The 40,659-nt window shown below is 61.1% G+C and carries 25 protein-coding genes; 6 read left to right on the top strand and 19 right to left on the bottom strand.

Annotated elements, in window-relative coordinates; translation table 11 throughout:
- From PA598K_RS17340 to PA598K_RS17290, 11 genes are all read right to left on the bottom strand, one after another.
- A partial coding sequence (locus PA598K_RS17340) for a glutathionylspermidine synthase family protein (protein ID WP_260405463.1) occupies window positions 1-937 on the bottom strand: 937 nt, incomplete at its 3' end.
- A gap of 122 nt (window positions 938-1,059) precedes the next feature.
- Complete coding sequence (locus tag PA598K_RS17335; RefSeq protein ID WP_128658180.1) at window positions 1,060-1,902, bottom strand: DUF350 domain-containing protein; 843 nt, start codon at window positions 1,900-1,902, stop codon at window positions 1,060-1,062.
- Window positions 1,903-2,104: 202 nt separating this feature from the next.
- Entirely contained in the window at window positions 2,105-2,848 is a 744-nt protein-coding gene (locus PA598K_RS17330; protein ID WP_185602049.1) for a dienelactone hydrolase family protein, read from the bottom strand.
- 31 nt (window positions 2,849-2,879) lie between these two features.
- Entirely contained in the window at window positions 2,880-9,227 is a 6,348-nt protein-coding gene (locus PA598K_RS17325) for an S-layer homology domain-containing protein (RefSeq protein ID WP_128658178.1), read from the bottom strand.
- A gap of 68 nt (window positions 9,228-9,295) precedes the next feature.
- Window positions 9,296-12,037 (bottom strand): glycoside hydrolase family 38 N-terminal domain-containing protein, encoded by a 2,742-nt coding sequence (locus PA598K_RS17320; RefSeq protein ID WP_128658177.1) that lies wholly within the window; start codon window positions 12,035-12,037, stop codon window positions 9,296-9,298.
- Between the two features lie 25 nt (window positions 12,038-12,062).
- Complete coding sequence (locus tag PA598K_RS17315) at window positions 12,063-12,887, bottom strand: carbohydrate ABC transporter permease (RefSeq protein WP_128658176.1); 825 nt, start codon at window positions 12,885-12,887, stop codon at window positions 12,063-12,065.
- Window positions 12,888-12,896: 9 nt separating this feature from the next.
- The gene (locus tag PA598K_RS17310) at window positions 12,897-13,778 is read right to left on the bottom strand and encodes a carbohydrate ABC transporter permease (protein ID WP_128658175.1); all 882 of its coding nucleotides are present in this window, start codon (window positions 13,776-13,778) and stop codon (window positions 12,897-12,899) included.
- A gap of 31 nt (window positions 13,779-13,809) precedes the next feature.
- On the bottom strand, window positions 13,810-15,270 hold the full coding sequence (locus PA598K_RS17305; RefSeq protein WP_128658174.1) for an ABC transporter substrate-binding protein: 1,461 nt from the start codon (window positions 15,268-15,270) through the stop codon (window positions 13,810-13,812).
- Complete coding sequence (locus PA598K_RS17300; RefSeq protein WP_185602048.1) at window positions 15,267-16,331, bottom strand: LacI family DNA-binding transcriptional regulator; 1,065 nt, start codon at window positions 16,329-16,331, stop codon at window positions 15,267-15,269. Before PA598K_RS17300 ends, PA598K_RS17305 begins: the two co-directional genes overlap by 4 nt.
- A gap of 282 nt (window positions 16,332-16,613) precedes the next feature.
- On the bottom strand, window positions 16,614-17,630 hold the full coding sequence (locus PA598K_RS17295; RefSeq protein WP_128658172.1) for a LacI family DNA-binding transcriptional regulator: 1,017 nt from the start codon (window positions 17,628-17,630) through the stop codon (window positions 16,614-16,616).
- 89 nt (window positions 17,631-17,719) lie between these two features.
- Window positions 17,720-18,610 (bottom strand): AraC family transcriptional regulator, encoded by an 891-nt coding sequence (locus tag PA598K_RS17290; RefSeq protein ID WP_128658171.1) that lies wholly within the window; start codon window positions 18,608-18,610, stop codon window positions 17,720-17,722.
- 221 nt (window positions 18,611-18,831) lie between these two features.
- Here PA598K_RS17290 and PA598K_RS17285 point away from each other — a divergent pair, with 221 nt between their 5' ends.
- From PA598K_RS17285 to PA598K_RS17270, 4 genes are all read left to right on the top strand, one after another.
- Window positions 18,832-19,740, top strand: coding sequence for a phytanoyl-CoA dioxygenase family protein (locus PA598K_RS17285; protein WP_128658170.1), 909 nt, complete (start codon window positions 18,832-18,834; stop codon window positions 19,738-19,740).
- Between the two features lie 258 nt (window positions 19,741-19,998).
- Window positions 19,999-20,988 carry an alcohol dehydrogenase catalytic domain-containing protein gene (locus PA598K_RS17280; RefSeq protein ID WP_128658169.1) on the top strand — a complete coding sequence of 330 codons (990 nt, stop codon included), beginning with the start codon at window positions 19,999-20,001 and terminating at the stop codon, window positions 20,986-20,988.
- A gap of 22 nt (window positions 20,989-21,010) precedes the next feature.
- Window positions 21,011-22,009 (top strand): zinc-dependent alcohol dehydrogenase, encoded by a 999-nt coding sequence (locus PA598K_RS17275; protein ID WP_128658168.1) that lies wholly within the window; start codon window positions 21,011-21,013, stop codon window positions 22,007-22,009.
- A 121-nt stretch (window positions 22,010-22,130) separates the two neighbouring features.
- A complete protein-coding gene (locus PA598K_RS17270; RefSeq protein ID WP_128658167.1) occupies window positions 22,131-22,841 on the top strand; it encodes an SGNH/GDSL hydrolase family protein in 711 nt (236 codons plus the stop codon).
- 157 nt (window positions 22,842-22,998) lie between these two features.
- Here the strand turns inward: PA598K_RS17270 and PA598K_RS17265 are convergent, their stop codons facing one another.
- Window positions 22,999-25,662, bottom strand: a complete 2,664-nt coding sequence (locus PA598K_RS17265; RefSeq protein WP_128658166.1) for a glycoside hydrolase family 2 protein — start codon at window positions 25,660-25,662, stop codon at window positions 22,999-23,001.
- A gap of 22 nt (window positions 25,663-25,684) precedes the next feature.
- A complete protein-coding gene (locus PA598K_RS17260) occupies window positions 25,685-27,358 on the bottom strand; it encodes a hypothetical protein (protein ID WP_128658165.1) in 1,674 nt (557 codons plus the stop codon).
- A 219-nt stretch (window positions 27,359-27,577) separates the two neighbouring features.
- On the opposite strand from PA598K_RS17260, the gene PA598K_RS17255 reads away from it, so the two are divergent.
- Together PA598K_RS17255 and PA598K_RS17250 are read left to right on the top strand one after the other, a co-directional pair.
- The gene (locus tag PA598K_RS17255) at window positions 27,578-28,324 is read left to right on the top strand and encodes a phytanoyl-CoA dioxygenase family protein (RefSeq protein WP_128658164.1); all 747 of its coding nucleotides are present in this window, start codon (window positions 27,578-27,580) and stop codon (window positions 28,322-28,324) included.
- A gap of 33 nt (window positions 28,325-28,357) precedes the next feature.
- Entirely contained in the window at window positions 28,358-29,203 is an 846-nt protein-coding gene (locus tag PA598K_RS17250) for an AraC family transcriptional regulator (RefSeq protein WP_128658163.1), read from the top strand.
- Window positions 29,204-29,448: 245 nt separating this feature from the next.
- On the opposite strand, the gene PA598K_RS38015 is transcribed toward PA598K_RS17250, so the two are convergent.
- From PA598K_RS38015 to PA598K_RS17220, 6 genes are all read right to left on the bottom strand, one after another.
- Window positions 29,449-33,534 carry an S-layer homology domain-containing protein gene (locus PA598K_RS38015; RefSeq protein ID WP_260405462.1) on the bottom strand — a complete coding sequence of 1,362 codons (4,086 nt, stop codon included), beginning with the start codon at window positions 33,532-33,534 and terminating at the stop codon, window positions 29,449-29,451.
- Between the two features lie 74 nt (window positions 33,535-33,608).
- Window positions 33,609-34,490 (bottom strand): carbohydrate ABC transporter permease, encoded by an 882-nt coding sequence (locus PA598K_RS17240; protein WP_128658162.1) that lies wholly within the window; start codon window positions 34,488-34,490, stop codon window positions 33,609-33,611.
- Window positions 34,491-34,515: 25 nt separating this feature from the next.
- The gene (locus PA598K_RS17235; RefSeq protein ID WP_128658161.1) at window positions 34,516-35,415 is read right to left on the bottom strand and encodes an ABC transporter permease; all 900 of its coding nucleotides are present in this window, start codon (window positions 35,413-35,415) and stop codon (window positions 34,516-34,518) included.
- Window positions 35,416-37,107: an extracellular solute-binding protein gene (locus tag PA598K_RS17230; RefSeq protein WP_128658160.1), complete on the bottom strand. Its 1,692-nt coding sequence runs from the start codon at window positions 37,105-37,107 to the stop codon at window positions 35,416-35,418.
- A gap of 134 nt (window positions 37,108-37,241) precedes the next feature.
- Window positions 37,242-38,558 carry a helix-turn-helix domain-containing protein gene (locus tag PA598K_RS17225; RefSeq protein ID WP_128658159.1) on the bottom strand — a complete coding sequence of 439 codons (1,317 nt, stop codon included), beginning with the start codon at window positions 38,556-38,558 and terminating at the stop codon, window positions 37,242-37,244.
- A 32-nt stretch (window positions 38,559-38,590) separates the two neighbouring features.
- Window positions 38,591-40,378: a sensor histidine kinase gene (locus tag PA598K_RS17220; RefSeq protein WP_128658158.1), complete on the bottom strand. Its 1,788-nt coding sequence runs from the start codon at window positions 40,376-40,378 to the stop codon at window positions 38,591-38,593.
- Between the last annotated feature and the right edge of the window lie 281 nt (window positions 40,379-40,659).

Here is a 40,659-nt window from a genome sequence, read left to right as displayed (position 1 = left end):
TGAGCACCCAGTCCGCATCCGAACGCTGGACCTGCCTCGGGTCCCGAGTGTCGGGCAACGTTTGTTTCCAAGCGTCGAGCGATACCCCGAGCCTATCCCAGATTAGCGGCAGCCGTTTGGACTGAGTCAGCATCGCGATCGGATGGTTGCAGGCGAGCGTCTCGCCATCGTAGAAGCCCTGCCAGCCCGAGCTGCGGGGCAGGGTAGCGAGCCACTCCAGCGGGAAGAATCGCAGCAAACCGTCAAGCGGTCCCTCCTGGCCTTCGACAATGCTATGCGCCCGCCGACCATGCCATCGGATATGATCTGGCGCAGCCATCAACGGCGTATAGCCGTGCGAAGCGAAGTGATCGCCGAGGAACTCCATCACTTGTCGATCATCGGAGTAGGAGGTCGCATGGACGAACGCCAGCCGACCCTGACCGCCGATACGGCTCCTGACGCCCTCTAGCAGACGATCCGCCAGATGGTGGCGCGGTTCATAGCCCGGGAAATATCGCACCGCCAATCCGGGCAGCACCGACGCCTCAGCCAGTCCTCCGGGTACATCGCTATTCACTTCGGAGATTCGCCAGCCGTCCGATGTCGGGTGAAAATCAAAGCGCATCAGTCGCACATGGCGAGACGCATCGTAGCCTCGCAGCCGCTCCAGCGTCGACAAGATGCGCCGAGGCAGCCCGAGCTGCCGGGCAAGAGGCAAGCGCTCCAGCAGCGCGCCCTCCATCTGTACCGTCTCCAGCGCCAGCTGCTCCGCCAGTCGCTCCAGCTCCCTGGCCGTCGATGGGGACAGCAGCAGCGCATGGCGCGCGACCGTATTATGATCCTCGACCTTGGGATCCCACTTATACCCCTCGAAGATGACCTCATAACGATAATCCGCATAATGCTCAGCAGGAATCGCTGCCAGCCGCATTCCGCCTGGTATCTTGGTCCCCACACTCACAGGCTCCCCTTGCGCCTCATGCGCCGGCTCACTTGTCATAGCAGCAGATTTCCAGCGCTCCGTCGCCTCGGCTGGCGCAGCGACCCTGGCCCTCCCCGGTATAGACCCTCTTGTCGTCACGGCCTTGCCCCCCAGCCGGGGATCGGGCTGCCAGGAATGTCAGGCAGCAGCATGACGCTGACGATCGCAAATGCGATATACAGCACCGCCCAGATGAGCGCTGTAGGCAGCGTCTGGTCATGACGGCTGCCGCGGTCATGAGAGCGACTCGCGTCCGCCCGCTCCACCTGCAGCGCCCAAAGCGTCAGCAGCAGTACCGGCCAGCCGGCCAGGAACTCGACGATGGTCATCCACCAGGAGGTCCAATCGCCGGAGGATGCACGACCGAGTAGGATGCCGCTCGCGAGCAGATAAGCTCCGAAGCGGATACCCGTGCTTATGTTTCTCTCCACGGTGATACGCTCCGAGACGTAAGCGTACTTGTTGAACAATCCGGCCAGCGCCAGCCATGCCGCGAAGCCCAGGCCGCCTGCGAACACGACGCTCCACCAGCCCGGGCCATCGCCGATGTTGGCGCCCAGATAGATCATCGTCATACCCATGAATGCGCAGGCATATGCCGCAAGCGCCGCCCGATTGCCAAGTCGGAGCGCATCATCCTCCCACGACAGATCAAGTCTCATCCGCGTCATCATGCTGCCGAAAGCGAGGCACAGAAAGCCAAGCAACAAATAAAACACGATAAATAAAGCATTATCCACGACATCGTAAGAGGCCAACGACTGCAAGGTGCGAAGCAAGAGAATAAAGGACAGTATCGGCAAAGCCCCGAGCACCAGTCTACCCGTCACGTTGTGCGACCGCGGCCATAGACGCAATATTTTGTAGTACCACATTATGACAAATCCTATCGTCACGCTTCCCGACACCATCAGGACAAATACTTCCCAACCACTCATGAGTCAAGCCTCCCGGCCGTTGATGATATAGATCGTTATGTAAAGTGTGAGCGAGGTAAACGCCAGCATCGCCAGCTGCCCCACCTCTCTATTAACCCGCCACAGTCCCGTTGACGCACAATGTACAGTCGGTCGCCCTGACCTGGGCCGCAAAAAAGAGACATCCCGCAATCTCACGGAATGTCTCACATATCTCTCAGGGCTAGATCTGGCGAGCGAACCATTGCAGGCTATGCTGCCACATCGATTCGATGTACTGATGATCTAAGTCAGGCGTCTCGTAGATCGTCAGCCTGTCCGCTGCCCCGCCATACATCGGGCGAAGCTCGTCGAGGAAAGCCCTCGCTGCATGCGACGGCACGAACGGGTCGCAGGCGGCATTCTCGAAATGAATCGTCACCTGGCGCGACGCATAAGCCTCTGGATGAGAGGCCGGGTTGAGCCGTTCATACAGCTGAGCCGTCCAGGTATCCGGCTCCCCCTGCTCCTCGGCGGCCCCGGTGCGCAGCCACTCCGGCGTCGCGATGACGCTGCAGACGCCCGATATGCGCGGGTCGATCCCCGCCGCTGTCAGCGCGATATCGCCGCCCATGGAGACGCCGCCGACGACGACCGTGCCATTGATCTCGAACTTCTCGACCGCCCAGTCGATGACCCGCAGCATGTCCTCTGCCGTCCGACCGAGGATTTCCCAGAAATATTTGCGGCGATTGCTCCCCACACGAGCAATCATCGCCTCCTGCGGCTCCACCCGCCGCTCGCCATGCTGATACAGATCGTAGGCTACCGCTGCATAACCGAGCTCTGCCAGCTGGTCCAGATACTTCGCCAGATGCTCCTTCTCTCCCGAGAAGCCCGGCAGCCAGATCGCTAGATGCCGCAGCTCTGTATGCGCTGCCGGCTCCCGCCAGATGACCGGGATGCCGTCTATCCATTCGTGTCCCATATCCTCTTCTCCCATCTGCGATCAAATCCCCTTATGATGCCGTGTGTGTCTCCTGCACCAGCAGCCCGGTGATGCTCGCCCAGGTGTCATACCCGGAGTTGAACTCCAGGATGAGCTGGGCCTGAGAAGCGCCGAGCGCCGCATCGGTCAAGTCAATGTGAAGCGGGCGGTCCAAAAATGCGCCGCTGCTCTCGTCCACCATCGCGACCAGCACGGAAGGCTCCCCGTCGACAGCCACAGCGATACGGATCGTGCTGCCCATAATCGCCCGTCCCGTCATCGCCAGGCGGAGCTGGCGAAAGCCATCGGGGTCGAGACTGTCCAGCGTGTAGACGAGCCGACCGCTCCCGTTAGTCGGAGCAAGCGACGGCTCCGGGCGGGCCTGGGCGTCCACCGGACGAACGCTCAAACCCTCATAGGATGCGGTGGCATCCATCCAGTCGTCGCCTGACGCGAAGTTCTCCGCCAGCAAGGTCGAAGTCGCCAGCGACTCGGTAGAAGTCGTGTACTCGGTCAGGCGGAGGCGATCCAGGAACGCCCACGTATAGCGGTCGGGCTGGATCTCGATCTTCACATAGATCGTAGACAAGCCCTGCGCAACCGCGCTCAGATCAAGCGTCCGCAGCTTGGTCACGTCGCCCGCATCGTCGCCGCCCAACTCGCCGACAAAGGAGAGCTGGTCCGGCGCTGCGCCGGCGTAGAAGCGCAATGCGCCTTGCCAGTCTCCGACTCCAACCGTACGGCCGCTGTACGCCAGCGACAGACGGCGGAACCCTGCCGGATCGCTGCTATCCGCCCGATAGATGACGTAGCCGTCATGCTTGCCTTGCCAGCCTGCATCCTGTCCGTCGAACAGGCCGCTTAGTCCCAGCTGCGGGAATGTCGGCTCGTCCATCGGCTCCACCTGCAGACGATACACCTCGTAGGCGCCCAGCTCTGTAAAGTCGATCTGCCCTGCCCCATAGCTCTCAAACGATTCGTCGAGCAGCATCTGCCGGCGCGCTACGGTCAACTGCGCCGTCTGCTGCAGAAGCTGATCGCCGAGCGCCACCTGGACGCCGATGACCGCCTGGCCCGGAGCGTGGCCGGTGACGACGCCGGCTGTCGAGACGGACGCCGTCTGCTCGTCCGAGCTGGTGTAGCGGATCTCGAATAGCCCCGGGTCCAGCTCCACCTGCGCGTCATTGTAGACCCGGACGCTCGCTTGCGTCATCTCGCCGTCGCTGCCGAGGATATCCTCTCGCAGGCTTAGGACGACAGAGGCAGGCGTGATCCCGATGACCTCGACCTCCAGCGGAGCCGTAGCGACGATGCGGCCATCGACGCGGACATAAGCGACGATCGTCGCCGTTCCCGGCCGAGCGGCCCGGATCCCCTCGGCCGTCCACTCCAGTACGCCGTCAATGCCCACAGTATACGCGATCTCGGCATGTTCGGCTAGCGCGACCGGCTCGTTATTGTCATAGCTCGCGTGTATCCGGAGCGGCAGCAGCTGTCCCTGCAGTACTGTCGGTTCATCCAGCTCCAGCGTGGCAGTGGCGAGCGACCGCTGCGGCGCCCGACGCTTGATGACTACGTCGTTGAGCGAAGCCCAGGTATCAGCTACCGTCGTGCGCAGCTCGCTCTTGATATAGACGACACTCCAGCCTGCTGTCTGTTCGGTCACGTCGATCGTCCGGCTCAACGTAAAGTTGCCCTCGTTGGCTCCTGGCTCGATCTGTCCCACCTCGGTCCATGTCGCCTGATCGCCGCTCACATACCAGGCGACTCGCTGCTGGGCAGGATTGCCCATAATCGCGCGACCGCTGTACTCGACGATCAGCTGCTCCGACGGCGAGTCGCGCTCGATGCGCCAGACGATCTCTCCGGGCGCAGCGCTCTGCTCGGGACGCAGCACCTTGTCCCTGTAGTTGCCGTCGAGCGACACTGCGCTCAGGTTGGTCACGCTGTGCGCCCGCGCTCGCCAGCTCTCGTCCGCATCCTCGAAGGTCTCCTCGACGAGCGCATCATACGTCTCGTACAAGGACAACGCTCGCGGCGCTCTTCCCGGGAACGTATAAGGGCTATAGTGCACGCTCAGTCGGTCGCCGACCTCGATCCCCAGATCCTCGACATCCGCCGTGTAGATCGACATCCCTGTTGCGCTCGCCACAGCCAGCTTCGTCTCCGCCCCCAGCTCGAACCGATGGCTGGCCCCGCCATCGTCCTGGAGCTCGACGAATGCATTGCTCAGTTGACCGCGAATCGAGATCGGCTCGACAGCCGTCACCGTTCCCGTAATCCGGCCATAGCAGGCTTCGATCGATACGATCTCATCCTGTGCATTGAGCTCCAGCCTCACCAGATCGCCATGCTCCAGCAGCGAGAGCGGCACCTTGAGCATCTCCCCGGACGGGGCTCCCGCCGGTCCGCGCCGCACTGTCAGTGTCTCCGCCAGCTTGAGCTGGATCGAATTGACGTATTCGCCGATCGCCGGATCATGGGACTGGATACGGATGTAGCCTTCCTGCTCGCCGCTGCCCTTCTTGTACAATCTCGCTTCCAGTATATCGGGATAGTTCTTGGCATAGGCCGCGACGGCTGTTAATGTGAAGCTCACGCGGCCGTCGATGACCGGCATCGCCCCAGACTCCCCAGCCTGCGCAGGCGAGATCTCATAGATCGAACCGCCCGGCTCGACCGCTCGCGCCTTATAATGCGAAGCGACAGGCTGGAGCACGCTCAGCTCTACCTCCATATCCGTCTCGGATTGCAGCGAGAGACGGTACGTGCCGCTTGCCTGCAAGAGCGTAGCCTGCACCGTGACTCCGGGATCGCCGCTATCCAGCTGCAGCGGGTAGTCGCCCAGCGTCCCGGCGCCCCGTACCACGAACTTGGCAGGGAGCAGCTCCGACATCGCCGCAGTCAAGGCTTCATAAGCGCTCTTGTAACGTCCCTGCTCGTACAACTTCTTCATCTCCGTATACTTCGTCATCTGCGTCGGCTCACTCGCCTGCTGCTGGAATCGGGTGAGCATACGCTCGATGTCGGCTCGACGCGTAATCCACAGGTAGCGCTCCCGCATCTCATCATAGCTGTACTCGCGTCCGTCCGCCGCCCCCGGACGCATCGACCAGGGCTCATAGATCTGTACGGCATCGATCGCCGACCAATCCAGCAGCTCGTCCGGCAGCGAGACGGCGTACAGGCGGACCCGGATATAGGCGACGTCGCTGCTGCGATCGATCGCCTCGCCCAGATCGATCGTCTCCGCATGGAAGTCTCGCAGCGTCTGCACCAGCTCCAACTCATCGAGGGCGGAGCCTGCCCACACCTCGATGCGGCTGCCGCTGTTCAGATGGGTTAGACTGCGACCGGACAGCTGCAGCGTCAAGCCGTGGGAGAGCGGTGCGCCTCCGCGGTCGACACGGAAGGTTACATAACCTCCGGCCGCGCTGCCGTTATCCGGACTGAGGACCTGATGCTCATTGAGCGGGCCGCGTCTTACCCCCACCGCCTCGACCAGCAGCCCTCCCGGCGTCAGGGAGGACGCGTCGTCGAAGGTATAGCTGTGCAAGAGCGTCTCATGCGCAGGCCGAACGTAGCGCTCATCCTGCTGTCCGTCCTGCTCCTGCACCAGTACCTCGTCACCCGGCCGATAGTTGTAGATCGTGACATGGTCTGCACCATATGCATAAGCCTGACCCAAGACGGCAAAGTCAAGCATCGAGCCGCGCTCGGCGTTGACGTCGGCGAATCGTCCGCGCGCTGCGATATAGTCCAGATAACGATCATCCAGATGGCCCTCCCACTCGCCGCCGAACCGGATCGGCTCGACCATATGCGCCTCCCAGGCGGAGCGGCGCTCGTCGCGCAGCGGGAAGATCGGCGTCGGGAACATGTGCGTATACGCATTCTCTACGAGTTGGTAGCTTGGCTTCATCGTCTGGCCATCGGCGATCACCGTCGCATTGTAACGATACCCCGTCGCTATCGCGTCGCCGACTTGGCCGATATACGCGGTCAGATTGTCAGCCAGCCAAATGCGCTCCTCGCGCGACAGCCCGTCCGTTGGATCGAGGAGGATGCCGTCGGCTGCTGCGTCAGCGATTACCTGCGGACCGTAGTCGCCGGTTCCGTCAGTCGACGGGTTGAACGCGTAGAAGGGCCAGTAGAGCGGCTCATTCTCCGTGAAGACGACCGTCGGCGGCACCGTATCGCCCGCAGCCTGCATCCGAGCCGTCAGCTCGGAGATATAGCGGGTGACAGCCTTCAGCTTCTCCGCCCGCACCTCATTGTAATGCGCATTGTTCATCGACAGCCACGGCGTATTGCTCCAGATGTTGGGCGTCGACAGCTTCCAGTGGCCGCGCCCGTCGACATCGAGCGGGTCATAGACGACCTGATTGTAGGTCACATCCTTCCAACTGCCGCCCAGACCATCCAGACCGTCGGGCGTACCGCCCCACCACGAGTTGAGACTGAGATGGAGCGGCAGTCCGACATCGCGAGACAGACGCAACAGGTAGTCGAGCCGCTGCCGCATCTCGCCCTCGCTCCAGATCATGTAGTAGATATCGAAGCCGAGTCCGATCTCGTACATATCCAGCCCCCCATACCGGGCGCGGATCCCCTCGAGGACGGTCAGATCGGCCTCATAATCGTCCCACGCCAGCTGCGGCTGGAACAAGCCGACGGTCATCTTCTCCTGGAAGCCCTCCGTCGCCAGCCAAGCCTCGAACTCGCTATGCGCCCACAGCCGGTTCAGATTCACGCGGGTGTCGGAGACGCCGCTAAAGGTCAACTGCACCTCGCCGTCGCTGCCGACGGTCTCCCCATCAAGCTCAACAAAGTAATGGTTGGGTCCTTCGGAGGCTTCATTATAGGTACGGAAGTAAACGGCCTCGCCATCGGCCTCGATCGTATAGGCGATCGTCCCGGCCTGTCGCTGATGGATCTCCTCGATCTCCAGCGTCACCGGCTTGAACGGCGGCAGATCGCTGATCGTCAGCGAGAGGCCGGCTCCTATCCCCTCGAAGTAACGGACGGTATAGCCATCGCTCAAAGCGCCGACCTGCGTGCTCAGCTGCGCGATGCCGCCGGCCCCTTGCTGCATGACATGATGCGTGGCCTCTGAGGGCGCATCGCCGAAGTCGACGACAGCCTGTCGCCGCTCGGCCGACGGCTGCGGCGCGGACGGCATCCACGAGCCTGCGCCCCCATTATAGCCTGCCTCTGAGGACGACGACGCTGGAGGCATGATCGCTTGTCCTGTGCCTGTCACAGACTTGCCCGCGATCGTCGCTTCGATCCCCTCGATGATCACGATGCGACCGGTATGCCGCGCTACCGTGACACCGGGCGAGGAGATGACGAGCTCCGCCACCTCGCCGGAGCCGGACAATCGCGCTGGCGCGTCCAGGACGACCAGCGCTGCCCGGCTATGCTCGTCGAGATCGATCACGCTCTCTCCGCCTTGCGGCGCGACACGGATCAGCTCGGCCGTCGAGTCGACCAGCCGCACACGCATCTGCGGGGCCGTGATGAGGAGACTTGCCAGGCTCGACTGCTCGGCCTCCAGCATGCCCGACGGCCCGGCCATCGCTCTCAGCGTGCCTTCGACACGCGTGCCGCGCAGCTGCAGCAGCTCTCCTGCAGTCCCGGGTGCCAGGTACAGATCATCCTCCATAACCGTATCCTCGAACAGCAGCGGCGCGGCGTTGACGAGCAACCCGCCCGATACGACCGGAGGCAGCTTGGAGCCTGCGCCTGCAATCGTGGGCACGATATTGTCCATCATCTGTACCGCCTCGGCCCGTGTCAGTCGACCCTTGGGCTCGAAGCGGCCGTCCGCGCGGCCTTGGATGAAGCCCAGCGCATGCAGTGCCTCCACGTATCCGCGGCTCCAGGCAGCGATCTCCGCTTCGTCGCCAAACGGCGACTCCGCCTCTTCAGCGAGCGGCTCGATGCCGAACGAGATGGCGATCAGCTTGGCTGCCTCCTCGCGGCTGATCGGACGCTGCGGCCACAAGCGGCCGTTGCCGTCGCCGGCCAATACGCCCGCCGCTCGCAGTCGAGCGACAGCCTCGGCGTACCATGCCCCCGGGGTCACGTCCGCGAATTGCGCGGACGACTGGTCCCGATAACTAAAGGTTCGGTCGAGCAGCACGGCAAATTCCGCCCGCGTCAGCTCGCGATTCGGCTTGAGCTCGCCGTTTGCGTACCCCTGCAGGATACCGTAGCCTTGCCATTTGTCCAGCACAGCGGCAGCCCAATGCGCCGACGCGTCGCCGGACGAGATCGGGCGATCGGCCCGATCCGTCTGCGTCGCGCCTGCCGGCGCAGCCAGCTGTACGGTCGCCAAGACGAGGATGAATAAGGATAGCCATATTCTCTTCACAAGTATGCCTCCCTGCGACGCTCTCGGGCGTCGCCAATAGTCGGATCATCAATCATCGTCTGTCGGTATTAGCGCTTCCACTCCAGATAGCAGGTAACGAACCGCTTGGGCTCGAGCCGGATGGCGATCTCGATGCCCTCCGCTGCGTCCGCGATCGTCAGCTGCTCCAGGCGGCGACCATCAGCCATGCCCGCATAAGCGTCCGTCACGGGCAGTCTTGTGCGGATCGAGGCGCAGACCGGCTGCTCGCTCAGATTGGCCAGACGCAGCGCGACGCCGTGGCGATCCGGCTCGGGTAGCGGACGCAGCGAGGTCGCCTGGACGAGATCGGCGTCGATGGAGAGCCAGTCGCTGCCTGCCATCCGCGCGTCCTCCTCCAGGGCAGCGACATTCAGGCCCGCACCAGCAGCTGCGTCTATCCCCGCCTCAGCGACTGTCGACTCGACGAGCGTGCAGACGAGCGGCGCCACCGCTTGCTCATCAGCGATCCGCCAAGGCGCGACGCCGCTGTCCAGTCCAGGCATCGTCAGGCTGTAGGTGTAGACGAGCGTCCGCAGACACTGCGCGCCCTCTGCCCGCAGCCCCGGTCCCGGCCGATTGGTCGTCTGCATCCCCCGCTCCGCCGCTGCCATATGCGAGACTGCGCGCAGCAGCGTAATTGCCAGCGTGCCTGCGCCGCCCTGCTCGCCGGGAATCCACTCGTACTCATGCAGACCGTTCGCCGTGAAGACGGCTCGACCCTCCGGCCCGTCCACATAGAGAAACTGTTGGAACGGAAAGGTCGTCGGCTCATTCTCGAACCAGACGTCCGGCGACGGCTGCTGCGGACGATCCGGACGACTCACGATGTCGAATGCCGAGCCTGCCGCTACCGGCGCTGCCAGCTTCGGCAGACGGAAGAGCAGGCGGACCCGATGATCGCGGACGTTGTTATGCAGCTCGGTACGGAAGACCGCCGTGCGGCTGCCCGCCGCCAGCTCGATCGTCGTCACGATACGCATCTCCGCGCTGTCGCCGGATCGCCTGCGTCCGTCCGCGCCAGCCTCGCGCGGCACCTGCAGCGTATACTCGGCCGTCAGCTCCGACCAGCCGAACCCGTCCTGACGGCTGCTGATGCGCGACGGAGCGCCGGATAGATAACGCTCATCGAGCAGCGGCTGGGAGTACGAATAGCCGTCGCCGACATCTCCGCCCTCCTCGAAGAGGTGCAGCCCGCTCCAGCGACGACCGTCCGTCAGATCCTCGTAAGTGATCGAGCCGTCCGCCTCTACCGTCAACCGCACGATCCCATTCGTAATGCTACGTCCAGGCGTCTGCTGCGGCAGTGCATCCAGATGCGGCTCGACGCGCAGCTCCGCCGCCAGCAGCCTGCCGCCCAGCGCCGGCAGATCGCGCAGCAGCGCCTTCACTCTGTAGCGGTTCGTCTCGGGGCGGCTGAGCGGGTACTGGCCGGAGTAAGGCTGGATCGGACAGATGCGCTCCATGGCGATGATCTCCCCGACGGTGAGGACGCCATCGACATCGCGCAGCTGTACGGAGCGGTACAGCTGATCATCGTCCGTATCCAGCTCGAGCTCGACCAGCGCATCGCGGCGCCACGGCAGGCTGTTGAACACATAGACCGGGATCGCCCGCTCCCCCATCCAGGCCCGGCTATGGCGTCCGCCCAGCCGCTGCAGCGCCTCCAACTCCAGCTGCTCCGAGATCTGTCGCGCCTTCGCATAGCGCAGCTCCATCTCCTCATGCACCTCGTCGATGCTGCAGCCGCAGATGCTGTCATGCGGATGATTGTCCAGCACATGCCGCCACGCCAACCGGACGAACGGCTCGTCCGTCACACCGCCAAGCGCGGACAAGAGCGCCTGCAGCGGCTCGACTCGCTTCTCCAGACGCGTCTGGGCCTCGGCATTTTGCAGCTTCAGATAGACGCGGGACGACAGCACATTGGGCAGGATTGCATTGATCCTCGCTCCCGGCACATGGTTGGTGCGGCGGAGCTCTCCCCTCCGCACGGGACGCTCAGCCAGCTCAGCCTGATCGGCATCGATATAGGCCATGATCGATGTCTGCGCCAACGGCACCTGCTCTGTGCGGTTCCAATGCTCGATGATCGCTCGCAGATTGCGCTGCGGCTCCATATGATCGAAGCCATTCATCAGCAACGCATGGCCGGTGTGCGCGTAACGTCCGATCTCCCCCGCCAGCTCCCGGATGCGTACAGCGGCCGACGCCGGGTCCAGCGGCAGCTCCATGGCGCTGGTGTACCCGTAGCGAGCCGGTAGATGGATCGTGTAGATCTGATCGCCGCTCGGCGACTCCCAGACAAAGGAGGACGGCGTCTCCTCCGGCGTCCCGTTCAAGCCGCGCCAGACGACCGCCCGCTCCATGCCGAACTGCCGCAGCAGCTGGGGCATCTGGGTGATGTGGCCGAACAGATCGGGCAAGTAGCCGAGCTTGATCGGTTCGCCGAACGGCTCGCACTGACGCGCTCCCTCCTCCAGATTGCGGATGAGCGCTTCGCCGCTGACCAGATATTCATCCATCAGCACATACCATGGCCCGATGGCCAGCCGACCGCTGCGTACGAGCCCCCGGAGCGCATCCATCCGCTCAGGTCGGATCGCCGCGTAGTCGCTCAGGATGATCGCCTGCCCATCGAGATGGAAGACATACGCCTCATCCTCCTCCATCGTCGTCAACAGTCGGTCGAGCAGACCGACCAGCCGATAGCGGAATACCTCCATTGGCAGATACCATTCCCGATCCCAGTGCGTATGCGATACGAGATGCAATTGCTTCAGCTTGTTCAACTTTCGTACCTCTCCTTCCGACTCGTTAAGCCTTGATCGCGCCCGAGGTCATCCCCTGGACGAAGTAACGCATCGTTAATCCGAACAACAGCATGAGCGGCAGCGAACCAAGCGTCATGCCCGCGAACATCTGGCCATACAAGATCTGCTGCTGATCCATAAACCGGTACAAGCCGACGGTCAACGTCATCTTGGCATGGTCCGGCAGCACGAGCAGCGGCCAGATGAAGTCATTCCACGTATTGAGCACATGAAGCAGGCCCATCGACAGTATGATCGGCACCGCAAAGGGGACGACCAGCGAGAAAAACGTGCGCAGCTCCCCCGCCCCGTCGATGCGCATGCTCTCGAACAACTCCTTGGGCACCTGCTCGAAAAAAGTCCGCAGCACAAAAATGGTTACCAGTTGCCCTGTCGCGATGTATGGCAGAATCGCCGCCCAGTGGCTGTTCATCAGCCCCAGCTTGGTTACCAGCACGAACTGCGGCACGAGTGTCAGTACACTCGGGATCATCAGGAACATCAAGATCAGTCCGAACAACAAGCTGCGCAGCGGAAATAAAAATCTGGCAAACGTATAGGCGCTCAGACAAGAGACGAGCATCATGCCGATCGCCGCCACGCCGGAGATGACGATCGAGTTGCCGATATAGACACTCACCTTGTCGAACGCCTCGGCGTAATGCTCAAAATGCGGCTCCAGTGTAAGGCCGAAATAATTGGTCTGTAGCTGGTAATTGGTCTTCACCGACGAGACCAGCATGAAGTACAGCGGAAATATAGTTACAGCCAGCAGCACGCCAAGCAGGGCGAGCAAGAGGGCGTTGAACCTTCGTTGTCGTTGTCGCATGGCAGCCTCCTAAGACTTGTCGCGCATGAAGCGCATATTGATAATGGTGAGCAGCATTATGATGACGAACAGCACGATGCCCATCGCTGACCCGAGGCCAAGCTGACCGTAATTGAAGGCGTTTTTGTACATCAACAGTCCTGGCACCGTCGTATCGTAGCCCGGACCGCCCTTGGTCATGATCAATTGATCGCTGAACTGCTGGATGCCGCCGATCAGCACGAGCACCGTCGTCAGACGGATCTGCGGCAGCAGCATCGGCAGATCGATGCGAGTGAAGATCTTCCACCGTGAAGCGCCGTCGATCTGCGCCGCCTCCTTGACCGATTCGTCGATGCTCTGGAAGCCAGCCAGATAGATGAGGAACCCCATGCCGCTGATCCACGGGAAGCCCTTCATGACGATCGCCATGACCGCGGTGAGCTGACTGTCGCCCAGCCACACCCGCGTCCAGTCGCCCAGACCGATCGAATGGAGCATATAGTTGAGCAAGCCTGCATTGGGCTCATAGAAAAACAACCAGAACATCGTCAGTACCATGCCCGGGATGACCATCGGCACCGTAAAAGCCGTCTTCATGAAACGTCCGGCGATGCCATTGCCGAGCAGGTAGATCAGGTAGGCGCCCAGGATGGAGGCGCCTTGGTGGATGATCAGCATCCAGATCAGAAAATAGCCAAGCGTCAGAAACGATTGGAGAAAGACGGGATCGCTGAGCAGCGTTACATAATTGTCCACCCCGATAAATTGAGGATTCATGTAATTGCGCATATTCCAATCCAAAAACGAAATGCGAAAGGCTTCAAGGGAAGGGTAGACCAGAAACAAGCCGATAAAAGCAAACGTCGGGACGAGGCAAAGATAGCTGTACCAGGCATTGCCCTTGATCATTCGGTCACTTCCCTTCTGCTAGCGGCATTAATCATTGCAGCTTCCACTCCGGATTGGCGGCAATTGCTTGATCAGCATACTTTTCCATATCCTTGACAAAGCCTTGCAGCCACTCGTCGGCGGTCAGCTTGCCGTCAAGATAGGCCTGCTGGCCCTTGAACCAGGTATCCTTCTGCTCGGCTGTGAAATTATTAGCTGTGAACGTCAACCGGCGCTCGCTGCCGAAGCCGGCGACGATCGGCTGCAGCACATCCGGCACCTGCACATCCTTGACCACCGGGATCTGGTAGAGCCCCTCCGCCAGAATTTTGGCACCGCCGTCAGGCGCGGTCCAGAAGCGGATGAAGTCGACAGCGGCGTCCAGCTTGCCGTTTTTCTCGGCGGATCGGGTCACCGACAAGGCCGGCGAGCTGCCGATCAGGTAGTGATGCGCCTTGTCATAGCCCAGCTCCGAGTATCCGTTGTCCAGGTACGGTACAGGCGCAACGCCATAGTCCACTGCGAAGCTGCCTTGCAGATGCTGGTTTGGATACCAGCTGCCATTAAGCGTCATCGCCGACTTGCCTTCGTTGAACAGACCTTCGAACTCCCAGCTCGCCGTGTTGAAGCCCGTGTTGAAGTACCCCGACAAGTCCTTCATCAGTCGCGCATACTCCTGCAGCTGCGGCGACTGCGCCGTAATCTTGCCCGCCGTGACCGCAGCGGCCCATTCGGAGGTCTCGATCTCGCCGGAGCTGTTCAGATCGAGCTCATCCAGACTCGAGCGCCACAGCGCATCCCAGATGTCGGACGCGTACCAGCCGAGATTCCAGTCGATCGAATTTTGGATGCTGAAGCCGATATACCCGGCCTCCTGGGCTTTTTTGGCCGTCTCCAGCAGCTCGGTAACGTTGGCCGGCGGCTCGCTGACGCCGATCTCCTCGAAGATCGCTTTGTTATAATACAGGTTGACCGTCACCAGCTGATCCGGCGCGCCATACAGCTTCGGATCGACGCTGTCCGTCTTGTCGAGCACCGAATCGAGCACGCCGTCCTGGAAGGACGCTCGCCATGGCTGGCCTGTGAACGGACTCTCCTCATCGAGATAAGGCTCCAGATCGACGATCCAGCCGTTGCGGTAAAACTCTTTTTTCTGATCCAGCTCGCCGCCGCCCATGATGACATCGGGCTCGGTGCCGCCGATGAATTGGGTCTGCACCCAATTGTCGTACTCCTGAGCAGGCACATAATTGAACTTCACCGTATGCCCGGTGCGCTCCTTGAAAGCTGCAGCCAACTGCTCATACACCGGCCACGAGAATTCGCCTTGATTGTAAGAGACAGTCAACGTCTGCGGATTAGATGCCGCCTCCTTGCCGCCCTCGGAGGAAGACTCCGCTGCGCCGTTCGTGCTGGCGGTGCCGCCAGTATTGGTATTCCCATTCGACGCGCAGGCCGACAATAGCAGCGCACCGGCGAGCATCATACTTGTAACCGTCATCATTTTTTTCATTTTTCGTTCACTCCTTGGAAAGTATCGCGCGGATGCGCGGTAGATTGGCCTTCGACGAGCTGGACGGGCAGCACCCGCTGCAACGTCGGCCGGTACTGGTTGGTAATGCTCGACATCAGATGCGCTGCGGCAAGCGCGCCTAGCTGCGCAGAGCCGCTCTCGATATACGTAAGCTTGCGCGTCGACAGCTCTCCCCAGCCGTTGTGATCGATGCAGACGATCGAGAGGTCGACAGGCACCTCCAGACCGAGCTGAGCGGCTGCGCGGATCGCAGCCAGGGCCAGCAGATCGTCTGCCGCGACGAGTGCCGTCGGCCGCGAGGACTGCGCCAGGCTCGCAAACGCCGCCTCGTAGGCCGAATCGTAAGTCAGGTCGGTCGTTGCTTCTGTCGCATGAGCCTCATCGCTGCTGCAGTCGCGCGGGCTCGCTGCCTCGATTGCCTCGCGGAGTCCTTGACGCAGATCCTCGGCCAGCGTCATCGTCGGCGGCGCGTTCAGCAGCAGCACGCGCCGGTGCCCGAGCTGCAGCAGATGCTCCGTGGCGATCCGGGCCGCCGTTACATTGTCCGAGTCGACATACGAGATCGCTTCCAGTCCTGCCGGCGGACGTCCGATTAGTACAAAGGGAATTTCCTGACCCAGCAGATCGATCAGCTCCTTGGTACGCACCGACGGACAGGTGATGATCAGTCCCCCTACTCTCTTCTCAAAATACAGTCTCTTGAACAACTCGCCGCTCTCTTCCCCTGCTGCGGAGGCAAACAGCTGCAACACGAAATCGTGCTCGGCGCAGCTCCCGCACACCGTATTGGAGATTAAGGAAAAAAACAGATTGCGGCGAACCTGGTCCGCCGAGAACGGCAGAAACAGTCCGATGCTTCGGATCGTTCGATTGGCCAGGCTGCGAGCGGTCACATTGGGATGATAATCTAGCATGCGAATGGCCCTCATCACCTTGTCCAAGGTGTCGCTGTTTACCTTGTCCGGCTCATTCAACGTGCGGGATACAGTTTGGCGCGACACGCCCGCCAGTCTGGCAACATCATTGATTGTGCTCGTCATGCCATGACCCTCTTCATTCATCAGTTCGTTATGTGAACGTTCACATAATAACTAGACTATATTCTCTGACCTCTTTTCTGTCAACGTTTTTTTCGTTTTTTTCGGATTAAAGAGCGTTCACATCGACAATATTTGGAATCGCTTTCTTATATTTGAACGAGCCGAGTATCCCTTACTCAAGGCTTACTCATGAACTAGCTGTATCGCTTATGGCGAGCATGCAAAAAGACGCACCTGCGTGCGTCTTTTTGCACCGCCTGAGGCGGCAGGGTAAAGCCTATACTATAGTCTGCGGCAGCTCTGTCCTTCAACGAGTTGGACTGGCAATACGCAGCGAAGTTGCTGCGTCGGCTCGCCGCTGATTTGATCGATGATATACGCAGCCGAGATGCCGCCCAGCTTTTCAAACTGGGTATCGATATAAGTGAGTGGGATCGGTAGCAGGTCGCCCCAGCCGTTCTTGACCGCGCTGGCGATCGACAGATCGCCAGGGATCGACAAGCCCAGCTCTTCCGCAGCCTTGGCCACACCCATAATGAGCAGATCGTCAGCGGCCATAATCGCCGTCGGCCGGTCCGGGGCGCTAAGCATCCGCTTAGCCGCCTCATAGCCGTACTCCAGCGTCAATCCACTATGCTCCTCGATCAGCTCGGACCGCTCCGCCCAGCGCTTGCGCGCCCGGTCGATCCCTTCCGATAGATCGACTGCCAGCGTCAGCGATGGCGGCGCATTGAGGAAGCCGATCCGCTGGTGACCCAACTCGAGCAGGTAGGAGAACAACCGATCCGCCGCCTCGGCATTATCAACATCGACATAGCTTGCTCCCTCCAGCTCGACGCCCGGTCTGCCGACGAGGACGAACGGGATCCGCGCTGCGAGCAGCTCGACGATTTGCTGATTGTTGACCGAAGGACAAGTGAGTATAAGTCCGCCTACCCGCTTCTCGCGATAGAGTCGCTTGAACAAGCTGCCGTAATCCTCCTCATCCAGGGACGTGAATAGCTGCAGCACGAAGTCCTTGTCTGCGAAATGATGGCATACGGTTGCCGACAGGGTGGAGAAAAACAGGTTTTGCCTGACCTCGGCTACGCCGAACGGCATAAACAGGCCTACCGTTTTGACAACATTATTGGCCAGATTGCGGGCCGTTATATTCGGATGATAATCGAGCTTCTCGATGGCTCGCTTTACATTTTGCAGCGTGTCGGGGTTCACCCGCCCTGGCTCGTTAAGGACCCGGGAGACGGTCTGCCGCGATACCCCGGCAAGCTTAGCTACATCGTTAATCGTACTCGCCATGTCTGCCCTCCATCACTAATTGCCCCTTGTATTATGCCGAAACTGTCGTCACTAGAAAATTATAACATATCTTGTGGCAACAGCAGAAATCAGATCCATCTCGCCAGGCGCCGATAGTCCGAGGGGGATCGGCCGGCGAACTGCTTGAACGCCTTGGAGAAATAATGAATGCCGGAAAAATGCAGCCGCTCGGCAATCTCGTTGATCGACAGCTCGCTGCTGCGGAGCAGCTCCTGCGCCCGCACCAGCTTGCAGCGCCGATGGTAGTCATGGGGAGATAGCCCGAGCTGTCGGCGGAACAGGCGGGCGGCGTAATTGGCATGATAGGCCGTCCATTCCGTCAGCCAGCCAACGTCGTACGGCCGCTCGGCCCGCTGCTCCAGCCGCTCCCGGATCAGCTCCGCCACGCTCGCCTCGCCATGACGCTCGGGGCTGCTATGACAGCCGCCAGCCGTCTGCACGGCGAGCTCGACGAGCAGCTTCATGACGAGCGATCTCGTGTAGAACACCGCCCGTTCGCCGCCGCGATAATAGTGCGCTTGCAGCTCGTGCAGCACGCCCCTGATCCATTCGCCGGGAGCGGATCGCTCTGGCATATCCAGGCGATCCGCCCCTTGACCGAGCAGCAGCCGATTGGCGCGCAGCTCGCGATCGGCGAAGGCGGCGTCGCGGATGTCCAGCCCCTCGGGCGGACAGGGGCGCGCGCCGCGAGTCAGCGAGAAGTGCAAGCCGTAGAGGACGCAGGGCTCGCTGCCAGCGATCTCCAGGCTATGCACGATATCCGGACCATAGTAGACGAGCTCTCCCGGACCCAGCCGATAGCGTCTGTCCTGTACTCTCGCGGTCATCTGTCCCCGATCGACATAGACGAGCTGATGCTCACGGATCGTCCGGGGGCCGAAGGTCTCCCCCGGCGCGCCGACCAGCCGATTGGCAAAGACGGCTGTCGCCTCGATCTCCTCCCACCGATAGCTCAACATGTGGACGCCTCCCGTCACGTTCGGTCAACTTGTTCGTAAAGTGCAACTTCGTACAGTGATCGCTAAATACACGTTTTGCTCTATGGTATACGATTATCCCGCAAACAACAATTGGATTGTTGCCGGGGACTTGATAAGACGATTATGTACAAAGACAAAAGCGGCATCTGGAGCTAAGCTCATAGCAAGACTTCACTTTTTGGTAGAGAGGATGATACGAGATGGGATTTCAAGATGCAACCGCTTTACTGGCTTACCCTGAACAGCTGCGCGCTCGCGCGGACGAGGACGGATTCCTGTTCTTTAAGCAACTGATCCCCCGCGAGGCAATCGAAGAGGTGCGCAGCCGGATCCTCGAGGTGCTGGGCCGTCGCGGCCTGCTCGATCGCAGCCGCCCGGCGATGGATGGGATCGTCGACACGGAAGCGATCCATCGGTTGACCCGGGAGGAAGTCAACGCCTACGGGGTCGGAGTTCCTTTGGACATCTACAAGGAAGTCCAGTCTCTCGAGTCGTTCCACGCGCTGGCGCACCGGCCGGAGCTGCTGCGACTGTTCGATACGCTGCTGGGCGAGCGGGCGTTCCCTCATCCGCGCAATATCGCCCGCGTCATGCTGCCGCATCGGGAGCTGCACCCGACGCCGCCTCACCAGGACTTCATCCATATCCAGGGCGCCGTGCAGACCTGGACGTGCTGGATGCCGCTCGGACATGCGCCGCGCTCGCTCGGCGGACTGTCGATGCTGCGCGGCAGCCACAAGTCCGGCAGACTGGGGATCGCCCCCGCCAGCGGCGCAGGAGAGCTCGAGGCGGTGCTGTGCAATCACGATTATGAGTGGGTTGAAGGCGACTATGAGATGGGCGATTTCATCACCTTCCACAGTCTCACCGTCCACAAATCGCTGCCGAACCGCACCCCTGGCGCGATCCGGCTGTCTGCGGACATGCGCTTCCAGGCAGCCAGCGCCGTCATCGAGGAAAATTCGCTGAAGCCGCACGGCCCCTACGCATGGGAAGAGCTGTATGCAGGATGGCAGCGGCAGGAGCTTATGTACTACTGGCGCGACCAGTCGTTCCGACTCGAGCCGTTCCAGGATACGTTGAAGTGGCAGACCGACAAAATATGCTAAGCACCCAAGCCAACTCCATCGTCGACAGGGAGAGCGGGGCGTGAGGTCTTATTCTGTGCAATAGGCGGGCTCCCTCTGCTTGCGCTATGTCGATTTTGTGCCTGCATCCATCCTGAAATGCCTGTTATCGCAGTCATTCCCCCGGATGGATCAGACGATTATGTACAAAGACAAAGCCGACTATTGCAGCTAAGCTGATAGCAAGCTGCAATATGTGACGCAAAGCATGCAGCGACCTTAATCCAAGGAGTGTGACGCATGCCAACCACAAGTCCAGTCGGCTCCCCGATTGCGGAGTCTATGAAAGTGCTGCAAATCACCGGGCCTGATACGTATCATATCTTCGAGACCGCCGTCCCCGTCCCTGCCGCCAACGAAGCGCTGGTGCGGATCGAGGTCGTGACGACCTGCCCGCGCTGGGATATCAACATGATGGCCGGCCGCGATATGTTCGACTACAGCCAGCCTCCCGCCTACCCGCTCGAGCCCGGACAGCCCGGCCACGAGGCGGCAGGCGTCGTCGTCGCTGTCGGCGCGCATGTCACCGGCCTGAAGGTCGGCGACCGCGTCGCGGCGCTGGAGCATCTGTCAGGGCCCGGAGCCTACGCCGAGTATGTGTGCTACAAGGAGCCTGAGCTGATCCGGCTGCCGGACAACGTCACCTTCGAGCAAGCCGCTCCGATCGAGCTGCTCAAGTGCGTGCTGCTGGGCATGTCCCAGTTCGGCGACCTGCGCGGCCGCTCGATCGTCATCTCCGGCCTCGGCCCGGCGGGCATGCTCGCCATCCAGCTGGCGCGGATCTGGGGCGCCTCCGAGATCGTCGGCGTCGACGTCAGCCAGACCCGGATCAACGAGGTCAACCGGCTCGGACTCGGCGCCGCCGTTCATGCGGATGAGCTGGGCGATCGCGTCTTCGAGCTCGGCTACGACTGCGTAGGGGCAGCCGCCTCCATCCAGTCGCTGCTGGGGCGCGTCCGCGACCATGTCGTCGTCTTCGGCGTGCTGCGCGACCAGGTCCAGTTCGGCCCGGAGCAGTGGCTGCGCGGCACCAAGCTGGAGGCCTACCGCTATCGTCCCTTCGAGCGGCGCGACCGCAAGCTGCTGCTCGACGCTCTTGCGCACAAAGGGCTCAACACTGCGTGCCTGCTGACCCATCATGTGCCTTTCTCCCGCTATGGAGAAGCCGTCGCGCTGCTGAAGTCCCAGGAAGCGATCAAGGTGTATACGTATCCCGGACGCGATCTATGAATCGAGAGGAGCTGGACCAGCCATGAAGAGCAGAGCGGTCGTCTTCATCGACCAACATCAAGTCGCCGTCCAGACGATCGACGTCCCCGAGCCGGGACCGCGCGATGTCGTGATCGAGGTCGTCTATTCGTGGATCAGCAACGGTACGGAATCGTCCTTCCTGCGCGGCGAGCGCACGGCAGGCGATACGCCGTATCAGGAGGGCCACCGGTGGCCCTTCCCGATCGTCGCCGGGTATCAGAAGACAGGCTACGTCCTGTCCGTTGGGGAGGATGTCTCCGAGTTCAAGCCAGGGGACCATGTATTCACTTCCATCAGCCGCGTCGAGGGCATGCACGAGCCGTTCGGCGGCCATGTCTCGCCTGCGGTGACGCCGGTCGATCAGGTGTGGAGGCTGCCTGACGACGCCGATGGTCTCGACTACAGCGGCCTCGTGCTGACCCAGGTCGGCTACAACTGCGGCCAGCGCCCGCACGCCGTCCGGTCTGGCGATGCCGCGATCGTGCTCGGCGACGGCATGGTCGGCCACTGGGCCGCGCAGACGCTCCGCCATCGCGGCGCGCGCGTGCTGGTCGCAGGTCGGCACGACTCCCGGCTGGCGCGCCTGACGGAAGGGCTGGGTGGCGTCAATACAAGACAGACGCCGCTCACCGAAGCGGCGCTCGACTTCGTCGGGAGCGGCGGGCTATCGATCCTCGTCGATACGGCAGGCAGCATGGACAGCGTCACAGCGTTGCTGCCGTATATGGCGCAGGACGGGCATCTCGTATCGGCCGGATTTTACGGCTCGCGCGGCCATATCGACATCCAGACGCTGCGGGACCGGGAAGTGACGCTCTACGCCCCCGCCGGATGGAATCGGACGCGCATGGACGAGACGTTGGCTGGCGTACGTGAGGGCTGGCTGCAGACTCGCCCGCTCATCACGCATCGTTATCCCGTCGATCAGGCCGCCGAGGCCTGGCAGCTGATCAGCACGGCGGCCGAGCCTTTCCTGGGGGTGGTGCTGATATGGCGATGACATCCCTCGCACCCCTTCCGAGTGGGGAGGCTATGGCGATGGTGACCTTTGCACCCATTCCCAGGGGCGAAGCCTATATGTCGATGACGACCTGTGCACATTTTCTGAAGGGGGTGCCAACATGGCGATGACGAGCTTCGCTCCGTTCCTGGAGCTGCTGCGGGCCAAGGCTGCCGACCCCGGCGCGCGCGGGCCGATATATGTCGCGCTCGGCGATAGCGTCACCCAAGGCTGCATGCAGCATCAGGTGTACGAATACGAGCTGATCTATCATCAAGTGTGCAAGCGATACCTGCAACAGCACTTCCCGGGCACTGTCCTGCATACAATTAATGCTGGCGTCGGCGGCGATACGGCCGTCCGATCACTGAATCGCTGGGAGCGGGATGTGGCTGCCTTCAGACCCGATCTGATCACGATCCTGTTCGGCCACAACGATGCGCACGGCGGCGCGGCCGGTGTCGACGCCTATATCGAGGCGATCGACACGCAGGTCCGGCTCGCAATCCGCGATACGGAGGCTGCCGTGCTGCTGATCACGCCGTGCATGATGATGAAGCGCGACAATGTTCGGATCGCGGACGCCCATCGCGAGTTGGTGCCAGCGTTTGTCCGTCTGGCCGAGGACAGCGTCCTGGAACAATATGTATCCGCGCTCCGAGCCTACGCCAGCAGCCGCTCGATCGCCCTGCTCGATGCTTACGCCATGTGGGAAGAGATGGAGGCGCGCGGCCTCGACATCCACGACCGCCTGTCCAACGGCATCAACCATCCCGACGGCCTATTCCATCTCGAGCTAGGACAGCGTCTCTATGCGAGGCTGCTGGCCTGACCACGACCTCCAGCCCTCGCTAGTCCGTTGAGACTAGTGAGGGCTGGGCGTTGTGGTGATAGGGCGGGGCGGTGGGACGGGAGATAGCGAGGTTCGGGCGTTCCAGTGCACCTTTCTTCCCTTACACGCGCAGCCCGGCGTCGCTCTGGCGCGCGGTCTAGCGCAGCAGCGCGCGCGAGCTTCCCATCGCTGTAAACACGATCTCCGGCTCGCTTCTTATCGCCTCTCCGCTTCCTATGCCCTCCTCACTTCCCGTATCCTCCACTGCTGCTGCTCCTCCTGCTTCATCAGCGCTTGCCGGCGGCTGGCTTGGCTTATATTCAATGTCGAAATAAACGGTCTCCCCCGGCATGATGACGGTATAATTATGGCGCGATCGGAAATCCAGCGGGGCAATCCCGCTGGCTTCCGCCTTCACGTAGAGCGCCGCCCGCTCTCCTTCATTGGTGACGGCGTACCGTCGCTTGGCCTGCGAGCCTTGCTCGCAGCTATCGATAAGCACCGCGGACAGTCGAGCTTCCGGCTGCTCGAGAAGAGGCGCCAACCAAGGGTTCCTTCGCGTAGAGAACAGGTAGACATTCGCTTCTTCGCCAGCCAACTGCAGCCGGACCAGGAAGATCTCGGGAGTATTCCCGTCCACATTCATCCGCAGCTCTGCGACCTTGCGACAGGAGTTGGCTTCCAATTGGGCATTCCCCTGTTGCGACCACAGCACCTCCCCGCTAAGGCTAAGACCCTCTGCACGCCATTCCATCGCACAGGCCTCCAGGCTGTTATGCAGATAACAGGCAGCGGTCCACGACTCCCCTTGCGCATAGACGAGCTTGTCGTACGCCAGCGAGATATGACGCGGCGCATACGCCTTGCGCAGCCAGTAATAGGCCATCTTCGGTTCGCCGTAATAATCGACGACAGAGGTGCAGCTGGCGTTGGGGAAGGGTTCATTGAATTGCCAGATGATGCTGCCGCTGTTGCTGAATTGCCTCCTGCGATTGGCCTCCAGCGCGTAGCGGATGCCTTCTGCCTGCGTCCATTGGCTGGCCTGGATGTAATCCTCCAACCGTTCGAGGGGACCAAACAGCTCCGTATCCCGTTCCAGCGTATCCCACCATTCGCCGTGATGGCGCCACATGACACTATCCCGCATGCTCGTCACCCGGAGCTCTTGCTCCGGCAGGAATCGGCGCATCGAAGCCATAGAGCAGCAGCCATCCACGCCAAATTCGCTATGCAGCCTGCTGTCGGAGCGGTTGTACAGCTCGTAATGGCCCTCGTGACCTCCATACTTCCAGGGTCCGTGGACATCATGGTTCCGGCCGGGCTGCTCCAGGTTCAGGAATTCGTTCGGACCTGAAGCCGAGGTAGGCAAGAAATAGGCTCCTGGATGGTATTGTTCAACCAATCGCTGGAGCATCGCCAGATTGGCATCCTCATAGGTGGCAGGAACACCCGCAGCATCGGTCAATTCATTCCCGCCGCTCCAGCAGGCGAGACTGATATGATTGCGCTTGACCTTCAGTGCGCTAATCGCTGTATGCGTCAGCAGCTCCAGGAAGCGTGGATGCTGCGATGGGACATTGTCGATGCCCGAGCTGGACTGGATGAATTCCTGCCATACCAGAATCCCTGCGCGGTCGCAGCATTCGTAGAACACCTGCTTCTCAATCAGACCGCCTCCCCATACACGCACCAGATTGATATTCGCTTCCTTCATCAAGGATACCATCTGTTCGTAGCGCTGCGGGGTGACCGTCCCGTATTGCTGATCAATGGGGGGAAGATTGACCCCCTTAATATAGACACGCTCGCCGTTCACTTCGACAGTATAAGGGAGCACATCTGCACCAGCCCCTTCATTGCTGATCCAGCGCAAGCTGCGGAACCCCGTCATCCCCTCCCATCGGTCAGAGCAAATGCCATTCTCAGTCACCGTCAGCACCACTCGATACAGCGGCTGAGCTCCGACTCCGTTCGGGTACCACAGCTGCGGCTCTGCAATCTGCAATGCGATTGTACTGGCTGCCATTCCTGCTGCGGCGACATCATAATCGCCCGAGGCTTCGGCTACCTTGGTCTCCCCGTCCCACACCTCGGCATGACAGCGATAGACGCCGGAAGCCTCACCCGTTCGGATGTGGCTAGTCACCTGCAGCCGCCCTTCACGACGATCCACAGTCGGCTGCAGATGCACCTCGTCTATTGCCGCTTGCCCCGTCACGCACAGACAGACCTCATCCCAGAAGCCGACAGGCACCAGCCTCGTCGAGAAATCCCACTTGTACGCGAATCGGCTTTTCTGGGTGCTTGTGCGCGACGTGTAACCAATCTGTCCCATCTCGTCTGGCGCATGCTCGAACAACACACGGAGCAAGCTGGCGGATTCCTCCGCCTCCCCACTCTCGCACTCGCGTTGTCTGGTAAGCAGCCGCTCGGTAATGTCGTAGGAGACCGCGCCGAACATACCTTCATGCACGCCCAGCAGCTGATAATCCAGGTAGATATGCGCCTTGTAATCCAATCCCTTAAAGCACAGATGTACCCTCTCTCCCGCTCCTGGCTTATAGTTCAGGGTTGTGCTGTATAGCCACCACCGGTTCTCCACCCATTCGCACTTCAAGCTGTTCATCCCATAGTACGGATCTTCAATCCAGCCTGCACGTTGCAAGTCCGCATGCACGGACCCGGGTACGGTTGCCGGTATCCAGTCCGTTAAGCCTTGCAGTCCGCCACCTGTCTCCATGCTGTTGCCCAGATGCGGCACATGAGGGTAGTAACCCTTGACCTCCCACTGCTGCAGCTTCATCATTACCGGGTTCCCCACCACGTATCTCTCCTCAGTTTCATTAATGGATGCTCACAAAATGATCATCCGATCTATAGGTCACCGGATGCTTCATATAAAATTGATATCTCAGCTTCACTGCTCCTGTATGCAGCGGAACGTGATGGCTGTAGCTCGCCCAGCTCGTCCCGGTCGTAATGGGCAAGGTATCGGCACGCAGCACGTGATAGGCCGCATCCATCTGATAGACCACCACATCCAACGCGGCGCTCCCGCCTTCCGACATGAAGCTGCCCCCGAAGCTCACCGTAGACCCCGTACTTCCCGTTACGTCAATATCCTGGAAAATACTATGGTTCGCGCCACACGTCCCGCCACAATTGGCGGCCAGATACGGCGTCCCATCAGGGGTATTCCCGGGGAAGCGATAGACCGCTATATTGGTACCGCTGCCTGTCCGATTCCACCCGAAGTCATCTGAACGCCATAGATCGCCATTCACCAACAGATTATCCGATTGCTCGAGACGGAACCAATACAGCCCATCCGTATTCGCATCCACATGGGAAGATCGCCCGTAATACAAATAGATATAATTGGTGTCCGGGTCCTTGAACAGACCGGCATATTGAACATTGCACGGAACGACGGAGCCTCCCAGTCCCTCCGGCGTCAGAGAGGAATAGATCACCGGATTGCCTGCCGGGAAAGGATCCCAGCTCGTGCTGGCAAGCGAGCTGCTGCGGTACAGGCCATAATTCCAGCGTTGATTGTCGGTGCAGGCGAGATTTTTGTCCGAGCCCTCGATGAGGTGATAATAATAGCCATCTTCATAGAACATGCTGCCCTGGCCGCCTCCAGTCGACGTCCCGCCATCCCAGCTCTCTCTCCACAGCTGGGTATCATCCGAGGTGAAGACCGCATCGCCGGGGACGCCCTGTCCCGGATCGCCGGCGATCCACGTCACAAAGTCGCTTGTCTTCGCAATCCCCCGATATCCCCGCACGCCGTCATATCCATGAAAGCCTACCCAATAATAGGTGCCGTCATGACGAAAAATATTGAACGTGCCTTCATCGAATACTTTGCCTGTGCCCCCGGCAAGGGACGCGCACTTGTCTGTCATCGTATTGCAAATCGGATCCCAGAGATCCCCGGCTTCAATGACCGGGTTGCTGGCGGCAGCCGTGAAGGCTCCCATCGGATCGGCTCCAGCCCGCTCGGCCAGACATCCCTTCCAGCTGTTGTTGTCCTGGCATTGGAACAGATACACCCATTTGTCTTCCCCTGCATTGTACCAGGCATCTCCATCCGTAGCGATACAGGACCATGCTGTACCAGCCGTCGGCATGATGATATCGACAGGTGCGCTCCACGTCTGCCCTTTGTCCAGCGACTTCCGGACCTGGATGCCAAGCTTGGCAATCGAGCAGGAAGCATCGGCGCCGGATACGTATTTGCGATTGAAGTAATACCAGGTACCATCTGGAGCAACCTCAACATGTCCACCATTAAAATAGCCAGCCGTGCCTGTGCTGCTCCACGTCTCTTTCTTCTGAAACACCCACTCCGCCTCGCCGTTCCAATACTCCTGCAGCGAAGCCGGACTGCCATTGCCGACAGCGGCCTCCGCCTGATTCAGAGCCCATGACGACAGCGAGATTCCCAGCAGCACAACCATGAGCATTGCAGCGAGAAGCGTCTTTCGGATATACCCTGCACGCATCTTGTTCACTCCCTCTTCTCATCCTCATGTTTCATTTGTATTGTATAATCATATTTGTTATATGTCAATAAAACAAATAAAACAATTGTATTGCGAATTTACTGGATACTAACGTAGATGAAGATCGTAAGAAAAGCATACTTCCAGATAACTTATGGCAAGCTTTTAATGACGCTCCGTCTCTATAATGAAGAGGCTAGACATTCCGCTACCAAAGAGAGGCGACTCATGATGGGAACAGTAAAGCTATCCGCAGACGAAGTAGAATTTTACAAAAAAAACGGTTACCTGTTGTATAATAAGCAAGTATTTAATCCCGAACAGCTGCAGGAATTGACACAAATCTTCGAGGAGCATCTGGAACAGAAGGGGAGCAAACTCTCTGATGAACTGGATGTGCCGCATTTCCGAGACGAGCGGCTGCTGAGCTATCTGATGAGCGATGAAGTGCTGGATGTCGTGGAAGCCTTGATCGGTCCTAATATCGGGCTCTGGTCCAGCCATTTCATATGCAAGGACCCGTTCACAGGACGGGCCACGCCGTGGCATGAGGACTCCGCCTATTGGGAGGGCCGACTGACCTCCTATGACAAGATTGTGACGCTGTGGCTGGCTCTGGATCGCAGTTGGCGCGAAAACGGCTGCATGCGAGTCATCCCCGGCACGCATTCCAGCGGATTCTCCGAATATGAAGAGGTGGATGCGAGCGGCAATCTGTTCCCTACCCAAATCAAAAAAGACAGCCTCGACGAAACCAAAGCTGTCTACTTCGAGCTTGAGCAAGGAGAATGCTCCCTGCACGATTCCCGGATTATTCATGGCGCTACGCCGAATACAAGCCCCTACCGAAGATGCGGGTATACGATGCGATTTTTTTCCACCGAGGCCCGTGTCATTCCAGAACGTAATGAAGGCTTCAAAATCTGGCTGGCCCGAGGAAGGGACATCGCCGGAAGCCCGTTTATTAATGTCTGATTAAAAGCGTTGTACGCAGAAAGGATAGGAAGGATGCCCGCCAATGACCGCTCGCTCCCTCATCGTCTGACTAGCCGTGAATTTATGCAGGAGCTCCCGTTCCGACTGTTCATCTCGCCGCTGGCCCAGCGGCTTGAAGTGCACTGGCATGAGTTTTTCGAGCTGGGTTTTGTCACGATGGGGGAAGGCAAGCATGTGATTAACGGGCACTCCTTATCCGCGCGCAAAGGTATGCTGTTCCTGCTCACCCCTGCCGATTTCCATGAGATGATCCCTGCACCGGGCACCACGCTTGTTCACTACAATCTGATCTTCTCCGACAAGCTGCTGGACAAGGAGCTCTATCGCTTGCTGTTCGCTCAGTATCGGAAGCATCTGGTCTGTCAGCTCAGCGAGGAGGACTATGGCGCGATCGCTGCCGAATTCGAGCGTATTCACAGGGAGCAGGAGCAGATCGCCGCGCTTGAAGCGGGACGAATCGTCAAGGGGGCTATCGAGCGCCTGCTCATCGAGCTGATGCGCAGGTCGGGTCTTCCAGAGGGGGCTGGTCCACTCGAGCAAGCTTCGGATCAGCATGAGATCGGCGCTACCATCGCCTTCCTGCGGCTCCATTTCCGCGAGCCGCTAACATTGGAGGCGGCCGCCAGAGAAGCCGGACTATCCCCCAATTATTTCAGCACCCGCTTCCGGCAATACACCGGCGTGACGTATCAGCATTTCCTGCAAAACCTGCGACTGCAATTTGCCGGCTCGCTGCTTCAGACCTCGACCCTGCCGATAACCGAGATTTGCTTTGCCTCGGGATTTCGCACCTTGCCTCATTTCGAGCGCGCCTTCAAACAGCGCTATGGTGTCCCGCCCAGCAAATACCGTTCGTGAAGAGCCACCGCAACCTGCTGCAACGGGCCAAACGCTACGTCGGAGACAACCTGGTTCAACCTGTCTCGCTGTTCGGGCGCTCCAGTGTACCTTTTTTCCCTTGCAGGCATGGCGTGTAGGGCGGCCGAAGGCGAACTGCTCAAGTATGATTTTAAGAACGAGTCTACTGGTTGACCTCAAGCAAACAAGGACAGCCCCCAACATCATGACGCTGGGGGCTGTCTTCGTAAAGTCTCGTGCATAGCTTAGCGCATGTCCAGCAGATGCATGAGGACGGTGACGGCATCCGCCCGGGAGGCGGTGCGCTGCGGAGCGAAGCGATGATCCATGTCGCCCTGCACAAGGCCCACATCTGCCGCGGCCTGCACCGCGCTTCGCGCCCAAGCCGGAATCTCCGCATCATCGGAGAAGGCTGTCGCTGTGTCGGAGCCTGTCAGCTCTGCTGCGCGGACAATCATCGCCGCCATCTCCAGCCGCGTGATCGCCCTGCCCGGCCGGAAGTTGCCGTCCGAGTAGCCCTGCAGGAATCCCGCTTGTACGGCTGCGTCGACCGATGGCGCCGCCCATGACGGAATGCTGGCTTGATCGGCAAAGCCCGGCGGCTCTTCCGCCTCGCGGCTGTCCTCGTCTTCTCCCTTTCCGTCGCTCTGTCCTCCCCCCTCACCCTCGTCCCCGCTCTCGCCCGGGCTGGCAAGCGCCCGCATCAGCATTACCGTGAACTCGGCGCGCGTGACGGCACTGCCAGGGCGGAATGTTCCGTCTCCGTAGCCTTTGACGATCCCGGCCGCCATAGCGGCGCGGATCTGCGCCTCCGCCCAGTGACCGGCAATATCTGACCATGATGAAGTCGGCGTCAGGCTATCCACCGGCTCTTGCTCCACAGCGCTCTCGCTGTCCAGGGATTGGCGCGTGATCGTCAGGCTATAGCTCCCCAGCGCCCCGTCCTGGGCACGCACGGTTACGACGAAGCGACTCTTCCCCGGCGCGAGCGCCCACAAGTCATTCGATCCAGCCGCGCCTTCCCGGCTAATCGTAACTGTGGCGGCCGAATGTCGGGGACGAGCGATGATCTCTACCTGGGCCGCCTCGGTCTGGAGCGTATAGTCCGACCCGTTGCCGTTTGCGTCTCCCCCGCTAGTGACCCTGTCGCTGCTCTTCGCGCCGCTAGCGGCGGCGTCCGCGACCAGCTCCGTCGTCTGATCGCCAGCTCGCACGGTCAGCGACTGCAGCCGCGTGTCGGAGGACAGCGCGACGTAGGACGCCGACGCAGCGGGCAGGCTCGGCGGCTCGACCGACGGCTCCGTGCCGGAGTCGCCCTGGATGACGAAGGTGCCAAGCTCCCGCAGCGTGAATGCTGGCACATCGAGCAGTTGGGTATTGATCCCAAGCTGCAGCCGTTCGACCTGGCCGAGATCGAGCGCGTTGTTGTTGTCCGGCGGTCCGAAGGTGGCGATCGAGAGCATCGCGAACGGGATGACGTAGCGATTGACGCCTGCCTTGATCTCGAAGCCGTTGAACGTATAGTACTTGCTGCCATTGCTCTCGACGAGGATCAGCTTGATGTCCGTATCGGCGATGTCCTCCTCCGCCTCGATCGTGAAGGCGACGCCGCTGGCCGTCGTCAGATCGAGTGCGGACGGCAGGTCGAGATACGGATACACCCATTGATTGGTGTCGGTGAACGCATACTTGAAGCGGACTGTGCCTGGATCGACGCCGCTCGTCACCGTATAGCTGCCTGTGGCAGGGATCGCATCGCCCGTCGTGTAATCCCAGTTGGTCGGCACTCCAGCCTCGGCGATCGGATCGATAGCGACCTCCTCCAGTCCGGTCATGACGAGGGCGCGCGACACGGTGCTGCTGTCCGCTCCTGCGACCGCTCTGAACTCGACCGGCGCCTTGACCATATTGTCCACCTGCGGCCCGGCCGTCAGCTCGAAGGTTACCGTCGCAGAGCCATATGCAGCTACCTGCACCGGCTTCGAGGCTTGCGCCAGCTGCCAGCCGCCGGAGGCTGTCGCCTCGATGACGCCGTTGAATGGCGCATCATGAAGGTTGTATACGTCCACCTCCACAGTGTTGGCCGTCTGCTTGGACAGCCGATAGGCGCCGAATACCTTGGCCTGGTCGACAGCCTCGGCTTCATATCGCTGCGTCAGGACGACGCGCTCAGCAGCCGTTAGCACCACCGGGCTCGGCGTCACTGGCGTCGAAGGCGTCCCGCCCCCGGTCACGCCGGACTGCGCGACATAGACCGGATCAGGTCCGATGCTCACGGTGATCATCCCCGCACTTGGGACCGCAGGCTGCGTATCGCCCATCAGATCCGTCACCTCGGCAGCAGTGCCGACTGTCGGCAGACTGACGGTCTGCACCGTCTCCGACCAGAGCACATCGACCTGCGTCGTTCCGTCCATGAAGGTGTAACCGCGCGCGCCGGAAGGCAAGCCTTGACGCGTACCGATGTATCGGCCTTCGCCCAGCGCGTGCGTGAGCGTAGAGATCGCGGGGTAGGCTGCGTACGGGGCATCCCCGGCATTGAAGATGCCGTACTCGTTGCCATTCTCCAGATAATGCGGCATGAAAAACCAGAAGTGTCGGTCAACGCCAGCAGCGACCGATTGCACCGCCGAGGTGATGAGATAACGCGCCTGCGCCCGCTGCTCGGCAGGACTCAGATCGCGCGCCGCGCCGATCGGCACGGCGATGCCGGCCTCGGTCATCCAACGCTGCACCTGCGCTCCGCCGCTCAGTTGGTCGGCGAAGGCCAGATGATCCGCCGCGTTGGTCGGGAAGGGCACCGGCTCGCTCGTATAGTTGCCATAGGGCAGCGGATAGCCGTGGAAGCTGTAGATGTCCAGGAACGGCAACACCTCATTGGCCATGACGAGTCGGATATAGTCGTTGGGACGGTCCGCGAAGCCCGAGATCGAGAGCAGCGCGCCCGCGCCGCTATCCCGGTATCCGATCGCGGCGGCCTTCATAAAGGCGGCGTACTGGTCGGCCGTCTCGTCCGTGCCGGTGAAGTGACCGTCCGGCTCATTGCCGATCTCCCACGCATCGACCAGATCCGCCAGCTCCGTCCCGGAATCCCGGGCAAACTGGTAAGCCGCCATCAGGTCATCCGGGATGCTGCCCCCGCCCTGACGCGTCCACGCCGGCGAATCCTGATACGTGCTGAGCACCCGGACCCCCTTTGCGGCGATTGGCGCCAGCGTCGACTCGAAGTGCGAGTAGTCGAAGACGCCAGGCGATGGATTGACGGTGCTCCAGTGGAAACGGTCGCGCACCCAGCCGACGCCCAAGCGGGCCAGACTGTCGGCGAAGCCTGGGAGCTTCGACGGATTGATGTGCAACGAGAAACCGCCGTCGATGGCAAAGGGCGCCTCCTCATGCAGCTGGCGCTCGGCGGCGGCTGGCACGACGGCAACATAGCTCGTCGCCTCATCGTCCGTCCCGGAGAGCTGAGCTGTCACCGTGTAATGGCCGCGATCCAGCATGCCCAGCGACACCGGGACCGTCTCCGCGCCTGCGCTCACAGGCACTGTGAAGCTGCCGGCTGCACTGCCCCAATAGTCGGTGAGCGTCACCTCGAGCGTCGTCGCCACCGGCGCCGCTCCGGCGAGCATCGCCGTCAGAGCGACCGTCTCGCCCGACTCGAAGACGCGGAACGGGCTGTCCGCCTGCAGGCTCTGGAGGCCGAAGGGTACCTGCCGCAGCGTGATCGCATCCAGATACAACACATATTGCTGATCCAGACTGCGGCGGGTATCCACTCGTACATCTACCGTGTTCAGCCCTTGCGCTAGCGTCACATGCCCTGCCGCATATCGCCTCACCGTGTCATTGACATTGGCGACCTCGTTCGCCCCGCTCACGGTCTCATAAGATCCTCCGTTGAAGGACAGCGCATACGGCGAGGACCACAGCGCCTCCGGCGGCGTCGTCGCCAGCTCCAGCGCATAGGTGCCGGCCTCCGGCACCGTAAAGGAATAGGAGGCGATGTAGCCACCTGTCGGCATCGGGTCGGGCGTCTCCAGCCGCAGCAGGCTGCCGCCGCTGAACGAAGCGCCCGGCAGCTGCTTGCCCGCATTCGGGTAATTATCGGTCATCGCACTCTCCCCCTCGATGACGATGGTGTGCATGGTGTCGGCATGGGCGACGCCGCTCCGCGCCTCCGGGCCGCCCCCTCCGAGGATGGCCCCGGGGACGCCCACAGGGAGCCCAAGCGTGCCGACGAGCAAAGCGAGCGTCGCCAGGCGCAGCTTGCGCAGCAGCGTGCTGCGATGCATGAATGGCGGTCTGGCCGATCGAGATATCAGATTTCCCATGTCTTGTATATCTCCTTTCTTGATTCAACGTTGCGCAGACTTAAGTGCAGGATCTTGTATAGCCCGGAGCTAGACTAGGACTTGACGCTGCCCAGCACGATGCCCTTGACGAAGAAGCGTTGCAGGAACGGGTAGACGAGCAGGATCGGCAGCGCGCCGAGGAAGATCTGGGCGGCCCGCGTCGTCCGCTGCGAGATCTCCACGACCTCCCGCAGACTGGTGCCGCTGAAGTTCAAGGTGCTGCTGTTGATGACCATCAGTTGCAGGTAGGTGGAGAGCGGATAATTTTCCGGGAAGTTCATCAGGATCAGGCCGTCGAACCAGGCGTTCCAGTGACCGACCAGCGTGAACAGCGACACGGTGGCGATGACGGGCATCGAGAGCGGCACGATGATGCTCGCCAATACGCGCCAATGCCCCGCGCCATCCATAAAGGCCGACTCCGAGATCTCGGCGGGCAAGCCGCGCATGAAGTTCAGCATCAGAATAATGTTGAACACCGGCACCGCGCCCGGGATGACGAGCGCCCAGATCGTATCGATCATGCCGACCTCGCGGATCGTCATATACCAGGGGATGAGACCGCCGCTGAACAGGATCGTCACGACGAAGTACCAGGCGTAGGCTGTGCGCAGCCGGAAATCCTTTTGTTCGCGGGAGAGCGGATAGGCGCTCAGCAGCGTCATCGCCAGCTGGATCGTGAACCCGAGCGCCACGCGCTGCAGCGTCACAGCAAAGGAGCGCAGAAACTCGGGATTTTGCAAGATATAGTCGTAGGAAGCGAGCGTAAAATCGACCGGCCAGACCGTCACGCGGCCGGAGGAGGCCGCGGTGCTGGAGCTGAAGGAAATCGCAAGCACATGAATGATCGGAAACAGGCAGGTCAAAGCAAGCAGAACAAGCGCCGTGTAATTCAGCATTACAAAGAGCCTTCTGCCGGAAGAGATCGTATGCATAAGAGTAAACTCAGCCTCCTCTCGGCTAAAAAATGCGGTAATTGGCCCAGCGATACGCCAGGTAATACGACATCGAGATCATCAGCAGCGACACGAGCGACTTGAACAGTCCTACCGCAGTCGCAACCCCGAACTGGGCATCGAGCAGCCCTAGCCGGTAGATCAACGTGTCGAGAATATCGCCGCTCTGGTAGACGGCCGGGCTATACAGGTTGAACACCTGCTCGAAGCCGGCATTGAGCACATTGCCCAGACTGAGCGTCGCCAGCAGGACGATGACCGGCAGCATCCCCGGCAAGGTCACATGCCAGGCTTGCCGCCAATGGCCGGCCCCGTCCATGACCGCCGCCTCGTACAGCGTCGGGCTGATGCTGGTAATCGCCGCCAGATAGACGATCGTGCTGAAGCCGAACTCCTTCCACACATCCGACAGCACGAGCACGTAAGGGAACAGCTTGTTGCTGCCGAGGAAAAACTGCGCGTCGAAGCCCAGCCACACGAGCAGTTGATTGACGATCCCCTGCGTCGGCGACAGGATATCGATCAGGATGCCGCCCAAGATGATCCACGACAGAAAATGCGGCAAATAAATGAGCGTCTGAATGCTGCGCTTGATCCCCGTCAGCCGCACCTCGTTGAGCAGCATGGCGATGACGATCGGCACGAGCAAGCCGGCCGCCATCTTCATGCTCGAGATGTAGAGGGTATTCCACAGCACCTGGCCGATCCCCGGCATCTGCATGACGTAGCGGAAGTTGCCCAGACCAATCCAGTCCGAGCCGCCGATGCCCCGGGCGGGGACGAACTTCTGGAAGGCGATGACGATCCCCGCGATCGGAATATAGCTGAATACGAAGAGGAGCAGCACGCCCGGCAGCAGCATGACATGGAGCGGCAGCTCGCGCCGCCATCGCATCCGTTCCATCTACTTGCTCGCCTTCCACTCGGCGACTTCCTGGGTCATCAGATCGCCGCCGAGCCGCTTCCAGCTCTCGACGAAGCTGTCGAAGGCATCGACCGACGCTTCGCCCATAATAATCTTCGTGAATGTCTCCAGCTCCAGCTTGGAGAGCGTCGCCTGCTGCTCGGACATCGCCGTCGTCGGCGCCGAGTTGAAGGCCGTCGGCTGGAAGGCATTCCGCTCGTTGTAATCATGCAGGAGCGACTGCGCGCCGCCTTCGCCGAATACCATCGTATAGCCCCAGCCCGCGACTTCGCCGTTATAATAGCTGCTCAGCGTGTCGAACACGTAAGGGTCCGGCGTCGTCTCGTCGAGGATCGAGCGGTCGTTGGCCTCCAGCGCCTTTTTGACGTTGACATAGGAGTCGAGATTTTGCGTCGGGTTGGAGCCCTTCAGCAGCGCGTACTGCCATTTCTCAACATCGCCGTTGTTGGAGTATTCCTCGACCGGATAGTCCTCCCGCGAGCGCGGCTCCAGATAGGCGTTGAGCAGCTTGATCGCTGCTTCGGGATGCTTGGCATCCTTGCTCACGACGTAATACTCCGGGATGCTGAAGGCCATCTGCGGCTTGGCCGGCTGATCGTCGGCGGAAGGCAGCGGATACGGCTTCAGCTCGAGGTCGGGATTGTTGTTTTTGCCGTCCTGGAGCAGGATCGGCGTGTAATGCTGGCCGTAATAGATGCCGAGGCGGCCCGAGTTGAAGTCCTGGATGAGCTGCTCGGTATTTTTGACGCCGAACTCGCGGTCGATGATACCTGCCTTGTACAGCTCCGCCAGCTTGGCGAGCGCCGTCTTCATCTCTGGCTGGACACTGCCGTAGGCGAGGCTGCCGTCCCCCTGCTCTACCCAGATGCCGGGGTAGGCGTGGTAGCCGTTGAAGAACCCTTCCAGCCCGCCCAGACCGGCGAACAACAGCTTGTCGACGCCCAGCCCTACCGTATCCGGCTTGCCGTTGCCGTCCGGGTCCTGACTGACAAAGGCCTCGGCAATCTTCAGCAAGTCGTCCATCGTACGCGGCTCCGGCAGCCCCAGCTTGGTGCGCCAATCCTCGCGGATCCACAGCAGCGGCGCCGAGTCGGTCGAGCCTGGATTAAGCGGCAGACCGACCAGCTTGCCGCCGAAGGTGGCGGAGTCGAGCGCATTGCCGCCGTCGCGACCGAGGAAGTCCAGCGTATGCTCCGAGCCGTATTGCTCCAGCAGCGCCGAGAGATCGGCCAGCAGACCGGCATCGTAGAGCTGCTTCATCTTCACGCCGGGCACCGGCATAATATCCGGCAGCTCGCCGGACGCCATCATGACATTCAGCTTTTGCTCGTATTGCGTATTGTCGCTCACCCACAGATACTTCAGCTTGATGCCCAGCTCATCCTCGTACAGCCGGGTCCAGGCGTTGTCGCTGATCGTGTCGCCGTTCTCGAACTTCAGACTGGCCGCGACCGAACGGACGGCGGTCACTTCGATCGGCGGGTCGTACTTGCCGTCTGCCGTGCCGGTTGTTGCGCCAGTGCCAGACTCTCCCTCGGTCACGGGCGGCTGCGACCCCTGAGCGTTGCCGCCTCCCGCGTTGCCCGTGTTATTGCCGCCCGCGCAGCCAGCCGCCGTACCTAGCAGCATCGTCATCGCCAGCGCCAAGGCCATGTTTTTCCGCTTTGTCATTGATGTTTGCCCCCACTTCAGTTTGAATTCGCTTACAACTAGAATTGTAGCGAATCGGCGACCCGTCCGACCACGCGCATTTGTTGCTGTTTCTTGCGGTTTGTTGCCTAATCGTTGTATCTTGTCCCTCCCGATTAGCCCTCTCTGAATTCCTGAGGGGTGATGCCGTACTTTTTTTTGAAAAAGCGGGTAAAGTGGGGCGCCGAGTCGTAGCCGATCCGGACGGCGATCTCGTAGATCTTCATGTTGCTCTCCAGCAGCAGATGGCGGGCCAGCTCCATGCGCCGCTCGGCGATAAAGGCGGACAGCGACTCGCCGGTCACCTGCTTGTAGATGCGGGACAGGTAGGTCGGGCTATGGTGGACGAGCTCTGCCAGACGACTCAGCGACAGATCCTCATGCAGTCGGCTCTCGATGAAGCGCTGCAGCCGCTGCACCGTCCGCGTCACTCTGGCGTCACGCTCGTCCTCCAGCGCCATCGACGCCGCCGCCGACTCGCGGATCAGCCACTGGCGACGCCGCGCCGGGCCCGTCGGGAACAGTCCCGCCAGCGCGCTCAGCCGCTCCGCGGCATCGCGAGCCATGCATCGCTCGCTGCCGATGGCAAACGACAGCGACACCTTGAGCCAGCGATCGCATGCCGACTGTACCGCCTCGACGATGTCCGGCAGCCGGCTGGCGAGCGATGCCCAGCCCCCCTCCGCCGCTGACGGGTCTGCCGCCTCCGGCTGGATGAGCCAGATGAGCCGATGCCCGGCTTCGCTCTCGACCTGCAGCGAGACGCTGCGGCATTGCTCAGTCAGATACTCCTCCATAATATTGACGCACGCATAAAGCAGCAGCTCCCGATCTCTAGCCGACTGCCCCGCCTCCCAGTCATCTGTGAGCGCCATGACGAGGAGCATCGGCGATTGGAAGTCGAATGTCATGTCCATGCCCGCCAGCTCGGCAGCCGCCTCCTGCGCATCGCCCGGCGCGCCGAGCAGCAGGCGCCGCAGCAGCTCCCGCTGCAGCACATGCATCGTCTGCTGCAATCGGGCTGCGGTCTCTACCGCGCGGTCGGCGACGCTACGATTGGCCGCGATCTCCTGCACGGCCCGGGTGATCGTCGCGAGGATGCTGTCGTCCGGCTGATGCTTCAGCACATAGTCCAGCACGCCGCCGCCCCGGATCGCCTCCTGCGCGTAGTCGAACTGGTCGTACCCGGTCAGGAAGATGATGCGACAGTACGGCCAGCTCGCCATCACTTGCCGCTGCAGCTCGATCCCGCTCAGACCCGGCATCCGGATATCCGAGATCATCAGATCGATCCGCTTGGTCCGCATAACCTCCAGCGCCTCGTAAGCATGGTAGCTGCGGCTCACCTCCACATCCAGCTCCGACTCGCCGATCAGCTGGTACAGGCTGTTGACGATTACAGGCTCGTCGTCTACGATCAAGATCCTCAGCATTGGCTTACCCTCCCTTGTTTTTGTCTAAGCTGTCACTCCGATGGCGTCCAGGGGATGCTCACCGTCACCGTCAGTCCGCCCTGCGGCCGGGCTTGCAGCGACAGGCCATAGCCTTCGCCATACTGGATGAGCAGGCGGCGATGCACATTGACCAGCCCGGACAGCTCATCCTCCTCCGTGACCATGCGTTGCTCGAGCGCCTCCAGCTCCTCCTGACTCAGCCCGCTGCCGTTATCCTCGACGACGATGTCCAGCCGCTCCGGCAGCTCGACGAATCGCACCGTCAGCTCGCCGTCCCGCAGCACCTGCTCGAAGGCGTGCTCGAACGCATTCTCCACGACAGGCTGCAGGATGAGGCGAGGCACCGGGACGGCGACCCAGCTCTCCGGCAACGGCATCAGCTGGCAGCGGATCCGCTCGCCGTAGCGGATGCTCTGAATCTCGGCATACGCATAGACGTGACTGACCTCCTCGAGCAGCGGCGCCGTCTCCCGCTCGTTGCGAGTGATGTACTGAAAGTACTGGCCCAGATGCCGCGACAGCCGCTCGGCCTGCTCGTTCTCGTAGCTCGTGATGAGGCGCTGCAGGACGAAGAAGCTGTTATAGAGGAAATGCGGCGCGATCTGCGCCTGCAGCTGCCGCAGCTCGGATCGCTGCGAGCGGATCTTCTGTACGTACAACTCGTCGATCGTTTGCTTGAGCCGTCCGACCATCGTATCGAACTTCTCGAACAGCATGCCCAGCTCGTCCCGCCGCTCGGGCAAGGCGATCCGGTGGAGCTGTCCCTGCTCGACGTTGCGGAACTGCCGCACGAGCGTGAGGAGCGGACGCTGCACGGTCAGGTAGATACCGTAGGCAAACAGCACGACGATGACGATCGAGCAGCCGACCAGCATCCAGAACCAGGTCCGGTAGCTCTTGAGGCTGCCGAGCATGCTGTCCTCCGGCAGGTAGGTCGTCAGCGTCGCATCAAGCGAGATCGAGTGTGCCTGGAACGCCAGGTAGTCGCTGCCCGCCAGCGCCAGCTTGCTCGACATCGACGCGCCTGCCGTCTCCCACTCCGCGTTCTGCTCCTGCAGCCCGGCGACCAGCTCGCCGCTCTGCACCGTCCACTGCCCGCCGTCGCCGGCCAGCACGGTCATGCCGTCCTCGGCGATCCGGGCCAGCATGTCGCGGATCGCCGATCGCGACAGCTCCATGCTGAGCACATAGCGCGGCGGCTTGGCGAGGAACTCCGCCTCGCTCGGCCGCAGCGGCGAGGACAACAGGAGGAAGAGACGATCCGCCCACACCGTCACCGCGTAGCCGCTCCGGTATACCTCCCTGGCGGCCATCATCAGATCGGAGCCGAGCCGCTCCCGATCATGCAGGCCGCCTGTTGCGATCAGCCGGTCGTCGGCGACGATATACAGGCTCGCTTGCTGGATATAGGGGCTCGACTCTTGCAGCACCTGGAGCTTGTCGCCGAGCCGGTTGATCGCCTGAGAGCGCTGGTAGTCCGAGAGGATCGGGCTCTGGCTGCTCAGCGTCAACAGGTCGCTGTCGTTGACGAGCTGCTGCTGGGCTTTGGCGACCCGGCGCAGCTCGTTCTCGAGCGATTGCAGCTCATACTGCATCCGCTCTGCCAAGGCGTCGGAGAGCTGCGACTGGACCTCCTGACGGCCCAGCTCATTGAGCGCGAGACTAAGGCCGAACAACGGCGCGATGACGACGAGGAACATCAGGATCAGCTTCGGGAATAGAGACAGACGATTAGGCGACAATCGATGGCGAGCGATGCGGGCGACCTCCTTTGTCGTGAGGGTAGTGAAACGGCTCATTGCTCAGCGATAAGCCAGAGCTGTCGCCGTACTTGGGGCGGCGTGGCAAGTTTCATTCCTGAGAAGCATCATATGCATTCGGGATGAGGGGCTGCTTTGCGCGGCTCTTCGTTATACATGCGATGGGGGGCTACTTAGTTATGCTTGCGCAAGGAAGCGCTATCAATTATATCGTACTTGCGTTGGCATACGCTTTAAGAATAGCATGTTTGCCCGCCGTGCGAAGGGTTTCTTCGCGAACCCGTTCTCCTGTAGCCGAGCGCGAAGCGCCGGCGCTTCGC

The organism is Paenibacillus sp. 598K, from assembly GCF_003851045.1.
GTDB lineage: Bacteria > Bacillota > Bacilli > Paenibacillales > Paenibacillaceae > Paenibacillus_D.
This window is presented reverse-complemented; position numbering and strand designations above follow the sequence as displayed.

What these genes read in the sequence shown, in the direction of transcription:
- PA598K_RS17240 (WP_128658162.1), bottom strand. Translation starts at nt 34,490, where the DNA reads ATGCATACGATCTCTTCCGGCAGAAGGCTCTTTGTAATGCTGAATTAC.
- PA598K_RS17235 (WP_128658161.1), bottom strand. Translation starts at nt 35,415, where the DNA reads ATGGAACGGATGCGATGGCGGCGCGAGCTGCCGCTCCATGTCATGCTG.
- PA598K_RS17285 (WP_128658170.1), top strand. Translation starts at nt 18,832, where the DNA reads ATGGGATTTCAAGATGCAACCGCTTTACTGGCTTACCCTGAACAGCTG.
- PA598K_RS17290 (WP_128658171.1), bottom strand. Translation starts at nt 18,610, where the DNA reads ATGTTGAGCTATCGGTGGGAGGAGATCGAGGCGACAGCCGTCTTTGCC.
- PA598K_RS17305 (WP_128658174.1), bottom strand. Translation starts at nt 15,270, where the DNA reads ATGAAAAAAATGATGACGGTTACAAGTATGATGCTCGCCGGTGCGCTG.
- PA598K_RS17220 (WP_128658158.1), bottom strand. Translation starts at nt 40,378, where the DNA reads ATGAGCCGTTTCACTACCCTCACGACAAAGGAGGTCGCCCGCATCGCT.
- PA598K_RS17335 (WP_128658180.1), bottom strand. Translation starts at nt 1,902, where the DNA reads ATGAGTGGTTGGGAAGTATTTGTCCTGATGGTGTCGGGAAGCGTGACG.
- PA598K_RS17250 (WP_128658163.1), top strand. Translation starts at nt 28,358, where the DNA reads ATGCCCGCCAATGACCGCTCGCTCCCTCATCGTCTGACTAGCCGTGAA.
- PA598K_RS17315 (WP_128658176.1), bottom strand. Translation starts at nt 12,887, where the DNA reads ATGCGACAACGACAACGAAGGTTCAACGCCCTCTTGCTCGCCCTGCTT.
- PA598K_RS17300 (WP_185602048.1), bottom strand. Translation starts at nt 16,331, where the DNA reads ATGACGAGCACAATCAATGATGTTGCCAGACTGGCGGGCGTGTCGCGC.
- PA598K_RS17275 (WP_128658168.1), top strand. Translation starts at nt 21,011, where the DNA reads ATGAAGAGCAGAGCGGTCGTCTTCATCGACCAACATCAAGTCGCCGTC.
- PA598K_RS17295 (WP_128658172.1), bottom strand. Translation starts at nt 17,630, where the DNA reads ATGGCGAGTACGATTAACGATGTAGCTAAGCTTGCCGGGGTATCGCGG.
- PA598K_RS17310 (WP_128658175.1), bottom strand. Translation starts at nt 13,778, where the DNA reads ATGATCAAGGGCAATGCCTGGTACAGCTATCTTTGCCTCGTCCCGACG.
- PA598K_RS17280 (WP_128658169.1), top strand. Translation starts at nt 19,999, where the DNA reads ATGCCAACCACAAGTCCAGTCGGCTCCCCGATTGCGGAGTCTATGAAA.
- PA598K_RS17330 (WP_185602049.1), bottom strand. Translation starts at nt 2,848, where the DNA reads ATGGGACACGAATGGATAGACGGCATCCCGGTCATCTGGCGGGAGCCG.
- PA598K_RS17270 (WP_128658167.1), top strand. Translation starts at nt 22,131, where the DNA reads ATGGCGATGACGAGCTTCGCTCCGTTCCTGGAGCTGCTGCGGGCCAAG.
- PA598K_RS17255 (WP_128658164.1), top strand. Translation starts at nt 27,578, where the DNA reads ATGATGGGAACAGTAAAGCTATCCGCAGACGAAGTAGAATTTTACAAA.
- PA598K_RS17230 (WP_128658160.1), bottom strand. Translation starts at nt 37,107, where the DNA reads ATGACAAAGCGGAAAAACATGGCCTTGGCGCTGGCGATGACGATGCTG.
- PA598K_RS17225 (WP_128658159.1), bottom strand. Translation starts at nt 38,558, where the DNA reads ATGCTGAGGATCTTGATCGTAGACGACGAGCCTGTAATCGTCAACAGC.
- PA598K_RS38015 (WP_260405462.1), bottom strand. Translation starts at nt 33,534, where the DNA reads ATGGGAAATCTGATATCTCGATCGGCCAGACCGCCATTCATGCATCGC.